Origin of the sequence: Candidatus Phycorickettsia trachydisci, from assembly GCF_003015145.1 — a bacterium.
Classification (GTDB): Bacteria; Pseudomonadota; Alphaproteobacteria; order Rickettsiales; family Rickettsiaceae; genus Phycorickettsia; species Phycorickettsia trachydisci.
In genome coordinates this window covers 1,367,844-1,425,514 of the sequence record NZ_CP027845.1, presented here as the reverse complement: position 1 = coordinate 1,425,514, position 57,671 = coordinate 1,367,844, and the positions used below count along the sequence as shown (strand labels likewise).

Annotated in this window: 51 protein-coding genes, 1 tRNA gene and 1 other RNA gene (2 of these 53 cut by a window edge); 23 read left to right on the top strand and 30 right to left on the bottom strand. The window is 33.6% G+C overall.

All coding sequences use genetic code 11. The features are described 5' to 3' along the window. Nucleotides 1-2,223: the 3' portion of a hypothetical protein gene (locus phytr_RS06190; RefSeq protein WP_106874992.1), read on the top strand. The gene continues 510 nt to the left of window position 1, outside the view; 2,223 of the gene's 2,733 nt are visible here — the last part of the coding sequence; the start codon falls outside the window, past its left edge; its stop codon occupies nt 2,221-2,223. A 78-nt stretch (nt 2,224-2,301) separates the two neighbouring features. Here the strand turns inward: phytr_RS06190 and phytr_RS06185 are convergent, their stop codons facing one another. Together phytr_RS06185 and phytr_RS06180 are read right to left on the bottom strand one after the other, a co-directional pair. Next, the gene (locus phytr_RS06185; protein WP_234352492.1) at nt 2,302-2,709 is read right to left on the bottom strand and encodes a type II toxin-antitoxin system VapC family toxin; all 408 of its coding nucleotides are present in this window, start codon (nt 2,707-2,709) and stop codon (nt 2,302-2,304) included. A 62-nt stretch (nt 2,710-2,771) separates the two neighbouring features. Continuing rightward, nucleotides 2,772-2,957 carry a type II toxin-antitoxin system Phd/YefM family antitoxin gene (locus phytr_RS06180; RefSeq protein WP_234352491.1) on the bottom strand — a complete coding sequence of 62 codons (186 nt, stop codon included), beginning with the start codon at nt 2,955-2,957 and terminating at the stop codon, nt 2,772-2,774. A gap of 581 nt (nt 2,958-3,538) precedes the next feature. On the opposite strand from phytr_RS06180, the gene rnpB reads away from it, so the two are divergent. The 5 genes from rnpB (at nt 3,539) to phytr_RS06150 (ending at nt 8,211) form a co-directional block, all read left to right on the top strand. Next, an RNA gene (gene rnpB / locus phytr_RS06170) (RNase P RNA component class A) lies at nt 3,539-4,066 on the top strand. A gap of 10 nt (nt 4,067-4,076) precedes the next feature. Beyond that, on the top strand, nt 4,077-5,714 hold the full coding sequence (locus tag phytr_RS06165; protein WP_106874990.1) for an aminopeptidase family protein P: 1,638 nt from the start codon (nt 4,077-4,079) through the stop codon (nt 5,712-5,714). After that, nucleotides 5,711-6,427 carry a uracil-DNA glycosylase gene (locus tag phytr_RS06160; protein ID WP_106874989.1) on the top strand — a complete coding sequence of 239 codons (717 nt, stop codon included), beginning with the start codon at nt 5,711-5,713 and terminating at the stop codon, nt 6,425-6,427. Before phytr_RS06165 ends, phytr_RS06160 begins: the two co-directional genes overlap by 4 nt. 53 nt (nt 6,428-6,480) lie before the next feature. Further along, on the top strand, nt 6,481-7,767 hold the full coding sequence (locus phytr_RS06155; protein WP_106874988.1) for a citrate synthase: 1,287 nt from the start codon (nt 6,481-6,483) through the stop codon (nt 7,765-7,767). A 6-nt stretch (nt 7,768-7,773) separates the two neighbouring features. Beyond that, nucleotides 7,774-8,211 (top strand): OsmC family protein, encoded by a 438-nt coding sequence (locus tag phytr_RS06150; RefSeq protein WP_106874987.1) that lies wholly within the window; start codon nt 7,774-7,776, stop codon nt 8,209-8,211. A gap of 3 nt (nt 8,212-8,214) precedes the next feature. On the opposite strand, the gene phytr_RS06145 is transcribed toward phytr_RS06150, so the two are convergent. The 4 genes from phytr_RS06145 to xseB all read right to left on the bottom strand — a co-directional run bounded on the left by phytr_RS06145 (nt 8,215) and on the right by xseB (nt 12,399). Then, the gene (locus phytr_RS06145; RefSeq protein ID WP_106874986.1) at nt 8,215-9,534 is read right to left on the bottom strand and encodes an ankyrin repeat domain-containing protein; all 1,320 of its coding nucleotides are present in this window, start codon (nt 9,532-9,534) and stop codon (nt 8,215-8,217) included. 242 nt (nt 9,535-9,776) lie between these two features. Next, nucleotides 9,777-10,139, bottom strand: a complete 363-nt coding sequence (locus phytr_RS06140; protein WP_106874985.1) for a hypothetical protein — start codon at nt 10,137-10,139, stop codon at nt 9,777-9,779. Between the two features lie 80 nt (nt 10,140-10,219). Then, complete coding sequence (locus tag phytr_RS06135) at nt 10,220-12,016, bottom strand: ankyrin repeat domain-containing protein (RefSeq protein ID WP_106874984.1); 1,797 nt, start codon at nt 12,014-12,016, stop codon at nt 10,220-10,222. A gap of 119 nt (nt 12,017-12,135) precedes the next feature. Then, a complete protein-coding gene (gene xseB / locus phytr_RS06130; RefSeq protein ID WP_106874983.1) occupies nt 12,136-12,399 on the bottom strand; it encodes an exodeoxyribonuclease VII small subunit in 264 nt (87 codons plus the stop codon). A 44-nt stretch (nt 12,400-12,443) separates the two neighbouring features. On the opposite strand from xseB, the gene phytr_RS06125 reads away from it, so the two are divergent. Continuing rightward, nucleotides 12,444-12,731, top strand: a complete 288-nt coding sequence (locus phytr_RS06125; protein ID WP_106874982.1) for an NADH dehydrogenase ubiquinone Fe-S protein 4 — start codon at nt 12,444-12,446, stop codon at nt 12,729-12,731. A 54-nt stretch (nt 12,732-12,785) separates the two neighbouring features. Here phytr_RS06125 and phytr_RS06120 read toward each other — a convergent pair whose 3' ends face one another. After that, nucleotides 12,786-16,046 (bottom strand): MFS transporter, encoded by a 3,261-nt coding sequence (locus phytr_RS06120; RefSeq protein WP_106874981.1) that lies wholly within the window; start codon nt 16,044-16,046, stop codon nt 12,786-12,788. Nucleotides 16,047-16,232: 186 nt separating this feature from the next. On the opposite strand from phytr_RS06120, the gene phytr_RS06115 reads away from it, so the two are divergent. The 8 genes from phytr_RS06115 to rplL all read left to right on the top strand — a co-directional run bounded on the left by phytr_RS06115 (nt 16,233) and on the right by rplL (nt 19,575). Next, on the top strand, nt 16,233-16,583 hold the full coding sequence (locus tag phytr_RS06115; RefSeq protein WP_106874980.1) for a dihydroneopterin aldolase: 351 nt from the start codon (nt 16,233-16,235) through the stop codon (nt 16,581-16,583). Nucleotides 16,584-16,596: 13 nt separating this feature from the next. Further along, a tRNA-Trp gene (locus phytr_RS06110) sits at nt 16,597-16,672 on the top strand. 17 nt (nt 16,673-16,689) lie between these two features. After that, nucleotides 16,690-16,884 carry a preprotein translocase subunit SecE gene (secE, locus tag phytr_RS06105; RefSeq protein WP_106874979.1) on the top strand — a complete coding sequence of 65 codons (195 nt, stop codon included), beginning with the start codon at nt 16,690-16,692 and terminating at the stop codon, nt 16,882-16,884. Nucleotide 16,885: 1 nt separating this feature from the next. Further along, entirely contained in the window at nt 16,886-17,434 is a 549-nt protein-coding gene (gene nusG, locus phytr_RS06100; RefSeq protein WP_106874978.1) for a transcription termination/antitermination protein NusG, read from the top strand. A gap of 48 nt (nt 17,435-17,482) precedes the next feature. After that, nucleotides 17,483-17,929 carry a 50S ribosomal protein L11 gene (gene rplK / locus phytr_RS06095; protein ID WP_106874977.1) on the top strand — a complete coding sequence of 149 codons (447 nt, stop codon included), beginning with the start codon at nt 17,483-17,485 and terminating at the stop codon, nt 17,927-17,929. A gap of 5 nt (nt 17,930-17,934) precedes the next feature. Then, nucleotides 17,935-18,639: a 50S ribosomal protein L1 gene (gene rplA / locus phytr_RS06090; RefSeq protein ID WP_106874976.1), complete on the top strand. Its 705-nt coding sequence runs from the start codon at nt 17,935-17,937 to the stop codon at nt 18,637-18,639. 10 nt (nt 18,640-18,649) lie between these two features. After that, complete coding sequence (gene rplJ, locus phytr_RS06085; protein ID WP_158706904.1) at nt 18,650-19,159, top strand: 50S ribosomal protein L10; 510 nt, start codon at nt 18,650-18,652, stop codon at nt 19,157-19,159. Nucleotides 19,160-19,200: 41 nt separating this feature from the next. Beyond that, nucleotides 19,201-19,575, top strand: coding sequence for a 50S ribosomal protein L7/L12 (gene rplL, locus phytr_RS06080; RefSeq protein WP_106874974.1), 375 nt, complete (start codon nt 19,201-19,203; stop codon nt 19,573-19,575). Nucleotides 19,576-19,863: 288 nt separating this feature from the next. Here rplL and phytr_RS06075 read toward each other — a convergent pair whose 3' ends face one another. The 11 genes from phytr_RS06075 to phytr_RS06025 all read right to left on the bottom strand — a co-directional run bounded on the left by phytr_RS06075 (nt 19,864) and on the right by phytr_RS06025 (nt 32,506). After that, entirely contained in the window at nt 19,864-22,536 is a 2,673-nt protein-coding gene (locus phytr_RS06075) for an ankyrin repeat domain-containing protein (protein ID WP_106874973.1), read from the bottom strand. A gap of 129 nt (nt 22,537-22,665) precedes the next feature. Next, nucleotides 22,666-25,416, bottom strand: a complete 2,751-nt coding sequence (locus phytr_RS06070) for a sodium:solute symporter family transporter (RefSeq protein WP_158706903.1) — start codon at nt 25,414-25,416, stop codon at nt 22,666-22,668. 184 nt (nt 25,417-25,600) lie between these two features. Next, nucleotides 25,601-26,452: a GTPase Era gene (era, locus tag phytr_RS06065; RefSeq protein ID WP_234352490.1), complete on the bottom strand. Its 852-nt coding sequence runs from the start codon at nt 26,450-26,452 to the stop codon at nt 25,601-25,603. Nucleotides 26,453-26,511: 59 nt separating this feature from the next. Continuing rightward, complete coding sequence (locus phytr_RS06060; RefSeq protein ID WP_106874970.1) at nt 26,512-27,273, bottom strand: ABC transporter permease; 762 nt, start codon at nt 27,271-27,273, stop codon at nt 26,512-26,514. 3 nt (nt 27,274-27,276) lie between these two features. After that, nucleotides 27,277-27,993, bottom strand: a complete 717-nt coding sequence (lptB, locus tag phytr_RS06055) for an LPS export ABC transporter ATP-binding protein (RefSeq protein ID WP_106874969.1) — start codon at nt 27,991-27,993, stop codon at nt 27,277-27,279. Then, nucleotides 27,980-28,639: an epoxyqueuosine reductase QueH gene (locus phytr_RS06050; protein WP_106874968.1), complete on the bottom strand. Its 660-nt coding sequence runs from the start codon at nt 28,637-28,639 to the stop codon at nt 27,980-27,982. Before phytr_RS06050 ends, lptB begins: the two co-directional genes overlap by 14 nt. A 4-nt stretch (nt 28,640-28,643) precedes the next feature. Continuing rightward, on the bottom strand, nt 28,644-29,669 hold the full coding sequence (locus phytr_RS06045; RefSeq protein ID WP_106874967.1) for a glycoside hydrolase family 3 N-terminal domain-containing protein: 1,026 nt from the start codon (nt 29,667-29,669) through the stop codon (nt 28,644-28,646). Nucleotides 29,670-29,674: 5 nt separating this feature from the next. Beyond that, complete coding sequence (locus phytr_RS06040; protein ID WP_158706902.1) at nt 29,675-30,229, bottom strand: GNAT family N-acetyltransferase; 555 nt, start codon at nt 30,227-30,229, stop codon at nt 29,675-29,677. A 1-nt stretch (nt 30,230) separates the two neighbouring features. Beyond that, nucleotides 30,231-30,797 carry an MlaC/ttg2D family ABC transporter substrate-binding protein gene (locus phytr_RS06035; protein ID WP_106874965.1) on the bottom strand — a complete coding sequence of 189 codons (567 nt, stop codon included), beginning with the start codon at nt 30,795-30,797 and terminating at the stop codon, nt 30,231-30,233. 16 nt (nt 30,798-30,813) lie between these two features. Next, nucleotides 30,814-31,545: an MlaA family lipoprotein gene (locus phytr_RS06030; protein WP_106874964.1), complete on the bottom strand. Its 732-nt coding sequence runs from the start codon at nt 31,543-31,545 to the stop codon at nt 30,814-30,816. Then, nucleotides 31,508-32,506: a class I SAM-dependent methyltransferase gene (locus phytr_RS06025; RefSeq protein WP_106874963.1), complete on the bottom strand. Its 999-nt coding sequence runs from the start codon at nt 32,504-32,506 to the stop codon at nt 31,508-31,510. The genes phytr_RS06030 and phytr_RS06025 overlap by 38 nt, the downstream gene beginning before the upstream one ends. A gap of 94 nt (nt 32,507-32,600) precedes the next feature. Here phytr_RS06025 and phytr_RS06020 point away from each other — a divergent pair, with 94 nt between their 5' ends. Next, nucleotides 32,601-33,797, top strand: a complete 1,197-nt coding sequence (locus tag phytr_RS06020) for a pyridoxal phosphate-dependent aminotransferase (protein WP_106874962.1) — start codon at nt 32,601-32,603, stop codon at nt 33,795-33,797. Between the two features lie 5 nt (nt 33,798-33,802). Next, nucleotides 33,803-34,222 carry a tRNA (adenosine(37)-N6)-threonylcarbamoyltransferase complex ATPase subunit type 1 TsaE gene (gene tsaE, locus phytr_RS06015; protein ID WP_106874961.1) on the top strand — a complete coding sequence of 140 codons (420 nt, stop codon included), beginning with the start codon at nt 33,803-33,805 and terminating at the stop codon, nt 34,220-34,222. Here tsaE and phytr_RS06010 read toward each other — a convergent pair. Beyond that, complete coding sequence (locus phytr_RS06010; protein WP_106874960.1) at nt 34,215-35,810, bottom strand: CTP synthase; 1,596 nt, start codon at nt 35,808-35,810, stop codon at nt 34,215-34,217. The genes tsaE and phytr_RS06010 overlap by 8 nt on opposite strands. A gap of 184 nt (nt 35,811-35,994) precedes the next feature. Here phytr_RS06010 and phytr_RS06005 point away from each other — a divergent pair, with 184 nt between their 5' ends. Continuing rightward, complete coding sequence (locus tag phytr_RS06005) at nt 35,995-36,618, top strand: hypothetical protein (protein ID WP_106874959.1); 624 nt, start codon at nt 35,995-35,997, stop codon at nt 36,616-36,618. A gap of 126 nt (nt 36,619-36,744) precedes the next feature. Here the strand turns inward: phytr_RS06005 and phytr_RS06000 are convergent, their stop codons facing one another. Then, complete coding sequence (locus tag phytr_RS06000; protein WP_158706901.1) at nt 36,745-37,161, bottom strand: rhodanese-like domain-containing protein; 417 nt, start codon at nt 37,159-37,161, stop codon at nt 36,745-36,747. Between the two features lie 152 nt (nt 37,162-37,313). On the opposite strand from phytr_RS06000, the gene phytr_RS05995 reads away from it, so the two are divergent. Both phytr_RS05995 and cydB read left to right on the top strand, forming a co-directional pair. Then, a complete protein-coding gene (locus phytr_RS05995; RefSeq protein WP_199843764.1) occupies nt 37,314-38,696 on the top strand; it encodes a cytochrome ubiquinol oxidase subunit I in 1,383 nt (460 codons plus the stop codon). A gap of 9 nt (nt 38,697-38,705) precedes the next feature. Continuing rightward, entirely contained in the window at nt 38,706-39,728 is a 1,023-nt protein-coding gene (cydB, locus tag phytr_RS05990; protein ID WP_106874956.1) for a cytochrome d ubiquinol oxidase subunit II, read from the top strand. Between the two features lie 298 nt (nt 39,729-40,026). On the opposite strand, the gene phytr_RS05985 is transcribed toward cydB, so the two are convergent. Continuing rightward, a complete protein-coding gene (locus phytr_RS05985) occupies nt 40,027-40,992 on the bottom strand; it encodes a hypothetical protein (protein ID WP_158706900.1) in 966 nt (321 codons plus the stop codon). 126 nt (nt 40,993-41,118) lie between these two features. Between phytr_RS05985 and phytr_RS05980 the strand changes: the two genes are divergently transcribed. Next, nucleotides 41,119-42,210: a phage minor head protein gene (locus phytr_RS05980; RefSeq protein WP_106874954.1), complete on the top strand. Its 1,092-nt coding sequence runs from the start codon at nt 41,119-41,121 to the stop codon at nt 42,208-42,210. Nucleotides 42,211-42,215: 5 nt separating this feature from the next. Here phytr_RS05980 and phytr_RS05975 read toward each other — a convergent pair whose 3' ends face one another. The 9 genes from phytr_RS05975 to phytr_RS05935 form a co-directional block, all read right to left on the bottom strand. Then, on the bottom strand, nt 42,216-43,148 hold the full coding sequence (locus tag phytr_RS05975) for a hypothetical protein (RefSeq protein ID WP_106874953.1): 933 nt from the start codon (nt 43,146-43,148) through the stop codon (nt 42,216-42,218). Nucleotides 43,149-43,638: 490 nt separating this feature from the next. Next, nucleotides 43,639-46,428 carry a sodium:solute symporter family transporter gene (locus phytr_RS05970; RefSeq protein ID WP_106874952.1) on the bottom strand — a complete coding sequence of 930 codons (2,790 nt, stop codon included), beginning with the start codon at nt 46,426-46,428 and terminating at the stop codon, nt 43,639-43,641. A 10-nt stretch (nt 46,429-46,438) separates the two neighbouring features. Further along, nucleotides 46,439-46,879 carry a GNAT family N-acetyltransferase gene (locus tag phytr_RS05965; RefSeq protein WP_106874951.1) on the bottom strand — a complete coding sequence of 147 codons (441 nt, stop codon included), beginning with the start codon at nt 46,877-46,879 and terminating at the stop codon, nt 46,439-46,441. Nucleotides 46,880-47,056: 177 nt separating this feature from the next. Then, complete coding sequence (locus phytr_RS05960; protein ID WP_106874950.1) at nt 47,057-48,022, bottom strand: ankyrin repeat domain-containing protein; 966 nt, start codon at nt 48,020-48,022, stop codon at nt 47,057-47,059. A gap of 238 nt (nt 48,023-48,260) precedes the next feature. Continuing rightward, nucleotides 48,261-48,569 (bottom strand): DUF2672 domain-containing protein, encoded by a 309-nt coding sequence (locus tag phytr_RS05955; protein WP_106874949.1) that lies wholly within the window; start codon nt 48,567-48,569, stop codon nt 48,261-48,263. Next, entirely contained in the window at nt 48,548-49,105 is a 558-nt protein-coding gene (locus tag phytr_RS05950) for an SDR family NAD(P)-dependent oxidoreductase (protein WP_158706899.1), read from the bottom strand. The genes phytr_RS05955 and phytr_RS05950 overlap by 22 nt, the downstream gene beginning before the upstream one ends. After that, nucleotides 49,105-49,722: a phosphatidate cytidylyltransferase gene (locus tag phytr_RS05945; RefSeq protein WP_106874947.1), complete on the bottom strand. Its 618-nt coding sequence runs from the start codon at nt 49,720-49,722 to the stop codon at nt 49,105-49,107. Before phytr_RS05945 ends, phytr_RS05950 begins: the two co-directional genes overlap by 1 nt. A 46-nt stretch (nt 49,723-49,768) precedes the next feature. Further along, entirely contained in the window at nt 49,769-51,031 is a 1,263-nt protein-coding gene (locus phytr_RS05940; RefSeq protein WP_106874946.1) for a UDP-glucose dehydrogenase family protein, read from the bottom strand. A 52-nt stretch (nt 51,032-51,083) separates the two neighbouring features. After that, nucleotides 51,084-53,696: an ankyrin repeat domain-containing protein gene (locus phytr_RS05935; protein ID WP_106874945.1), complete on the bottom strand. Its 2,613-nt coding sequence runs from the start codon at nt 53,694-53,696 to the stop codon at nt 51,084-51,086. Nucleotides 53,697-53,973: 277 nt separating this feature from the next. On the opposite strand from phytr_RS05935, the gene phytr_RS05930 reads away from it, so the two are divergent. Both phytr_RS05930 and phytr_RS05925 read left to right on the top strand, forming a co-directional pair. Next, nucleotides 53,974-55,665 (top strand): hypothetical protein, encoded by a 1,692-nt coding sequence (locus phytr_RS05930; protein ID WP_106874944.1) that lies wholly within the window; start codon nt 53,974-53,976, stop codon nt 55,663-55,665. 989 nt (nt 55,666-56,654) lie between these two features. Continuing rightward, on the top strand, nt 56,655-57,671 hold the 5' portion of the coding sequence (locus phytr_RS05925; RefSeq protein ID WP_106874943.1) for a PAS domain-containing sensor histidine kinase. Its footprint extends 81 nt past the window's final position; 1,017 of the gene's 1,098 nt are visible here — the first part of the coding sequence; it begins with the start codon at nt 56,655-56,657; the stop codon falls past the right edge of the window.

The following is a 57,671-nucleotide window of genomic DNA, read 5'->3' as shown; positions in this document are numbered from 1 at the left end:
CTCTCTTATTCCCTCCCCATTACTCAAATCATGGATAAAATTTTAAGAGGTGAGGTAGTTGAATACAAAGGTCAGGGCAATGATCTTTCCAGCCTTTTGAACGAAATAGAACGTTTACCTGAGCAACTAATAATTAGCACTAAAAAAGTTGCCTTAAATTCCTTAGCTATGTTTTATACTAGTGTAGCTAACCAAGATGATTTCCTGAAGCTGCAGGATGTTCTGAAAGATAGAGATATTGATCTTACTACAGACCTTGAAATGAATGTCAGGATTCTTGCAATTCTACGCGACCAAAATAAATTTGGAGAATGCCGGAATCTTGCAGATCACATGAAAGCCCAAATAGACAAAATTAAATCTAAAAAAAATGAAGATGGTACAGAAAGTGTAGATAATACAGATCGTGAAGTTATAACTCACGCTTTAAATGGAATTGGATATTATTATATTACAACGGTACAATTCCAAGAAGCCCTTGAAAGCATGTTAGAAGCTAGCCTCACGAACCCTAAAGATACATTTAGATGCTGCGATACCATAGTGGGTATTATTGATTATCTTCCATTTGAACACAAAGAAGTGTGGCTAGAAAAATTTGTAACCAACTGGCCTCTAGGAACTCTAGGTCATAGTTTACTTAAATGGTTTAAACAAGGTTATGAATTAAGAAAATCTCATAGTGATGTATTAACAAAATATATTTCTAACACAAACGCTCTGTTACAAAAACCCTTGATAAAAAAAGAAAAACAGTTACTCAAGGCAATGAATACTTTGTTTAAAATAAACAAAATTTACTTCCATGCCAATAATCACAATGAAGTTGAAACGTTTGAGTTGCTAAGGGATTTAGAAAGTGATCCACATATCTTGCACTCTTTTAAAATGTTAGCGAGATTAAATTCTTTAAATCTTTTACCTATAAGCGACTTAGTAATCCAAGAGATAAATAAATTAGAAGTAGATTATGGGCGCCTAGATCAATGTATGCATATGGTACAAATTGGCCTTAATGCTTCTTGTAGCCCACAAGATAAACAGTATAAATGCTTTGAAAAGGCTATTAGATATTTAAGAGTGTTAAATAAAACTTTTATTGAAAATGTCGAGTTGCCAAAGGATTACTATAGCAATTTAATTAGCATTAACCAAGCTACTGCTATAAGAGCAGCTTTTTTAGGCTATCCATCTGAAGAATATTTAGAGATTTTACAAGACAAAAGGTTTGCCTTAAATAGTTATTTTATTGCAAGCTTAAGCGATATAGTCTCCTACATTAGATCAACCACAAAAACTTTAAAGCAAAATGATATAGACCAATTTACAGATAGCGCAGCACAAACATCTTCTCAAAAGCTTGAAACAAAAGATGCCTCTAAGGTTAGCCAGCTTAAACCCATAACTTCTAACCTCAAAACTATATCCCTTCTAGACGAGTCAACTAGAGAGCAAAAAGAAATCTCTCAAAATATTGAGCCAATCACAAAGTTAACTCCTGATGCCCAAACAAAAACCACAGAAAAGCCTCCAATAATAGATGATACAGAAACTTCTCTACCTAGCATAAGTAAGACTCTAAGCCATGAAGACTATGAGATGCTCGCTTTAATAGAACATAACTACCATCAAAGCCTCAAAGAATCTAAAAACAAACAAATCCTTGGAACAGAGGTACCTTCTTGGCATTATAAAGATGATCGTAATGAATTTAAAATACAAGCTACAGATCCAGATGTAGCAAACCTAAAACCTAATATCTTTATAAAAATTGATCAAGACACTTTAAATTTTTTAAAGAAAAGAGCAAAAGTTAAAGCGGAGAAATTTATCTGTGAATTTAACAAAAATAGAATTGGTAGACCCCAAGATCAAAGTAGTTTTCTTCCAATAAAACATGATACATGGAGTTTAAAACCTATGGGTTATAAGGATAGACTAGCATCGACCAAGAAATTCTTTAATTCCACAGGTGACCTATATATTTTGGATCTATTTTTATCTCATCAAGAATCAGAAACAGCTAAACGGGAAGGAGTAAGTGTTAAAAAAATACCCTGCCCCACGTTATTACTGACAAATACTTCCCATTCAACTCCTAGTTTTTTAGAGCTATTAGATCATTACAATTTGATCCCCCAGGATGATACTGACAATGCTGATTCTCCACCTAAATTCGACACAGTACAAGAATATATTAGTGGAGAAATATTAGAAGTATAAGAGAAACTTGTTATAGGCTCTCTATGTGTACAAGGCAGCTCGTCCCATGTTCCATAACACCACACATTATATTATCAATTAACCCTTCAAAAATCTGATATCCCCCTGTTCTGCCCAGGACAAAATTTTCTGATCACGCGTAATCAAGGTAGCCCCATAAACTTTTGTTGTTGCTATTATAATTCTATCTGCAGGATCTCCATAAAATTCATTTGTTAACAAAACACTTTCAGCTTCTATCTCTGACGATATATCTTTAACAACCAAACCGGGTACACTGGTTATAGCAGCCAAAAAGTCCTTCACAGGCTGATAAATATTTATACGTTTCTTAAATTTAAGCATTGCTATCTCCCATAGAGAAATAGAGCAAACAATTAACTTACCTTCTTTCTGCACAGAAGAAATCACCCCCCTCATCTCCTCCGACAATTCTTCAGGAGAGAGAAGTGCCCAAAGTAAAACATGCGTATCTAAAACTATCATATTATTACTCATTTTCAGCTGACCACTCTTCATCTATCGCTTTTATTAAATCAGATTTAATTTCAGCTTTGGTCTTTTAATGTACCAAATAAAGAATTGGTACCTTCTTCTAATGTTTTTAATGATATTACTTTGGCCACAGGTTTGTCTCTTTTAGTAATAATAATTTCCTTGTTATCCTTCTGTAATTGGTCAATTATTTCTAAACAATGTGCTTTAAAATGACTTATACCTATTGTAGTAGTCATATATACTATAAGTTAAATTATAATAATAGTACAACTTAACTATTTATATCAGTCCAATACTTAATGCATAGTAATTTATCTTTTTATCCGGTCATCACCATCAAAATTATTAGTCTCAAAAAACGTTAGTATTTTAAGGATCAAGAATTTTCTTTTAGGAGCAGCAAAGCAATAATTTGTGTTTTCAATGATAAGCTGTCTCTTGCTTCCCTCCTTAAACCAATGTACCCTAATATATACGATGAATATCGAGTTCTATGAGATATTAGACTCATGCAGTAAGTGCAGTTAATTTAACTATAAAATTGTATAAAATGCCTTTATTAAAGATCTTTATTTTTTGCTTTTGTCTTTGCGGATGCACATCAGAACCGGTTAATTTAAAAGATTATCGCCCCGAAAACTCTCAAAATAATGGAGTTACAGGTCCAACATTAACAGATAATGTTACAGGTTCAGTAAGGTTTGAAAAGGGAAAATATATTAGAAAAGGTCCAGCTCCCTATTATTTACAAAAAAGACAGCAACCTTACTAAATCTCTATCCTTGATTTAATTGTATTATACATCTATTATAATAAATAGGGTGAATGTGCAGTTGCAAGGCGCAATCGCGTTTTGAGGAAAGTCCGGACACCAAGGAAAAATAGTGCTGGTTAACGGCCAGCCAGGGCTTTAGCTCTGAGGGAAAGTGCAACAGAAAGTATACCGCCATAAAGTTTTTTTATTTTTTGGTAAGGGTGAAAAGGTGCGGTAAGAGCGCACCGGGAATCTGGCGACAGATTTTGCATTGCAAACCCCACTAGGTGCAAGACCAAATAGGCGCAGCTATTATAGTAATTTTCCTACTAATTACCTCTTGAAGACGTAAGGGCCGCGCGGGTAGGTCGCTTGAGATGAGTAGTGATACTTGTCCTAGATGAATAACTGCACCTATGCTGCTCACAAAAGGTTCTTTTTAATCTTTTTGTTGTTGCAGTCGTGCTCAAATCCTCAAATACTATTAAAGTATTCTTCGGTTTTCTGCGCGCCTGCGCCTAAAAAATTTCTAAAAATAACCATTTGTGAGTAGCATAGTTACAGAATCCGGCTTACGGTTCACCCTTGATAAATATTTTTTATGATCGACAGTTTTAGAAAATTTTGCCGTACTGGGAGCATTCAGGGTTATATACTTCATACTACCGACGGTTTTCAAAATTACAACTCTACCATTCAAAAGCTTACAAATTTTTCAGGTTCTAATGCCATTATTGTTCTATTAATGGATAAAGCATTATTTTTTACTGATGGTAGGTATTTGGAGCAAGCGGGAAAACAGCTAGATAAAAATCTTTTTACTATCTTTCCAATTTCAAGCTTAAAAGATTTTAATTGGAGTGACTTTGTAAAACCAGAAGATACACTGGGATATCATCCAATGCTTTTTACTAAAAAACAGCTGACAAATTTTGAAAAGCTAAATCTTTTAGCTGTTAAATATGACGCTCTCATTGAAATAAAAACTTCAGATGATAAAGAGGTGTTTGTTTATCCTGATAAATATGCTGGCAGTAGAGCAATTGATAAGTTAAAGAGACTAAAGAACAAAAATTACCTTATTACGGATACATCTAGCGTTTGCTACTTATTAAACTTGCGCAGTAAAGCCGATGATCAAAGAGGTATGTTTAATGCTTATCTGCTTTCATTAAAAAAGCAGCTGATACTTTTTACTGACGCTAACCTCTCATCTGATGTCTTAAAGTATTTGAATAGCTTAAAAGTTAAACACTTACCTGTGACGAAACTTTCGTCTTATTTAAATAAGCGCGAGAACATAGCTCTTGATCTAGATACTATTCCTCTTGAATTTCTAAACAGCTGCAAAGATTATGAACACGATATCTTTTACAAGTTAGATCAAGCTTGTAAAACCCAAGAAGAAATAGAAAATGCAAAAGACGTGCATATTAAAGATGCGGTTGCGATTTGTGAAGTTTTGGCCTGGATTAAAGCTGGTATAAGTGAGTATGACATATCATGCAAATTAATTGAGGAGCGTAAGAAGCAAGATGGCTACATAAAAGAAAGTTTTCACGCCATTTGTGGATTTAAAGAAAATAGATCAATCATCCATTATCGCCCTTTAGAAGATGAGTCTAAGAAAATTGAAAAACAAGGGATATTGCTTATAGATACAGGGGGGCATTATTATGGTGGCACGACTGATGTGACCAGAGTGATATACTTAGGAGAGCCAACTGCAAAAGAGAAGCTATACTACACGCTTGTGCTTAAAGGTCATATTAATCTTGCTAAAACCAAGTTCAAAAAAGGAGTAACTGGTGCAAACCTAGATTCCTTAGCACGCATTTATCTTTGGGAGCACTTTGCAGATTATCCTCACTCAACGGGGCATGGAGTTGGCAATTTTTTAAGCGTGCATGAAGGTCCTTGTGGTATTAGCGCCGTTAACAATGTGGTGTTAAAAGAAGGCATGATACTTTCAAATGAGCCTGGATTTTATAAAGAAGGTGAGTTTGGGATTAGGATAGAAAATTTGTTATATGTAAAACAATCTTCTAATCCAGATTTTTTAGAATTCGAGGATTTAACTATGCTGCCATTTTGTAGTAAGTTAATAGATAAAAGTATACTGACTAAAGAAGAGGTTAGTTGGATTAAGACTTATTACAATAAAATAGATAAGCGCATTAAGCCTCATCTGTCAATCAAGGCTCGTGAATTTTTACAAAAAGAGTTAGAATCGGTATGAACCAAGAAAATTTACTTAAATGGTACAATTTAATGGAAATAGATTTTTTAATTCCTGCTCAGGAAAAAGCTTCGAATAAGATAGAGTCCTTAACTGATAAAGTAGATTATGCAAGAAGTATTGCTGATACGGCTTCTAGCCTCATAGAGCTTAAGAATGCATTAGAAAATTTTGAGTTGTGTGAATTAAAATTTGGCGCAAAAAACTTAGTATTTGCTGACGGTCAGGCGAACGCAAGAATTATGCTAATCGGAGAGGCACCAGGTGCAACTGAGGATGAGCAGGGAATACCTTTTTGCGGTATGAGCGGAAAGTTACTAGATACCGCGCTAAGTAGCATAGGGCTATCTCGAAGCAAGAATTTTTATATTACAAACACTGTGTTCTGGCGGCCACCAAATAACCGTCAGCCTTTAGCAGAAGAGGTAGAAATCTGCAGACCATTTCTTGAAAAGCATATTGCGCTAATCAATCCTCAGATTATTGTTATGGTTGGAGGAGTTGCGCTAACTACTTTATTTGGTAAAAACGCTCAAACATCCAGCTTTAGGCGCAAGCTTCATATGTACTCAAATTCTTACATTCAAAACGTTCCAACAACCGCAATTTTTCACCCTGCATATCTCTTGCGTCAGCCTTTTAAAAAGAAGGACACGTGGTTTGATTTGCTACATCTTCAAAATATTTTACGCACAAAAAGCATTTTGAATTAAGTATTACAAAGCTTGCTGCTAAGATCATAAAAGCAACTTAAATTTATGCTTTTATGTCAAATCAGGAAAATGAATTCGCTGAATTAAAGATTGGTGATAAAACTTATCAATTACCCGTAAAAACGGCAACTATCGGTCACAAAGTAGTAGATGTTTCTAAACTTTATGCACTATCAGGTTATTGTACCTTTGATCCTGGCTTTATGTCGACTGCATCATGTACCTCTAAAATCAGCTATATTGACGGTGATAATGGAATTTTGCGTTATCGAGGATACGATATTAAAGATTTGGCTGAAAATATTGATTTTCTTGAGTGCAGCTACCTTTTACTTAATTCGGAGCTTCCTAACAAAGCACAGTATGAAGAATTTGCAAAAAAGATTGCTAGACATTCAATGGTGAATGAGCAATTAAGGCATATCTTTGGAGCATTCCGTCATTCTGGTCATCCAATGGCTATCTTAATTGGAGCAATAGGCTGCTTAGCCGCATTTTATCATGACGGATTAAATATCCGTGACAAAGATCAAAGGGAAATTGCTGCTATCAATATTATAGCAAAAATTCCAACAATTGCGGCTATGGCTTATAAATACTCAATTGGAGAACCATTTGTTTATCCTAAGACTAATTTAAGTTTTACGGCAAATTTCTTGAATATGATGTTTTCAGTGCCAAGTGAAGAGTACGTTCCAGATCCTGTTGTGGTCGATGCACTTGATAAAATCTTTATCTTGCATGCTGATCATGAACAAAACGTTTCAACTTCCACGGTGCGTATCGTAGGCTCAAGCGGCGCAGACCCATTTGCATGTATCAGTGCTGGTATAGCTTCTTTATGGGGCCCTTCTCATGGAGGTGCTAATGAGGCTGTAATTAACATGTTGCGCGAAATAAAATCTCCTGAGAATATACCGCACTACATCAATAGAGCAAAGGATAAAAATGATACTTTCAGGTTAATGGGTTTTGGTCATAGGGTTTATAAGAACTACGATCCACGTGCTGCTGTGTTGAAGGTAACATGTAAAAATGTTTTAGAAAGACTTAATCAGAAAGATAATCCATTATTGCTAATTGCAACTGAGTTAGAACGCATAGCTTTGCAGGATGAGTATTTCATTACAAGAAAGCTTTATCCAAACGTAGATTTTTACTCAGGTATCATATATCAGGCTATAGGAATTCCAAGCCAAATGTTTACTGTACTATTTGCTATGGCAAGGGCTGTAGGATGGATTTCTCAATGGAAAGAAATGCTTGAAGATGAGGAGCAAAAACTATATCGACCAAGGCAGTTATACAAAGGCTATGCAATGCGTCCTTTTAAGAGGTAGAAGTTGATGATACAGCAGTCTGATTTAAAAAAGAAAGAGATCCTTATCACTTCGGTTAACGACGTAGGGCCCTTTGCATTTTCTGTAAAAACTGCTAATCATTCCATTATGGCTGATGAACCTAAAGATATTGGTGGTAGTGATAGTGGTATGAATCCCTTTGATTTACTTGCTGCTAGTTTGGGGACATGTACGGCGATGACATTGCAATTTTATGCAAAGCGTAAAAATTTGGAACTTGGGCAATTTCAAGTCAAAATATCTATTATTCATACACCTATACAAGGAACCAATGAAAATAGCCATATATTTACATGCGATATTATTTTTGAGGAAGCCAAAACACCTGAGTTAATTCAAAAATTTAAGGAAATAGCTGAAAAATGCCCTGTTCATAAAGCAATCTCTCATAACAAAATTAGTATCTTAACGAATGTAATCTAAATTCTACGATATTGTACACATTTCCGCAAATTCTGCACTCAGGCCAGTTATCTTTTGCTTTGGAATTTCTAACTCTTTTGGTGGAAGCCAAGGATCTTCTAAACCTTTTTTAGAGAGCATAATTGCGTCCCATTGTTCTTCGAGTGGCAAAAATGATATTATATTTGCTTTTAAGTCCCCTTTTATATTTGGCTCTAGTGAGTCTGTTTTATCATCTTTGTTTAAAAATGGTAGATAATCTATTACATACGTCCATATCTTTTCTAGTAATCCAAGAACCTTATTTGGAAAGCTTTGAGTATATTTTTCGCTGTATATTCTAATTATTGAAGCTAAAGTATCATGATTATTCTGAAAAATTTCTTTTGGCAGGGCATCTAAATTATTTGGATAATACTTTTTTATCATATCCAAGGGCTTGTCAAACTTATAAGGTATCTTTATATAATTTTTGAAAATTTTTTGTCCTATATCTTCAATTTTATAAATTTCTTCACGAAATTTACCAACATGTTCTTGAGTTTTTTGTTTCAAATCATCGATCCACCAATCATCTCTTTGATATTGTTGAGTTAGGGTCTTGTTAATTTCATTTTCGGATACTGATAGATAGAGAGTTAAGATTATAATGTTATGTAAAGATGTTAGTGAATTTTTCTTAGACCATATAGAATACATAGCATCAATTAATTCGGGTTTTTTACTCATTAAAGCTAAATGAAATGTGTTATCAAACATATCAAACGGAACATCTGGTATGAAACGTGCGCGAATACCTGGGTCAGCTCCTGCTTCAAGTAGTCTATAAACTACTGGTATGAATTTTTCTTGTACTCGAGGGTTGATGTCTTGTGCTGCGAGTTTCATAGCATTGTATAAGGGTGTATGATGGGCAAATGCAAGAAGAGATCCATCGTTAGAATTAAACCTATACTCCTTCCATTCTAAATTGACATCAACTCCAGCCTCAATTAAAGCAAATACAGCATAATTATTTTGGTTACGAAGCGCCATATTGATTATAGCTTGGCTTAATGGAGGAGTGTTTGTAGAAATTTTTTGTTCTAAATGAGGTAATTCACTTGTCTCGGTAATACTTATATCGGGCTTGGCATGATAAAAGAGGAGAGTTTTTAAAATTTCTATTTGAGATAAGGCTTCATGTATTAAGGTAGATGGCCTTTGAGTAGTAACATCAACTATCACATCATTAATTATGCATTCACCTTCTAATGGTTTAGTATTGTGGAGTAATTCTCTAACAGTTTCTAAGTTGCCTGCCCTTATAGCTTCTAATAAAGCTTTTTGTTCTTCTCTTGTCATAAAATGCCATATTTAATTACCTTAATTTAAATTATATCTAAAATTATAAGAATAACAATAATAAGATATAAATATAAATTATTTAAATATGTAACATTAGTTCATATTTATGTCTTACACTACTCCCATATAATCCAATTGTTATCTGAGATGCTTAGTATCTCTTGATTGCACTCTGAATCAACATTCTTCTCTAGAGTCCAAGGAGCTTCTAAACCTTCTATGCAAAGCATGCCTGCGTCCTATTGTTCGTTGAATAGCAAAAATGATATTATACTTGCTTTTATTTCTCCTTTTATACTTGGTTCAGGTTGATCAGTTTTAACACTCTTATCTGAAAAACCTTCAGTATATTTTTTACTATATATTCTTATTATTGAAGACAAAGCGTTATGCAAAAGCTCTTGTGGTAAAAAATTTGATATCTCTGGAAATTGCTCTTTTATAAAATTTAAAGACTTGCTTAGCTTATAAGGTATACTTATAAAATTTTTAAAAATTTCTTGTTTCTTGCCTTCAACTTTATGTATTTCTTGTTTGAATCTTATCTGACTATCTTTGCAGTAGTGCCCAAAATATATACTATAAACATTTAAGGTATACAAAACTTTATTTACCTTGTGTCAAAAGCCAATAACTAGATTATTCCATTGGAATCAATTAGTTTATCGAAGTTGCTTTCTGCTTAGAACCCCAATAGCTGAGTTTCGGGTTGATTAAGGTAGTCTAGTAAATCAGTTATATCTTTAAATAGCTGTTTTTGATCATGATCATCTTTTAAAAACGTCTTATAATTCCGAGGCAAATCTGAATATTTAACAAGACCAACACATGGAACATTCTCAAAACATATACCATCATCATGATCTTGGGCCAATAGTTCCTTACACACTTCCACTAAATAAGGCAAAATCTTCGAATACTTTGCAAGATCTATAATAATAGAGCTTTTACTTGCAAAATCTTTGTGTATATTACTCAAAAATTCAGTAATTGTTTTATGTAGCTCTACTAATAGAAATTTAATTGCAGAAGACGCATTAGTAAATGATAGTTGCTTTTCTAAATCATTCAAAAGAGGAATACCTCCAATGATTTTATATATATCGGAAGAAGAGTTATAAATATACTGAATGTCATTTACTAAAACAGATATATTTTGATAAACTCCGCCCGCTAAATCCAACTTCAAACCCAAACTGTAAAATAGTAAGATTGTGCCGTAAGATTTATTTTCAAAAGCAAGACCTAAATAATCTTGCTTTTTAAGATCTAGGTCATAATTCAAGAATAACTCTAATATTTCTAAGCGACTATTTATTATAGATAATTCTAGAGCTGTATAACCATCATCACAAGTAAGTGCGATATTAATACAGGGATGTTTTAAGAATAATTCTACTATTTCAAGATACCCATTGACTACACTAAGATGCAAGGCCGTATCTCCACCTATAGTTTGTTTATTAATATCAATCTCTTTATCCTCAAGGATTTTTTTCACTTCATCAATTTGACCCCAAAAAGCTGCGATATGTAGGGGCGTTATTTCTAATAGATTCTGCTCTTCTAATGATTCTTGGATTCTGAAAATATTTACGTTTTCAAATACCAACACCTCTTCATCTAGATTGATTTCATCGATATCCAAAAATTTATATAATTCCTTATCAGATTTTTGGATAACTTTTTCTCTGTCAATTGACATAATTTCTGCTATTTTGATCTCTTGGTCAATGGAAAAAGCTTTTATAACTCCTGTATAACACTCCAGAAAAAATTTTCGATCCACATAATCCGGACTGCAGATGGTACTAGCTAACGCTATCCAACACAAACCCGTAGTTGGAACCTTATTGATTATCTCAAGACCTCGGCAACATACGATATTAGCCTTGTAGTTTGAATCATTCGTAATTTGGTAAACAGCTATATACTTTTGAATAGCTATATCAAACCTTCCGCCTGCAATTGCAAGTCGTCCTAAACTCTCAAAAAAATCTATTATTCCAAACCTTTCGTCACCATTAAATTTTAATTTTACAGATGCACCAATTGAAATCGCAGCCCGTTCAAAATCATTTTGTTTTGCAAATTCTATGCCTTGAATTCGCAAAGACTTGCTGAGTTCATATCGTATCTTATCCTTAAAAAATTCATCTTTAACTAATTTAAGAGCAACAAAGTTTTTAGCAATAGACTCATCAGACTTTCCACCTTCTTGCAAAATCATTGCATGAGTATGCAAAAACAAAGCTTTATAATGGTCATCTTGAGTAGTTAGGTATATTTTTTTAAATTCTTTGCTAGCTTCTTTATATTTTTTCTGCTTGCACAGATCTATTGCCGCCTTCTGGCAAATATAAGGCAAATTTTTTATTAACTTTTCTTCTCCAGATATTATTTCTTGAGCAAAGTTTTGGGGACTTATACCTTTATTATCACCATCATTTGTTGGATTAAGCAATAATTCTGGAAACATATTGTAAGGTAATTATTGATAGAAAACATTTTGCTTCAAAAAATCCTTCTTCTCATTAACGTTATAGTTGAGATTATATATTTTTGTATGCATTATTTTGAGCTATCAATATTCTCTATCTATAAGTTCGTCACTTCCTGAGTGGAAGTATTTCCCTCATAGTCCTGCACCATTTTTCTGATATCAAGCTTTGCACTGTTTAGCTTTGTTTGACAATGTTTAGCCAAAGCAAAGGCTCTTTCTAAAGATTTTACTACCGAATCCAAGTTTTGACTTCCCGAATTGATGTTTTTAACAATATTTTCTAATTCAATAAATGCTGCTTCATAAGTCATACTTTCGATTTCTTTCACTAAATCTGTCTCTTTTTGTTTAGGAGTCATATTATTCTGCTATAATTTAATTAATCTTTATTCCAGATTTTATTATGAAAGCTGTCATTTTACAACCTTCTAAATGTGTCACTCAGTCAGGTAGAGCATTTAAGAAATATCTACTAGTTGCAGTAGAGTCAAAAGAACAAAGATATCAGGAAATTCATCATCAATGGACAGGATGCAGCGACCCGGTTGCTCAAATTAAAATGCAATTTGATACATTAGATGATGCAATCAATTTTGCAAAACAAAATAATATAGAATACGAGTATATTAAGGCCACTCTACCTAAACCTCGTAAAAAAAGCTATGCGAGTAACTTCATAGTTAGCACCTAGTACTTTATTAAGAATCTCAAATTTAAATAAGCTAACCAATAGACTGTGTTTATCTTAAATTTTATCCTTAATAATTGATTTTAATGCATCGTAATCGACCCTATGGTTTGCAAGTAGCGGCAATTTATCAATTGTATGAATCTCAGCAGGAGCATTTAAGGATGATATGCTATCTTTTTTGAAAATCTTCTCGATACTCTTTTTATCTACTTTACTACTAGTACTAAACAAAGCTATTTGATCTTTGCCCATTTTAATTGCAGCATGCTGCTCTGAAGGATCAATTTTGAGAGCCACATCCTCAAGTAGAGGTAATGAGATCAGAGTGTTATCTTTTTGCCAAAATTGATCTGCTCTTCCTAATACCGTTACGTATTTTTCTTCGTCAACTTTAACTATATCTCCTGTGTCAATCCACTGATCATGACTGATATTTTTGCCTCGTATGAATAGCTTACCACCATCTTCAATGCACTTAAATTTTTGTAGCTTGTACTCTATTCCCGGCAACAATTTACCAACACTACCCGCTTTATATTCCATTTTAGTACTTAAAGCTAATACACTAGAAGCCTTTTCTAAAGCATATAACGGTAAGATTCTAATACCAAAATTTTGCTGCCAAAAGTCTGACGTGGCACTATTAAGACGCTCGCCATAAACAAAAACGTACCTCACAGAACTAAAATCATAGCTGTGCGCAATTTGTCCGTAATAGCTTAAAAGCTGATCTGTACCAAATATAATTGTCACATCAGAGCCGTATATAGCCTCTGTAATTGTCCTTGAATCCAAATCGGAAGGATAGATAAACAATTTAACCCCAGATGTAATAGAAGTCAATGCTATCTGGAATCCCAGAGTATCAAATAAAGGAAGAGGACAAAAAACTTTATCGTTAACATTTAAGTCAAGCTTATTTGCCGCTTGATTGATATTGTAAGTGAGATTTTCACAAGACAAACGCAAATTATCAGAGAAAATTATAGCATTGTTCCCATCTGCCTTTTTGATTAAACTATCTAAATTTCGGCTTTTAAGAAAATATTTAATACGTTTTAAAAGAGGAGTTTTTGTTAAAATATCTTCAATAATATGAACTACGCATGGGGCATCAGCTGGTAATCCACCAGAAGCATAAATCTCTTCAATATTATATTTTTCACAAGCAGAATTAATATCCAGCCTATTTAATATAACAGCTTGTGCTCCTGCTATCTGAGAACCTAATAATACAGGTATTGAGTTAGAAGTATTATCAAGTAACAACCCAACGCATTTTCTTTTTTTGATCAAATCAGCAAATTGTAAGGCTTTAGCTATAACCCAACCATATGATCTCTTAGCCCAACTTGCATCTTCTAAAATTTGGTAATTCAAACCGTAAGTTTTAGCCGCCAAAGCAACCTCAGCAAATAAAGGCTTTTTATGTTCCGAAGCTTCTAAGGAACTTTTTAGCATTAAATCATATAGCCAAGATGCAGCATATTTTGTCTTGTTCACTGCTGAATCAAAAACGCCATCCAAGCTCACGGGAGGCATTATATGCATTTTAACTTTATAAAATAAACGCCTTATAGGCATTGATCTAGCTGTTGCAAAGATCGTGTGCTCTGGACCACTAATTACTACTGGCAAAATTTTTGCTTTACTTTTTTGAGCAATTATTGCTGGTCCTGCATAAGTTTTCATTAATTTTCCCGTAGTACTGAGCCTTCCTTCAGGGAAAATAGCAACTTTTTTCTTATTTTGTACTTCACGTATTAAATTTTTTATAGCAAGTGGATTATCATTATCCACAGGGTGGGCTTTGATTAATTTTAAGAAAATTTTTATCCACCATTTTTGAGCCACCATTCTATTGATAGCAAACACGGGTCTTTCTGGCATATAGACAGATAATAGTGTTGCGTCAAGATATGAAACATGGTTTGAAATGATCACAACTCTATCTCCAGCTTTATGATAATTTTCTAACCCAGTTACTTCGACTTTATAAAAAATATTCATGAAGACTCTGATAAGTCCAGCGACAACTCTTATATGCAAAGGCTCTTGTGCGGGAAGAAAGGCATAGATATATCCTGCAACCATGAGATTTAAGAGGCTTAATATTAATATTACAAAAGAGATGCTACAACCAATATAAAGCAAAGCTCCAATAAGTATTGCTGAGCCCATTATAAAAATAGCGTTCATCAGGTTGTTAGCCGCTATCATTCTTGCTCTCTCATCAGATAAGCTAAGAGATTGAACAATTGTATAAAGAGGTACAACATAAATTCCCCCTAAAGTTGAAAATAGCATCAAGTTGAGCATAATATGCCAGCTCTCTAATTTCGCTAAAAATGTTGTTATGTTCATCAGCTCAGCGACCTCAGAGCTTGCGGTACGAGTTAAGAAGTATAAATCTACGCCTAATATGCTCATACCTATGGCTGAAGCAACTATATATTTGGTAGAGAGGTTGTTTTTCAAGATCTTGCTACATAAGAGTGACCCCAAACCTGTTCCTATAGAAAAAACACCTAAAAAAAGATTTGCAACTGACTCATCGCATCCGAAAACAGTTTTAGTAATTACGGGTATCTGAGATAAAATGCTTGCTCCCATGAACCAAAACCACGAGATAGCTAAGATAGATAAAAATATTTTAGGTCTCATGTAACATTCCTTGAGAATATTAGTAGCACCCTTCCAAAGATTTGGATTAATAACCACTTTAGAATCATAATTAGGAGACTTAATTATAAATAAGCTTGATATAAATCCGCCACAAGCAACTATCAACATTAAGACCATCACGAATTGCTGATGCCAAGTGTATAGCCCTCCCAAAAAAGTCCCAGCTAATACTCCAATAAAGGTCCCCATCTCAATATAACCATTTGCGAGCATAAAATCTTTTTGCTCTAATTGATCTGGTATTATGCTCAATTTTAGCGTTCCAAAAAATGCCGAATGGATTCCCATAAGCGTAATACTTAGTATTAAAGTAGCAAGGTGGGAATAATAAAAACCTATTAATCCTAGCAGGATAATAAAAATTTCTGAGAATTTGATAATTCGAATTAAGAGAGCTTTCTCGTATTTATCAGATATTTGCCCCGCAACTCCCGCGAAAATTATAAAAGGCAAAATAAACATGCTGTTTATGAGAAGTACTAGTAAATCAGCTTCAGAAGAAGCGATTTTATATATGATTAAGATAATCAGTGCATTTTTTAATATGCAATCGTTTAAACATCCACAGAACATTGTGACCATTAAGGGCCAAAATCTTCGATCTCCGAATAAACCTAAGTTTTTTTGCATAGATCTTGATATTTAGTTTCAAGCCTTTAAGACTATACTACTGCCTAATATTACGATAAGCAATAGACTTGCTAATATATACAAAATTTTTATTAAAAAATCAAGTCTTAAGCATTTTTTGCATTGATCTTTGACTTGTGATGTAATATCGCATATAATCATCAAACATATGTTTTTATTATTTAAGTGACAAAAGCGACAATTTGTATAGATAGTCTTGAGACTGATGTCTATATAGGTGCTACGGAAGAAGAGAGAAGTCGCAAGCAGAAAATTAGATGGTTTATATCCATTAGTTTTTTTGATAGACCAAAAGCTTGCAAGAGCGATCTTCTGGAAGATACGTTATGTTATGACCATATTGTAAATATGATTGTTGAGACCTCTAACGCGAAAAAATATAATCTTTTGGAACATTTGGTTGAAACTGCATACAAAAAGATAAAAAGCAAGGAGGTAAGATTGTTGGTAAGAGCTAGTAAAGTGATTGAAGGCTTAACGTCCTATTGTCCATCTTTTGAACTTAAAAGCGATTAAATACATATTTTTTAGGAGCGTAGCTCAATTGGTAGAGCGTCGGTCTCCAAAACCGAAGGTCGCGGGTTCGATCCCTGTCGCTCCTGCCATTTTTATTTAAAATGATATGATAAAAAGTATTTATAAGTTTTACAGCGAAGTCAAACAAGAAGCCCGCAGGATAATTTGGCCTTCTAGAAAAGATTTAATATCTACTACTATAGTTGTGCTTGTTGTAATCTTTTTGCTTAGTTTGTGCGGGCTATTTTTAGATTTTATTATACATAAAGTGATAACTTTTTTATTGAATTTAGGAAAATAAGATGTCAGAAGAGCAGTTTAAATGGTATGCAATTAATATAGCTTCTGGATCAGAAAAAAGGGTCAAACAGTTGCTTTTAGAAAATGCTGCAAAGCACAACCTAATCCAAATGTTTGCTGACATTATCATACCTTCAGTAGAAGTTGATGCTTTAAAAAGAGGTAAGGAAGTTAAAGTTAGTAAAAAAATTATGCCAGGGTATATTTTTATCAAGATGATAATGAATGAAGCATCGTGGCAATTAGTAAAATCTATCCCACAAGTCTCTAAATTCCTGGGATCAAGCTCTAAAGCTTCAGAAATTTCAGAAGAAGAAATTGATAAGGTACTAGAGCAAATTAATTTCTGGAAGGAAGATCAAAGCACAAAAGGCCACGGGGTAGGAGATGTAGTTGAAATTATAGACGGTCCGTTTGAATCTTTAAGCGGCACCATCACTTCTGTTAACGTTGAACAATCTAAACTTGAGGTATCTGTTTATATACTAGGAAGATCAGCACCTGTATCTGTCAGTTTTTCTCAAGTGAAGAAAAAAAATAGTGGATTATAAAACAATTATCTGTTATAGTCATTATTCGAGAATAATATTAAGTAATTTATGAGTAAGAATCTAGCTCGCAATTTTACCAAAGTAAAGCTCTTTGTTGAGCCAGGTAAGGCAAACCCTGCGCCTCCTATTGGAACCACACTTGGTCCTAGAGGGATTAATATAATGAATTTTTGTAAGCAGTTTAATGAGGAAAGCAAGAAGCTGCCTTTCCCAGAAGGTTTAAAAGTAGCCGTTTCTATCAGAATTTTTGATGATAAAAGTTTTGATTTTACAATAGGAACTCCTCCTGCAAGCGATTTAATTAAGAAACATTGCAATATATCTAAGGGATCTTCTGCAACTAAAAAAGATGCTCACATAGGAGAAATTAGCGTTGATACTTGCAAAGAGATTGCAAAGATTAAGCTTGCTGATTTAAATACTGATGATATTGACCAAGCAACCAAAACAATCATGGGTTCTGCTGAATCTATGGGCTTAAGAATTGTGAAGTAAATTTTATGCATAAACTATCTGGAGGAAAAAAAATAAGAAACTTGCGCGAGAAATTAGAGTTGCAAGAAACTTATGAGCTAGACAAAGCTATAGATATTTTGAGAAGTTCTTCTTTTGTCAAATTTGATCCAACTTTAGAAGTCGTTTTAAAGCTTGGGATTGACGTAAAAAGATCTGATCAAGTAGTGCGTGGCATGATTAATATGCCAAGTGGTACCGGTAAAACTTTGCGAGTTGCCGTTATTTGCAAAGATGAAAGATTTGATGAAGCTAAAGCTGCAAAAGCTGATTTAGTTGGCGGCGCGGATATCATAGATGACATCAAGAAAGGTATTATCAATTTTGATGTATGTATCACTACCCCTGATATGATGGGTATGATTGGTCAAGTTGCAAGAGTTTTAGGACCTAAAGGTTTAATGCCAAATCCAAAACTTGGAACAGTTACGACTGATATAGCGGGAGCTGTCCAAGCTGCGAAAGCTGGTCAAGTAGAATTTAAAGCTGATAAGGGGGGTATTGTCCACGCTGGTGTTGGCAAATTATCTTTTGATAACAATGCATTAACAGAAAATATCAATGCGTTTTTTGCAGCAGTACTTAAAGCAAAACCAGCCGCAAGTAAAGGAGAGTACGTCAGAAAAGCTTTCATTAGCTCTACAATGATGCCGGCTTTAAAATTAGACTTTCGTCCATTTTTAGTAAAATAGGTAAATAAAAGTGTTGTTACGTTCGAAGAAATCAGAAATAGTAAGTCACCTAGAGAAAATTTGCGCTGAGCACTCAGGCATTTTTATTACTCATTATCAAGGAATGACGGTTTCTGATATTAATACTCTGAAGAAAGCTTTAAAGCCTTCTGAAGTAAAATTTCAGGTCGTAAAAAATAGCTTACTTAAAATCGCTGCGGCAAATGCGGGTAAGAAATTAATTTCTTCTATTGCTTCCGGTCCGGTTGCAATAGCATACTCAAGTGATGCTGTGACAGCTGCTAAGTTGCTAGATAAATTTGCCTCTAATAATCCAAACTTTAAGATTGTTGGAGGAATGATGGATAGCGACTTGCTATCTCAAAAAGAAGTCGCAGAAATTGCTAAACTGCCTTCATTGAATGAAATTAGATCAATGTTAGTAGCTGCAATTAATGCACCAGCAGGTAAATTAGTTCGCTTATTGTCTTTACCAGCACAAAATGTTATAAATGTTTTGGATGCCCAGAGTAAAGGTTAATAGGGTCAAATAGTTAAAAATCAAATAATATTTAAAGTTTTATGGCAGATTTAGAAAAAATTGTTGACACTTTGTCAGGTTTAAAAATTACAGAAGCAGCAGAGTTGGTTAAATTACTAGAAGAAAAATGGGGAGTATCAGCTGCAGCTCCAGTTGCTATCGCAGCAGCACCAGCAGCAGGCGGAGCACCAGCAGCAGAAGCTAAAACAAGCTTTGATGTTGTATTAGATTCTTTTGGTGAGAAAAAATTAGACGTCATTAAGAAAGTAAAAGAACTAACAGGCCTTCCATTAGGCGAAGCAAAAGCTTTAGTTGAAGCAGCTCCAAAACCTTTAAAACAAGGTGTAAAAAAGGATGAAGCTGAAAAAATTAAAGCAGACTTAGAAGCAGTAGGCGCAAAAATTACTTTAGCTTAAAGATTTTAGGGAAGCAAGCAAGCTTCCCTATTCCATTGAGCAAGTCTCAGGAATTTTGTTTTCTCTATATCCAGCATTATGGCCCAGCACCTAGAAAGAACGATGGGTTTATCCAAAATCTTATATCACTTTTTAGTTCATATCTAACCAACATAGGCTGATTTTTTCTTATACATTCTCGACTATTACCCCTCGTACCCAGTGGTTTGAAATAAAGTTTTGATAACCTATTTTGATAATCTCCCTCTACACCTTGGCTAGGGTATACACATTGACCAAGATAGCAGCTTAACTATTCCCCTTACTTTCTTCAACACCACCAGAGTAAGTACCTCCCATTATTTCTGCTCCATTATCCTCTTCTCCAAAATCATAACCATGCTCGTTTTCATTAGTATGTGATAATTTTGGACACTTAGCAGTTGGTTCATCATTGTTTGGCTCACTACAGTTTTGCTCTACAGCTTGTAATAGATCTTTTTCTCCAGGGTATCTAGTGAAAAATAAATTCAATACACTTTCAGGATCGAGAAAAGAAATTAGAACTTTAGTGGCAGCACTGCCATTAGATATTTTACCCAAAGAATCTGTTGGCGCAATTGTCATATTTACTAAACCCACTATGCAATTCTCTGTTTTACTGAGCCATTCATCTATCTTTTTATCATTTTGTTCAAAAATTTTACGAAAAGCAGCCGCATACTCGTTCTGGTCTTCAGTGATAATTTGATCTTTAGAATCAAATAGTTTTTTAAAATTTTTGAGCTCTGATTTAACCTTTAAAGGTTTTGTAATAATTTTTTTAGACGAATCAAATGCTATTTTGGGAATAAAACTACTCTTCACTGCTTCTTCTATCATTGCAAGGAAGGAATTACAGAATGCATGATCATTATGATTCCTAAAAGCTTCGAGTATATTATACAAGCCTTGCAGGTTATTATTAGGTTTATTTAGCTCATATATAATAATTTTATCAATGTTTCCAACTAAATACCCATGTATAATTGATCTATTTAAATTCAATTGCTCTTTATAATGAGATAAAAACGAGACAACTGGCGTTAGGGGCCCATCTTGATCATAATGACGCCCATGTATTAGCTTTTCCATAACTTGGGAGTCTTCGTGAAAAATATTAGGATTATCAACAATACCAATCAGATACTCTAGAACCTTAATATGTGATCTGTAAGTCGCTGCATACAGAGCGTTTTCACCCATATGGTTAACAGCTTCAACGTTAACACCTTTTTTAATCAGCAGCTTTACGATATCCACATGACCTCTTTTAATAGCTATATGTAGAACTCGCTCTTTATCCTCATCTTCAATGTCAAAATCCCTGTCAAGCACCAGCTCTACTATATCCTGATGATCATGTCTCCCAGCCATGTACAGGGCTGTGCTTGCATACTCACCTTTAGCCTCAATATTAGCTACTTTGTCTAGCAGTAGTTCTACTACACCCTTATGACCATTTTTCGCAGCGATGAGTACGGCATTATCCCCATCCTCATTAGCAGCATCAATGTCAGCACCTTTGTTAAGCAGCAACTCTACTGCATCTTTACAATCATATTCCGCAGCCATGTACAGAGCCGTTTCTTCCTCTACATTTCTAGCCTCAATGTTAGCTCCCTTGTTAAGCAAGAGCTCTACTACATCCTTTTGATCACATAACGCAGCTATATGTAGGGCAGTTTTACCAAACTCATCAGTACTGTCAATGCTAACACCTTCGTTAAGCAGCAGCTCTACTATCTCCTTCCAACCATACTCCACAGCTATATGTAAGACAGTTACTTTATATTCATTGGTAGCGTTAACATTAAGAGATCTGTCAAATAGTAACTTTGCCACTTCCTGTTCATCTTTATCCAACGCTACGGACAGTGCAACTTTCCCCTCATCATTACAAGCCTCAATGTCAGCACCTCCGTCAAGCAGCAGCTCTACTAAATCCTTTCGACCATATTCTGCAGCAGTAAGCAGGGCTGTTCTTGAATACTCATCATAAGCCTTAACATCAGCGCCTTTGTCTAGCAGCAGCTCTACCATATTCTTATAACCCTTTTCTGCAGCTATGTGCAGAAGAGTTTCTCTTTTGTCATTAGCAGCATTAATATCAGCTCCTAAAAACAATAGCAGAAATATCAACTCCTCAGAATTATTGCGAGTAACTATGTGCAGAGCAGTTTCTTCGTCCATATTCCTAGCATCAATGTCAGCACCGTTGTGTAGCAGTATTTCTACTATATTCTTATAACCCCTTTCTGCAGCTATATGCAGAGCAGTTTCTTTTTTCTCATTAGCAGCCTTAATATCAGCTCCCAAAGACAAGAGCAGCAATACCAACTCCTCAGAATTATTGCGAGTAACTATGTGCAAAGCAGTTTCTTCGTCCATGTTCTTAGCCTCAATGTCAGCACCTCTATCTAACAATAGAATTATTAAACCCTTATAACCATTATAAGCAGCTAGATGAAGCGCGGTCCATCCAAGTTTATTATCAGCCTTAATGTCAGCACCTCTGTCAAGTAGCAGCTCTACTAAATCCTCCCAATTTTTCCCCGCAGCTATATGTAAGGCAGTATTCCCATATTCATTAACAGCCTCTACGTTAGCACCCCTTGCGATCAGGAGCTCTACTATATCCTTATGACCATTTTGAGCAGCGATGGGTAGGGCGGTTCTTGCATATTCATCTTCAGCCTCAATATCAGCACCTTTGTCTATCAGCAATTCTACTAGATCTTTACAACCACCTCGTGCAGCTATATGCAGGGCAGTATTTCCCGCTTCATCTTTAGCGTTAATGTCAAAAGGTATCTGAATACGCTCTAAAGCTTTACGTTGCAAAGTTATTAAGTCATCAATATCACGTTCTCCCAAACTATTCAAAAAGCTTATTAAAGCCTTTTTATAAGCTTGAGCTATAGCTCTTAATATCTTATCCATTTTATACAATTTATTATTAGGCTATATTTATATTATGTTTTGGTTCGATAGGATAAACAACCGCAAATAAATTGCAATTATTATGGATAGAAGGTTAAAAAAGAGTTAAAACTCTTTGATAAGATTAGATTAAGTCAAAGAACTGTTGAGAGGTATAACAAAAGATATTGTAGCACCTTTTTTGTCATTGTTTTTGGCATGTATTCGACCACTATGCAGCTTAATAATATGCTCACATATTGCAAGGCCAAGACCTTTACCGCCTGACATATTCTTAGTACGTGAGCTTTGAATAAATGGTCCAAAAATTTCTAGCAGTTCTTGTTCTGGGATTCCCACACCTTCATCTATAATAGAACATTCTATGCCTTTTAACTGCTTACGATTAATTGATATACTTTTATTAGCTAATACGACCTCTATTGTGCCTTTAGGAGTGAATTCTGCTGCATTTTTAAGAAGGTTGATCAATACTTGAGTGATTTTATCTTTGTCGCAATTTACTACCATATCTTTTGCCTTACATTCAAAATGAAATTGTAGGTCCTTATCTTGTAAATAAAGACTTGTAAACTGATCTAAAGCTTCCGACACTAATTTTTGTAGATTAACTTTTGCATATTTAAGTTCCACGTTGTTATTGCTTAAATTAGAGAGGTCAAGAATATCATCCATATAACTTCTAATTCTCTGATAACCTTTATTCAAACCTTCAATAGATTCTCTTTTTTCTTGATTACTTGAAGTATCCCAATTCTCATTAAGATCTGCTAAATATGCTCCAACATGGTGAATTGGGGTTCTAATCTCGTGATTAACGTTATTGATAAATTCTTGTCTTATAATCATATGATTTAGAAGTTGTTGCGACATATTACGCATTTCTTTTGCTTGAGCTGAAAGTAATAAAGTGTTTCTATCATGTCTTTCTTGTGTAGGGCGTAAAAATGCTATTAGAATACTGCTAAGTAATAGTAAACAGAAAACTAGATAGAATTTCATGTTAGTAAGATGTGGGTAATCCACGTGGATAAAACTTGTCATAAACCAAATACTAGCTCCAAAACCTACCAAAAACATGATCAATGCTACTCTCCACCTAAACACTAATAAAATAGCAGTAATATTGAGGAAGAAGATTGCTGTTTGAATTTGAGAACCATCACCCAGAACTAAAAAAATATTACTAACAAAAATATAAATATATAAGCTACTGAATATCCAAAATATAGATACAAAAGTAGGATTTTTGAATGTATTAGGCCAAAGAGGATACGTCAGTAGATAGCAAGCTAAAGTCAGTACGGTCATATAACCAATCGAAAGAATATCATTATAGACAAGTGCACTGGAAGGCATTGAAATCATAGAGACAATTGTCGAAACAATAGCAACCATACCAAAGAAAAAATATGTCTCTATTTTTTGTGGCATATTGCTTTTGCAGAACCTTATAAAATTAAAGCTTACTATCCCCTGCCAGACTCTATCCCAAAATCTTCTTCTTGTACTTGTCACAGCTCTGAAAGTCTTATTATCTTTAATACCTACCCATCCCCCATCTTGGGTTATAAGGTAATGCATGCCAAACAGCACTGTTACACTTGTTATAATACCAATTATCAGCCTTGGAATAGATGATATTGATAAGAAGAGTTTGCATGACAGTAAAACAAATATTGTGCTACACATTGCTGCAAAAACAGATTTGCCTGAGCTACGAAAACCAAAAACAGCAAGAATAAAAGGAATACTAACTACGGGTAAATATAGTCCCGCAAATGAAAGCATTAAATCAAAGATGCTACCTACTTTCAGTGCAACTAGCATTGCTCCAAGGCCTGATACTAATGATGCTACTCTGGCAACTATTAATTCATTATTAGCCCAAGAAAGTCCCAAAGGCTTACAGAAATCATGTGCAAAGATTATTGATATGGAATTAATAGCAGAATCAGCGCTGGACATGATCATTGCCATAATTCCTACGGCAACCATACCTTTAAAACCAGGATAAGTGTAATGGCTAATTATATAGCTAACTAAACTATCTGGATCTAAATTTGGATTATCACTTAATATAAATATTCCAAGTATAGCTACAACTACCTGGAACAAAAGGCATAATATACCAGCAATTTTAAACGACCTCATTACTTGATTTACACTCCTAGCCATTGATACTCTTTGAAAACTTTCAGGTTCTAGTGTAGGAATTAAAAATACCAAGCATACACCTAACATTTCATAGAACTTAGGATTGCTTAAATCAAATGCTTTTTTATAGTCAAAAATAGGGTTGGTTGTTAAAGTATTCCATACTTTAATACTGTTGCTTTCTCCCAAAGCTTGCCATGCAATAATAGCTATAGCGGGCATCAAACAACCGAATGTAAAAAACTGTATCACATCGGTAAAGGTAACAGCCTTGATTCCTCCTAATGTTGAATATGCAATTACTATTAATCCGCTTAATAAGGTAGCATATTCCCCCGATGTACCAAAAACTGATTCTAAAATAGTGGAAGATACCTGAAAATTTATGCCTAAAAAACAAACAGTGCGTAGTAGGCTGAATATTACTGTTATGATTCTAACTTTCGAGCCAAACATCTCACCCATACTTTCAGCGATTGAAAGTTTGCCTAAAAATTCTCCCATACGAGGGGCAAAAACATAACCAATCAAAACTAGCACCAAAGAATCCATTGATAGTGGTACCAAGAAGTATATTCCTTGTCTATAAGTTTCAATTAATGTATAGGAAAATAAGCCTGCACCAATCCAAGTAGCTATTATAGTTGCTACTAATGTTGATGTTGGAAAATCTCTGTTGCCAAGGGCATACTCCGAGATATTTGTAACTTTTGTACTGCTCATAAAGCCTAGTACAAGACTTAAAGCTAAGAAAGCAGAAAAAATAAGTAGGTCAAGATCCATTAATGATATTAGTTTAATTTATCTAAATTGATTTTACTTGAATTTGAAAGAATATCAAAAAGTTTGTATTTTTGATTTAACTGAATCTCTTATAAAACACTTTCACAAACTTTTTTACATATCTCTAGACGAACATATGAGCCGCACTGAGCCAGTTCTTAACGCTTACAAAAAGAAAAAGGTGGACCTTAATTCCTAAATATTCTTCCATACAGCTCCTTGCCTTCTGGTTTATAACTTTGATTTTATCCCCCCCCTTACCTATTATGATTTTCTTATGGCTTTCTTTACTTACAACGATAGTTTGCTTAATAACATACTCATTATTATCTTTTTTTGTCATCTCTTCGGTTAAAACCGTAAGATTATACGGAAGCTCTTGACCTAAATTTAAGAAAAGCTGCTCTCTGGTTATTTCGCTTGTTAAAAATTTTAATGGCAAGTTTGTAACCAAATCCTCATCATAAATCCAAGGACTTTGCACCGCAAATTTTTCAACGTAGTTTAATAAATCATTAATACCATCTCTTTTTAATGCAGAAATTTGCATAATATGAGCATTTGGAGCAATCTCTTTTAGCTGATTGGATAAATTTGATTTGGACGCAATATCCTTTTTGTTAATAGCAATGATAAGTTGATATGATTTGTGCAACCTGGTACACAACTGGCTTGTTTCATCGTCTAATTCCCTAGTGCCATCAATCATCAGCACAACAGCATCAACTCCCTTCAAACTATCCCAAGCATATTTAACAATGAGCTTCTCTAAGTTATTTTTAGGCTTAAAAATCCCTGGGGTGTCAAAAAAGATAAATTGCGTTTCATCTTTTGTAAGAATACCTCTGATAATGTTACGAGTAGTTTGTACCTTAGGGGTTACTATGGATAGTCTGTAATCAATTATGCTGTTCATTAGGGTAGACTTTCCAGCATTAGGTTTGCCTACTATTGCAACAAGAACTGATTTTGTCATACGTATTTATGAGAATTTTTTTATAATTTTATAGTAATGAGACTATTTGAGCAATAAAGTTAATTTTTTAGTTTCCATCCTATATCTATCAAGTGCTTAAGAACCAAGAATAAAATAGTATTAAACGAGATTAAGATTGCAACACCAATGTGAATATTACTATCATGTACTCCAGTCAAAGAGTATCTAAATCCATCAATCATATAGAAAAATGGATTAAAGTGATTAAAAATTTGGAAAAAATGAGGAAGCTTTTCTATAGAGTAGAATGTTCCAGATAAAAAGGAGAGGGGACCTATAACATAGTTAGTCATTGCGGTATTTTGATCAAATGTTTCTGAAATCAGTCCGGTTAAAATTCCAACTAATCCCATCAACATACTCGCAGCAAAACTAAAAAATAATAAGTAACCTAAACTATGTACCTGGAATTTAATCAAAGGATAAAGACACATTGCGACCATACATCCCACTAAAATCCCTCGAGTAATTGCCCCTAAAGTGTATGCTGTGACGATCTCAAAGCCTTGAAATGGAGGAATGAGTAGATCTGTTATGTAGCCTATCACTTTTGCCATGATTAAAGATGATGAAGAGTTAGCAAACGAATTTTGCAAAATACTCATAATAATCAATCCACAGCCTATAAAATATTCAAAATCTATACCTTTGACTTTTGCATTAGTATGACTTGTAGCAAGCACAAGTACAGCCAGAAGTAATAAAGATGAAACTGCAGGAGTAATGATGGTTTGATTATAAACTTTTAGAAACCTTTTAGTTTCCTTGAGATATAAAACGTATAGGCCGTATAGATTCATAATTTACCAAACAAAATTCTCACCAAAATATAATGCTTTAACTTTAGGATTTGCAAGAACATTTTCCTTAGTATCGCCAATTAATATACTTCCTTCATAGATTATGTAACACTTATCAATAATTTGTAGAGCAGTATAAACGCTGTGATCGGTAATTAAGATACTGATTCCTTGATTTTTAAGTTTTATTAATAGCTCCTTAATCTCATTAACAGAAATTGGGTCAATTCCAACAAATGGCTCATCTAGGATAATTAATTTTGGATTTGTAATTAGAGTACGAGCTATTTCTAATCTTCTACGCTGCCCCCCCGAAAGTCTTGATGCCTTTGTGCCTTTCATATTATCAAGTCTAAAATCCTTCAAGATACTCTCCATTTTTTCATACATTTCAGAGCGTGAAATATTTTGTAGCTCCAAAGCACCTAAAATATTATCTTGGACTGATAATCCTTGAAATACAGCAGGGTCTTGAGGCAGATAGGTAATACCTAGCTTTGCTCTTTTATATAGTGGAAGGTTTGAGATATCTTGAGCATCAAATGAAATCTTGCCTTCATAGTCAGAAATTATGCCAACGATAATATTAAAACATGTCGTCTTGCCTGAGCCATTAGGTCCTAGTAGCCCTACTATTTCCCCTTCACCTACTTCAAGAGATACATCTTGTAAGACTTGTTTGCCGTTGTGATTTTTATTTAAGTGTTCAATCTTCAGCATCGTATGAATAAAAATCTTGTCCTATTTCTATAGTAGGCCTGTTGTTAGCTTTATGCCAATTATTTGTATCACGTAGAGAATATATACATCCACAATATCTTTGTTTATAGAAATTTTCTTCCTTAGCTATTTCATACATTCTTTGTGCACCATTATTTTTGCGCCAGTTATATGTCCAATAAGTTATTCCTGGAACAAGGCTTGCTGCCTTAACGCCACTTGAATTAATCTGATCCATATTTTTCCATCGAGAGATTCCTAAAGAGCTTGTAAATACTTCAAACCCATTTTCAGCTCCCCAAAAAGCAGTTTTCACAAACCGCATGTCAAAACACATAGTGCACCTTATACCCCTCTCTGGCTCATATTCCATACCTTTAGCTTGTGCAAACCAGTTTTGAACATCATAATCACTGTCTACAAAAGGAATTTGGAGCTTGTCTGCATACCTTTTATTTTCATTTTTTCTTATCTCATACTCTTGTTTAGGATGAATATTAGGATTATAGAAAAAAATCATTAACTGGATGCCAGAAGCTTTCATTTTTTCCATTAGAGGACCTGAACAAGGTGCGCAACATGAATGCAGCAGAACCTTGCTTTTGCCTCCTGGAACTGTAAGGTCTAGGTTTTCTAGAAGTTTCATATTTTTAAGCTACTATATCATCTCCTTCATTTGGTGATTCTGCAGCAAGCTTTATTTCTTCACAGCTTGCATTGATTGCATATAAAAGTTCTGATTCAGCATGACTACACAATAGTAAATTGCATCCAGACTCAAAAGCTTTTATAGCTCCTGCGGCAGTATCAGCTATTGCCCCCATGTGCAAGCAGTCGGAAATGATTTGTATTAGTCCATCTTGGATAATATTATCCTTGATGTATTTCAAAGCTTTGGCAGATGTTGTAACGGGATTTCCCGGGTCAAGTGCTGTGTATACAACATGTGCGGTCATAGCAAGAGCTGGTATATTTTGTTCTTTTAAGTATTTGATAACCTCTTTAAAAATCTTAAAATCATTTGCTTCAAGAGTATTAAGATCTATATCCACTTTTGGCAAATCTTTATGACTATCAGCTGTAGCAGGTCCATGACCAGGCATATGTTTTAAGCAACCAAGCATTCCACTTTCATTTAATCCTTCAAAAGCAGCAATACAAAACTTTACTACAGTATCTACTTCAGATCCAAAACATCTGCTTTTGAGAAATGGGTGAGTGTCAGGATGGCTTAAATCTGCTACAGGAGCAAGAGTATGAGTAAAACCTAGACTTTTTAGTAAAGCGCCCATGTTTTTATAGTTCTCTCTTACCAGATTTAACGCAGCTTCTAATCCTTGTGTTTGATATATTTCATCATAAGAACTTGCATCGGGAAAGAAATTTGGTTCAACCAAACCGGCTCTAATTAAACGCGATACGCCTTTACCTGAACCATTAGACCCCTCTTCATCTATGCAAATAATGATATCCGGATCTGGGTCGGTTGCATCATCTTTGTATAAATTTTTTATTTCATCTGTAAGAGATCTAATTTGATCTTTTGATTCAATATTTCTGCCAAAAAATATAAATCCTTTTGGTTTTTTTTCACTGATAAATTTTTTTTCTTCACCGGTTAATTCTTTACCTTTCAAACCAATAACTAATGATGAAGTAGGCGAATAAGTAGTCATAATAATTATTTAATTAATGCATATAAAACAAAATCCGTATGCACTCCATTAAGCAGTTCAAATTTACTCATAATTCCTTCCTCTTTGAAGCCAGTTTTAATAAGCAATTTTTGAGATTTTCGGTTATCTTTAGCAGCGGATGCTTGAATACGCACTAAACGTAACTCATCAAAACCAAAAGTAACTACTTTACTAAGAGCTTTGGTCATTATGCCTTTGTTTTGGTGGAAATAACTTAAATCATAACTTATCTCTGCCTTTAGGTGCATAAAAGATATGTTATTAAAACCTATTGTACCAGATATTTGGCCCGTTTGGCAATAGCGTATAGCCCAATAAAAGCTCTTGCGTTGTAAAAACAAGTTGCGCCAATACTTAAGCTCTGTTTCTGCTTGTTGTGGAGAAAGCGGCAAGTTATTGAGGGGAATAAATACGCTAACATCTGGATGACTCATGTATGTAAAGTAGTCTTTTGCATCATGAACTGGATCAATGTAGCTTAAAATGTAGCCATTTTCTAGATCAAAGATTGGAAAAGGTTTATCAAAGGGATTTGACACCTTAATCAATTCTTGCTCCAAGCTCTTTTAATAAACCATCAAAACCCTTATTTGCAAGGATTGATTTAAACTCACTCTTATGTGTACTGACTAAGCTAACACCTTCCGTGATTATGTCTATAACCTTATAATTGCCACTCTCATCTTTAACTAAGCAATCGACATTAAAAGGATCACCTTCGCCTTGAGTAATAACTTGAGTCCGCACTAAATAAGTTTTTGGATCAAGGTTTTGTATAGCCTTAATTTTTACGGTTTGACCGTTATATCCAGCTAAAGCATTACCATAAGTAGTAAGTACATATTGACTATAAACAGGCGCAAACCTTTTTTTAGATGCATCATCAACCCCGCTTCTACTTAGAACATTTGCTGCCATGATATCCAGATTCATATTGGCTCTTAATATCTCTTGAATTTGTGCTTTTTTTGTATCATGCGCTTCACTACCTTTTAAAATAGTAAACGCACGATCTAGCAATTCTTGTACATAAGATCTGACTTTTGAGTCATCACAATAAGCGCTACTAAAAATAAGACTTAAAAAAAAGCAAAATATTTTCTTCATAAAATTTACCTAAAAATTACTCATCGATTCTAACGCATTTTCTTCTCAATGGATAGTCTAATTGATTTTCACGTTTTTGATGATACATACTTCTTACTGATACATACAAATCAGAAGAAGTCATTTCCACGTAATTTGAGGTAGAAAGTAAGCTTGCTCTGATTGGAATAAATGAAAAGGCATACATAGGATAGTAAACCTTATCTTTCATATTGTAAGTAATAGGGTTTAAAAACCTATCTAAAATTATAACATCAAACATATCGCGCATATTTGTAGGTCCGAGCAAGGGAAGCATGACATATGCGCCAGGACGAACTCCATAATAGGCTAACGTATTACCAAAGGTTTGTTTTTGGGTAGTAATATCCAAATTAGTTGCCACATCATGCAATCCTCCTAATCCAATAGTAGAGTTTAAGGCAAATCTCCAAAAAGTTTTCGTAGCTTCAACTACCTTAAGCTGTAATAAATAATTAATAAAGGTTACTGGGGAATAAAGATTGGCAAAAAAATTGCGAATCCTCTTTTTAGCTCCCTTAGGAACAGCCTTATCATAACCCTTAGCTACAGGCTTCAATATTTTTTTATCTAACCCATAATTAAAACGAAAAACTTTGCGGTTAACTTTTTCAAATGGATCATATAGATCATCGCAATCTCTATTATAATAGTCATCAGCGTAACAATTGGCGCTTATAAGCACTAAACTAACCAGCAGTGCACGAAATAAGGAAATAAGTTTCATCAGCTTTCAAACTTTTCAATTTAGTTTCTTTTATTTTTAACTTAGCCTTAAGCATAACTTCTTCAAGATCTTTTTGTAAGTATACAAAGTTTATTCTACTTACATCTAGTTTTGTTTCATCGCCTATCTTAAAAACTAGGATACAAGCACCTCTATTCTCTAACGCATTATGTATTTTCTTTAGATACCAATACAGATCTTGTGTAAAAGATAAAGAACCTAGAGCTATTATTCCATGATATTTAGATTTATTACTGCATAAAAAATTCTCTATTGATTTATGCACTATGCTATTGTAACACCTTGTATGGTTTATCGCATAGCACATATTGGTTGCATTCTCTACGGCGGTTAAATCGTAATCTTTATGCGGCAAAACAAGTCTTAACGCCTCTCCGTTCATCCCAACTCCGGCTCCTAGATCCAGAAGCTCAGCATTAGCAGGCAATTCTCTTAGGCTGGATAAGAGCATTTCTGCTGCAATTATATGCAAGCTTGTTTGCGAGTTTTCGAATTTATCTTGATAAATAGCCGGACTTAAATGCTTATAATGACCTATGATATCCTCTGGTATACTTTGAGGATTAGGCTCTAAAAGGTAAGATGCTAGGTCATATTCATCAAGATCGCTAGAAATACGCAAATATGATAGGCTTTTTTCGATGTTACCCTTTAAGAAATAGCACCAGGCAAGGTAATAATTTGCTTGCATGCTTTTTTGGGGCGCAATCAACTTTTTAATAATGTTTAACCTTAATATAGCATCATTGATATTACCTTTGCGTAAGTGCTCTTCTGCATTTTCGAAATTAGTGCTTTCAAGGTTTAAGAATCTGGTTTTAAGGTTTTTAAATTCTGTGAACGTTTCAGGAACTAAGTCTACTAAGCGATTAAGTCCCTTATTAATCCCTTGAAAAATACTTAAAACAAAATTTTTGATATTAACTAATAAATCAAGCATAATAAAAAAATATATAAGTTTGATCTTTAGTTTGCATAAAAAAATTTGCAGTAGCCAAAGTATTTGTATTATTTACAGAATTTTATTTTATTACATGTCAATATTGTCAACAAAATTATCACGATTGAAACCATCAGTTACTCTTTTACTCAACCAAAAAGCCAAATCCTTAATTAAAGAAGGTATAGATATCATACCCTTTGGTGTAGGTGAGCCAGACTTTGACACACCAGATAATGTGAAAATCGCTGGCATTGGAGCTATTGTTGATGGACAAACCAAATATACAAATGCTGATGGCTCAATCGAGATGAAAAAAGCCATACAGCTAAAATTTAAGAGAGAAAATAATTTGGATTATAATTTAAATGAAATTATTGTTTCTACAGGTGCAAAGCAAGTCATTTATAATCTTTTTGTTGCCACTTTAGATGCAGGAGATGAAGTAATTGTACCGGCACCTTACTGGGTATCTTATCCTGATATGGTACTTCTAGGTGGAGGAGAGCCTGTATTTGTAAATTGCGATAAAAATCTAAAACTTACACCACAGCTTTTAGAGGACAAAATCACCTCAAAAACAAAGTGGGTAATTCTTAATTCACCAGGCAATCCTTCTGGTGTGTGCTACAGTGACCAAGAACTGCGAGCTTTAGCGGATGTTGTAGCTAAATATCCTCACATACATGTCATGTCTGATGAGATCTATGAACATATAGTCTTTGATGGTTTAAAAGTTAAATCTATAGCTCAAGTTGCTCCCGAATTAAAACAAAGGATTTTCATTGTAAATGGTGTATCTAAAAGCTATGCTATGACTGGATGGCGTATAGGATACGGCGCAGGAGACGAAAAGATAATAAAAGCGATGGTAATGATTCAATCTCAAAGCACTTCCAGTCCCTGCTCTATATCTCAAGCAGCATCTATTGAAGCCCTGGAAGGACCTCAAGATGTATTAAAGAAGAATGCCGCAGTTTTTCAAGCAAGAAGAGATGAGGCAATGAGGTTACTGAACGCATCACCCTTATTAGAAGTTACAAAAGCTCAAGGCAGCTTTTATTTATTCGTAGATATGCAAAAAGCTATTGGTAAAAAAACTCCATCAGGAAAAGAAATTAAGAATTCTGATGATTTTAGCTTATTTCTTATTGAGGAGGCTAATGTCGCAGTAGTTCCAGGCTCTGCTTTCGGATATGAAGGATTTTTTAGATTATCATTTGCAACCTCTATGGAAGAGTTACGCGAAGGTTGTAATCGAATCGTTACATCGTGTAATAAATTATCTTAAGTATCATGGAATATTTATCGACATCTCTACAAGAAACAAAAAAGATTGCCAAACATATATTTGAAGAGTTGTTGATAAAAAGGAGAGTAGCTTTTTATGGAGATTTAGGTAGCGGTAAAACAACACTTTGTCGCTACATAATCCAAGCTGCTTGCAACGATCCTGAGATGATAGTCGCAAGTCCTACATTTAGTTTTGTCAACAGTTATCCGACTCCTTTTGGTCATATACATCATTATGATTTATATCGAGCAAAAAGCCCAATTGAATTCTATGAAATAGGTCTATTAGATGCTCTTAATCGCAATCAGCTTTGTTTAATAGAATGGCCAGGATTACTTGAAATATACTTTCAAACCTGCAACGTCACTCGAGTAACAGTTAGTTACAAAGATAAAAATACCAGACTCATTTCGATTAGTTAATACTCAAAGCATTTCTTACAAAATCTATAAACAGTGGGTGAGCTTTAAAAGGGCTAGATTTAAATTCTGGATGAAACTGCACACCTATAAACCAAGGGTGACTTTCATGCTCAATTGCATCAACAAAACCCTCATTATTAGCACTACCTATAAATCTTAATCCTGATTTTTTATTAAGGTACGCCTTATTTATTGTATATCTATAACGATACCTTTCAGAAATCATAATCGAATTGTATACCTTTGATAATTTTGAATTTTCTTCCAAAATGCAATCGTACTCTCCTGAACGCATCACTCCTGCAGTGCCTATTTGCGATACATTATGTTTTGGATTTTGTAATTCATCAATCACACAAATCACTGGATCAGAAGTTTGCGGATCGATCTCTGCTGAATTTGCTGACTTAAGGCCTAAAACATTTTTGAAAGCTTCTACTACAGCAAGTTGCATACCGAAACATATACCTAAGAAAGGCACTAAATTTTCACGGGCATATTTAATAGCTTTTAACTTACCATCTACCCCTCGTACACCAAAACCTCCCGGAACTATTATACCTTGAACCTCTTCTAACTGATTATTTATATCCTTTGCTTCAGAATCGATCCATTTTATATTTATGTGCGTTTTATTTTCAAGACCAGCGTGTACCAAAGCTTCTATCAATGATTTATATGCATCGCTCAAATTCACATATTTACCCACAATACCGATTGTTAAGGATTTGTCGAGATTTTGCATACTCTCGTTAATTTTCTTCCATGGATCTAATTCAGGTTCAGGAGCATTAAGGCCAAAATATTTGCACACTTCCTCATCAAGACCATTGTTATGATAAACTAAAGGAGCTTGATATATAGATGCAAGATCAGGCGCTTCTATGACTCTATCTGGCATCACATTACAAAACATCGAGATTTTATTACGTATTTCTTTACTTACTGGCATGCTAGAGCGGCACAAGATGATATCAGGCTGTATACCTATTCTCAGTAATTCTTTAACAGAGTGCTGAGTAGGCTTTGTTTTAAGCTCTTTAGCAGCAGCTATAAAAGGTAAGAGAGTAACATGTACATATAGTACGTTCCTTTTTTCTACCTTAGTGCTTATCTGCCTTATCGCCTCTAAAAAGGGCAAACCTTCTATATCTCCAACGGTACCACCAATTTCACAAATCACAAAATCTACGCTTCCGCTATCCTTGGTAATAAAGTTTTTAATCTCATCAGTAATATGAGGTATAACCTGTACAGTTTCACCTAAATAGGCCCCTTCACGCTCATTTTTCAGAACAGAAGAATAAATCTGCCCCGCTGAGATACTATCTGATTTATCTGTTTGGATGCCAGTAAAACGCTCATAATGTCCAAGGTCCAAATCAGCCTCAGTGCCATCATGAGTTACAAACACCTCTCCATGCTCATAAGGACTCATAGAACCAGGATTGATATTTAAGTAAGGATCAATTTTTTTTAGTTTCACTTTGAAGCCTCTTGCTTGCAAGCATGCAGCTAAGGATGAGGCTGCTATGCCTTTACCTAATGAAGAAACTACTCCACCTGTAAAAAAAATAAATTTAGTCATATCATAAGAATTATTTGTCCCTAATATTATATTATTTTTTGCAAAATTTTGATACTACTTTATCAAATTATTCATGAGTTGATCTTTTATTTCATAACTTAAATTTAAGGAGCTAAAGTAGTGCCTATAATAATAAAATTTTGTATAATGTTTGCATCTTAAATAATTTAATAAAAGACATTTTATGAAATATGCAGATTTAAAGGATTTTTCTCTAATCCTCAACGAAGAAGTTCTTGATAAACACTTACAAGAAAGATCTAAAGCCGAAGTTGAAGTAATGTATAAACGATACTTAGATAGTATCAAATTTTTCATGATAAAGCATAATCTTATAGTTTCAGGTAAACTAAATCCAAAATCATCAATGATTCCTGATGACATAAATATGCTAGAATCTTGGATCAAAAATGGTGTTATTAAGATAATATATAATTCTAATTTGCATGATGCATGTAATCCGAAATGTGAAGATTTGAAAAAAATTCGCCTCAATTTTTCAGAAACTGATTTAAAACAATATGTAGAACATAGCATACACACGGAAGGCAAAAAGTATAAGAATCTCATAAAATTCATTGTGAAAAAGCATAATGATATGGTTAAATCATCAATTTCTAGATCTGAACTTCAAGATAAGGAGATATTAGAATTTTTGATCAAGAAGGGATGCGTTGAGCTGGATACTAAGCAAGTTAACTCAGATGATTTTATTGAGATTAACTCCAATACGTATATGTATCCAATTACATCAACTAAAGAATTAGGAGAGGCATCTAGTGATTCAAAAATTTTTGACGATATATAATTTAGGCTTTTAAAGTTTATTTATAGAAATTTGAAAAAATTGAGTAAGCATAGGTATGGTTAATATATGACTACCGGTACCATCAGTCGTAATGTCAAATTAATATATTATCTACAAGTCCTATTACTAACCTTTAAATATACTATATAACAAGTAAGATACGAGACTAACACCTACTACCAACAATAAGGTGCTTATCAATAAGTAGCTTTGAGATTCTGTGGATGGTTTATCTAAAGTGACCGTAGGTAACTCTTCAGTTCTCCAGCCAATAATACCTCCCATTAAAGAAAAAACTTCTAAGTTTGGATCTTGTGCTAACAATTTTTCTCCTGCAGCCATACTACGTTTGCCCGATCTACAGTATAACACTATCGCCTTAGATTTATTTGATAATTTATCTACGGATATTTCGCCCAAAGGTATCAGAGTTGATCCTGCTATATGCTCAGCTTCATACTCCTCAGCTTTTCGTACGTCAATCAGTAAAGCTTCTCCCTTTTCTAATAAATTTTTAAGCTCAGTTGCTATAATTGTTTGCATATTGTATCTATCTTTTGCTAGTTTCTCCCAATTATAAGAAATAAAATACAAATTTTCTAACTTTTTACTCTAAACTATTTCAAAATATTGACAACTGTTTTATTCATGCTTTATTATTTACAAAATAGTTAAGATATTAATCAAGATAAAAAATAATGTTTGATCCTATTTTTTTAGCTAGAGTGCAGTTTGCGTTTACTATTAGCTTTCATATCATATTTCCTGCTTTCACTATAGGACTTGGAAGTTTCTTGGCTGTGCTAGAGACTTTATGGGTCATAACCAAAAATGTTCATTATCGTGATCTGTATAAATTTTGGATCAAGATTTTTGCCGTAGCCTTTGGAATGGGCGTTGTATCTGGAGTTGTTATGTCGTATCAGTTTGGAACTAATTGGTCAGTATTTTCTGACCGTGTAGCTAACGTTCTAGGACCTTTGCTTGGCTTTGAAGTAATGACGGCATTCTTTTTAGAAGCATCTTTCCTTGGCATAATGTTATTTGGTTGGGGAAGAGTAAGTCAAACAATGCATCTTGTATCTACTTGGATTGTTGCAATCGGAACTTTGGTTTCAGCATTTTGGATTCTATCCGCTAACAGCTGGATGCAAACCCCACAAGGTTTTACTGTAGGTGAAGATGGACGTCTAATGCCTACAGACTGGCTGGAAATTATATTTAATCCATCCTTTCCGCCTCGTTACTTGCATATGATTGCGGCAGCGTATCTTACAACTTCTTTCGTTGTGGGCGGAGTGGGTGCTTTTTATTTGCTTAAGAAAAAATATTTGCCTCATGCGCGTATTATGTTAGGTATGGCAACAATTATGGCAACGCTTGTTGGACCATTGCAATCTGCCATTGGTGACTGGCATGGGGGTAATACATTAGAACACCAGCCAGCAAAAATCGCAGCAATAGAAGGTATTTGGGAAACAACTAAAGGAGCACCAATGTTGCTTTTTGCTTGGCCTGATCAAAAAGAACGCAAGAATTATTTTGAAATTGGTATTCCCGGTGGTGCAAGCTATATTTTAAAAGACGATCCAAATGCTGAGCTAAAAGGTTTAAACGACTTCCCGGATCACAACCCACCGGTTGCAGTTGTATTCTTTTCTTTTAGAGTAATGGTAGGGCTAGGCGTATTAATGATATTAATAGGAATTATTAGTACAATTTATTATTTTAGAGGCAAGTTATTCGAATCTTCCTGGTTACATAAAGCTTGGATAGCAATGAGCCCTTCAGGATTTATTGCATTACTTGCTGGTTGGTTTGTAACTGAAGTTGGAAGGCAACCTTGGAGTGCATATGGCGTCGTAAGAACAGCCGAAGCTGTTTCGCCGGCGATATTAGGTCCACAGGTTGCATGGTCATTAGCTGCATTTGTTATAATGTACACTTTTGTTTTTGGTGCAGGAATTCACTACATATTTAAGTTAATTAGGAAGGGCATGGTTGTTGCAGAAGAAAAAGATCAGTACTTAGATCATAGTATGGAGGCATCAGTTGTCGAAGCAATTTCTCAAAAGTAAGAATGATATATGTTTGATTTATCTAATTTTGTTGATTTACCTGTAGTTTGGGGCTTATTAATTGCAACCGCGATTTTACTTTACGTGATTTTAGATGGTTTTGATCTAGGAGTAGGAATATTGTTTCCTTTTGCCCCTACTGAAAAGTGTCGTGACCGCATGATGAATTCTATTGCGCCATTTTGGGATAGTAACGAAACTTGGCTAGTACTAGGAGGTGGTGGTTTATTTGTAGCATTTCCTCTTGCCTATTCTATCTTATTACCCGCATTTTATATGCCTATTATCATGATGTTATTGGGCCTTATTATGAGAGGAGTCGCTTTCGAATTTAGATTCAAATCCGACCTAAGCTATCGTAGATTTTGGGATTATGTTTTTCATTTTGGATCTCTTGGAGCTGCATTCTGTCAAGGAATAGTTTTGGGATCTTTTGTACAAGGCATCAAGGTTACGGGCAGAAGCTTTGCTGGAGGAGCACTTGACTGGGCTACTGGATTTTCGATGCTTGCTGGAATGGGGGTTGTATTCGGATACGCACTGCTTGGAGCCACTTGGCTAGTTATGAAAACAACAGATATAACCCAAGACTGGGCTCGCAGCGTTGGATCTTATGTATTAGGTTTTGTTGCTATTTTTATGGCTCTTGTAGCTATATGTTTTCCCCTACTTAATGATTTTATAGATAGATTTTGGTTTGATCATTCAAATGTTTTTATACTACTGTTCATACCTTTTACGCTTTCTAACCTTTTTATAAAATTATGGTTTGATTTGCATGATGCAAAACGAGAATGTCGTCCTTTTTTCATATCTTTAGGCATTTTTGCATGCGGATATATAAGTTTAATCTTAAGTATATTTCCTTGGATTGTTCCTTTTCATTACACAATTTGGGATGCTGCAGCATCTAAACCAGGTTTATCGCTAGTACTAGTTGGAGTAGCTATAACATTGCCTTTAGTTCTAGTGTATATAGGCTACTGTTATTATGTATTTAAAGGTAAAGCTTCTCATGATCGCACATATTAAAAAGTTCTTTTTGTCTTGTTCATTAAAAACAAGACAATGGATGTGGTTTATTACGCTATGGTTTGGAGGGTTGTTTACGGTTATGATATTGACATATCCAATTAAACTTTTAATTAAGTTAGCAAAATAAGATCCAACATCTTAAAGCGATCAACTATGCCTGGAGTAAAAATTTAAGTAATTTTCAAACCTTTTTTCTTAATTCCTGATTTCGTGGATATTGATATATCAAAAAAATGATCAGAAAGCATATAACCAACTTATTTGAATTACCTAATTTTTGTATAAAATAAGGGTATCAATCTTCAATATCTTTTAAATAGTGGACTTTATCACAAACGTAGTGAGAAAGGATATCTCTTACTTGGGGCGCATATTGTCCCAAGTTATAATTATTTTTATAGTAATCTTCGATGGCGTTAGAAGCTTTATCGAAAGAAAGTAAAATTTTATTATACATGATCACATTTTTTTCATTTCTATGAGCCCATTTTGCAAAAACTGAAAATCTCTCCTGGATAGACTGATTTGCACAAGGGCCATCAAATAAATCCATTTTAATATATATATCAGGATTAAAGCTTATAACGTCAATAAATTCTTTAGTCATTATATATGAATCGAAAGTTAGTGGGCCAAGCTGAGGGGAAGAAACGCCGCAATGTACTTTCCCAATTAAAGAAAAAAACTTGTTAAATTCATCAAGATGTCTTACGGATTTTTTAGCATTGACAATCAATTTACCAGGTCCATTATTAATTCGTAAATTATCTGGGTATTTGAGAACTAGCCATAGAGGTATTTTAAAATACTTATATTGATAATTCTCATCTTTATATGGGTGATGGACATCCCAAATTATTTTCTCTTCTGGAAGTACGCCCAGCATATCATCTGCCATACCAATACTTGATAATAAATCAAAAAATCTATATATTATGTTTTCTTCATCTAGCTCATTGTTTTTCCAGAATTGGTTCCAACGCCATTTAGGATCTTTTGATAAAATCCTCAATGCTGCCTTTGCCTTTAATAGGTCAGCCTTGGTCTTTTTGCTTTTATCAAATTCAATAAAAGCTTTATAGGTCCTAAACAATCTGTAATTATACCTATTCAGTATCTTCTTTAGCTTAGGATCGTCATAATCAATTGTAGGCTCACCTGAAAGCAGATACTGCACATCTGCTATCAGTTGCGACTTATACGAGCCAAAAGCACTACTACTAAAAAACAAAAACGCCATAACAGCTAAACGTATAATCATATGCATTTTTAAAGATATAAAGACATTGTACCATGATAAAATATAAAAGTAATATTTTTCCTCCTCTTAGCGCACGAGAAATAAAGTTTATAATCCTAAAAGTTAATTAAACTTTATTGGTAGCATATGTTTTATATAAATCTTTCAATGGAAGAGGCAGATATGCTTGTTCATAAAGGAAAAGGACCAATGGATCTGTGGAAGGAGAAGTGGGTAGAAGACGCTCGTGATAGAGTGCATAATTTAGACTTAGACATTCCAGAGCATGAAGAAGTTTATAATCAGCACGTAAAAACCTTCATAATGTTTAATGAAGTCAATTGGGAACCCGATGAAAAAGGATTTCCGAAAAAACCTATAATAAAACTTGAAGTCTATGATGATACAGCAACACCACCTAATAAAACCATAGGTTTTGGGTTTAATATGGATGCTCCTGGGGCAGAGCAAGAATGGAAAAAAGTTTTTGGAGATAAAGTATCATTTGAGAAAGTCCTTAATGGAAAAGAAATAACGAATGAACAAGCAAAACAACTACTTGATTATCAAATTATCAAACGCAGAGGCGAATTACAAAAATTTTTTGGAAAATATTGGGACCGTTTCAAGCCAAATGAAAAAATGACCACAGAGTCACTTTACTTTAATAACCCATCTTTGGTGAGGCGTTATAACCCAAAATCTGGCCGTAGCGAAGATACTAATTTCTCAAAAAATATGAAAAAGTACGTTGATACTAATGATCCTAAATATTTAAAAGAGGCTTATAAAGAAGTAAAATATAAATCAAATAAAACCAAAAACCCAGGTATTCAGAATAGGAGGAATAGAGAAGCTAACGCACTTGATTCAGATCAATGTCCTATGCGTTCTAAACCAAATGATGATCCGATTCCCCAAGGTACATCAATGAAAGCAGAAGTTAGCAAAACAGTTGTTCCTCGAGGCTTACCAAATACAATTTGCAAACCAAATGATAAATATTACATTTGGCGGTGTCAGCATGATGATAAAGTAAGACTTAAACATCAATTTCATGATGGCAAAATATTTGATATAGATAATCCACCTGATATAGGACATCCAGGAGATGATTACAATTGCCGCTGCATTCAAGATTTTAACATTCCTGATTTTGTGGATATTGATACATCAAAAAAGATGATCAGAAAGCATATAACCAATTTATTCGAATTACCTAATTTTTGTATAAAATAATGGTATCAATCTTCAATATCTTTTAAATAATGGACTTTATCGCAAACGTAGTGAGAAAGGATATCTCTTGCTTGGGGCGCATATTGTCCCAAGTTATAATTATTTTTATAATAATCTGCAATAGCATCAGAAGCTTTATCAAAGTAAAGTAGAATTTTATTATACATGATCACATTTTTTTCATTTTTATGAGCCCATTTTACAAAAACTGAAAATCTCTCCTCAATTGATTGATTGAGACAAGGATCTTCTGATGATTTATATTTAAAATATATACCAGGATTAAAGCTTATAATATCAATAAAATGTTTAGTCATTTGATAGGAATCAAAACGTTGTTCACCAAACTCGTTGGTCCAAAATCCACAATGCACATCCCCAACCATAGAGAAAAATTCATTAAACTCTTCTATATGTCTTACTGATTTTTTAGCATTAACAATCAATTTACCAGGGCCATTAGCAATTCGTAAATTATCTGGGTATTTGAGAGCAAGCCACAAGGGTATTTTAAAGTACTTATATTGATAATTCTCATCCCATCCCTTCTTTTCTTCAGGAAGTACGCTTAGCATATCATTTGCTATATAAAAACTTGAAAGTAAGTCAAAAAATCTCAAAACTATATTTGTTTCGTTTATACTAGTTTGCCAGTAACTATTTTTAGGACGATACGATAATATTCCCAAAGCTTTTTTTGCTTTTAAAAGATCAGCCTTAGTCTTGTTGCTCTTATCAAATTCAATAAAAGCTTTATAAGTCCTAAACAGCCTATAATTATATTTACTCAGGATTTTTTTTAGCTTTGGATCCTCATAATCAATCGTAGTCTCAGCTGAAAGCAAGTATTGAATATCTGCTATCAACTGTGCCTTATTTACTGCCAAAGCATTACTCTCAAAAAACAAAAGCAATATTAGAACTACGCGTATCATCATATATATTTGTAAAGATATAAGGAAATTGTATCATAGTGTATTCAAGATTTTAACATTCCTGATTTTGTGGATATTGATATATCAAGAAAGATGGTCAGAAAGCATATAACCAATTTGTTCGAATTGCCTAATTTTTGTATTAGATAAGCACTAATCAAGCTTTGAATTTTACTCCAGTAAGGCAGAAACATGCTCACAAATGTAGTGAGAAAGAATGTTTTTGGTGTAAGGGGCCTATTGCCACACGCTTCGAGAAACTTGATAATTCTTTCCTTTCTTTTATAGATTTAGCTTCTATGAAAGATTATCAACCACCTTCTTAACAGAGCCTTAGTGACAACACTGTTAACAAACTGGCTTTAGGCTTTTTGCAAATAAGACACCCAGAAGACTAAATAACATAATATATTGAGTATGTTATCGAGCAACTACAGTCCCTCTAGACCATATTTTATCTTCATAGTGACGAAAATGTAAAATTAAGTAACTTTTATCTCAACGGCAAAGTAACAGTAAATAACGTCCAGCTTTCTCCGTCACTCTCAGCTAAAATACTTCCCTGGTGAGCTGCGACAACTTTTTTACATAAAGCAAGTCCCATGCCCCTTCCGCCTGATGGAGTTCTGGTTTTAGAGCTAACCATAAACTCTCCAAATACTTCCAATAACTCAGATGGGGGTATACCTATACCACTATCTCTGACATAAAAACGTAAAAACCTAGGACCTAGCTTTTCTAATGTGATTTCAATTAAACCATGTTCACAGTAAGTAATTGCATTAATGATAAGGTTATCTAGCATTTGTTGTAAATAATATTTATCACCTTGAATTATTACTTCTTCAGATGGTAAATTAAGAATAAATTCTCGTTGTGATTCCGATTCTTCATAAAGTTTACGACAAATTTTAACTCTGTCCTGTAAAAGATGAGAAAATTCTACATTTTCAGTTTTTAGTTCAAAATTTGCATTAGTTAATTTTGCCAAACTTGCAAGGTTAGAATCAAAACTCTCTAAACGTACGAAGCTTTTATAAATAACCTCTGCAGCTTCTTTCTTATCCTTATCACTTAGATTATCAAAAGAATCATGAAGCATCTGTGACATAGCCATAATACCGGTCATGGGGGTATGATACTCATGCTGCATATTACGGATAAATTCAGATTTTAAGGACAAGGCATTTAAGACCTCTTTTTCTTGGGCTAGCAGTCTAGAGCTAAGGTGTAGTACTTTCTCTTCGATCAATGATTGACGTTCTTGTTTCGGTCTGATGAATACCATAAGCAAGCTACCTATAACCAATAAAGTATACATAAGTTTCAATTTAAGAGACATAATCCCTAAATTTAACGCTCCTGGTAAGTAATTATTGACAAAAGTAATAGCCACGATTGTTCCAGAGAAAAACATCACAAGAGCCCATTGCCATCTGACCAATATTCCTATCATTATTAGGTTAATTATTAGCATCATTACTTGAAATGTCGCAAAATTACTAATGATCGGGAATAAAACGCCTATAAAAATTAATCCATATAAGGCCACAGCATTCCATATTAAATGAGCTACTATTTCTTTCTTTTTCCAAGATTCAAGCCAAAGTGGATAACTGAGCAATGCAGTTGCCGAAAACAATACTGAAGGAGTAATAAACTGAAATAATTCTGGGAATAATAGCCGTGTAGTTTTAGGTATGGTTGACATATTGGAATACAAAGATAAGAAGCAGAATAGCCCTGTATAAATGTACATTAATTCATCATTGGGACTATTCTTTGCTATAAATTTTGAAAAGTTGAAGTTTTTAATTGATTCAATAAATTGTTTAAACTTCATACTCCTCTCGCGTTTTATAGCAATTAGGGGCGCTGGATCTTTGATGCCAATCCAACCACCTTTTTGCCTTAAGATATAATGGCTAGCAAACAGGAAGATAAGATTTGCTCCCATACCTGGTACTAAGCCTGGAATATGTTTTAAATTTAAAAATTTTTCCCAAATTATTACCGTAATAGCTCCTGCGGCCATACCAATAAGCACAGACTTACTTGTGCTACGAAAGCCAAACACAGCTAAGATAAATGGTACCGTTACTATTGGCATATAAAACATATTGGCAAAAAGTACTAGTCCTCTTAAACTATCATATATTACTAATGCTATGAATATTGAAATCATTCCTAAGAAAAATGAAGCAATGCGAGTAACGAATAATTCATTTGTAATTCTTATTCCTATCGGCTTACAAAAGTCATGCACAAATAATACTGAACTAGAATTGACATATGAATCAGCGGTAGACATAACCATTGCAGTAATACCGGCTAATATACAACCTATTAGTCCAGGGTAGGAATACTTAAATAAAGTGTGATGAATAATTTCGTCGTAAGTTAAATTGGAATTGGTAGAAAAAATTAGTACCCCGAGGAAGCATATTATTAAACCAATTAAATAACATGTCACTGCAGCTATACAAAAAGATTTTTGTACTTGGTTAATATTTTTTGCCATGCTAATTCTCTGAAAAGTAGCTGGTCCAAATCCTGGTATTGCTAAAAATAGAAAGAAGAAAAGAAAATAAAGGGATCTAGATCGTGTAAAATCAAATACCTGTTTATAGTCAAATAATTCGTGAGTAGTGACTGTTTTTAAGAATACATCTGGATCTTCTATCGTAGATAATATAAAAAAAGTCAAAGTTGGAATCATAATAGTGAAAGTTGCAAACTGAATTACGTCAGTGAAAGTTACAGATTTGATTCCTCCGAGACTTGAATAAATGGTAATAATTATACCTGAAATTAAAATGCCATACATTTCTGGCCAATTAAAGCAGTATCTGAGTAAACTACCAGAAACCTTAAGCTGCATAGCTATCATGCCGGCAGATGCGATAAATCCTGCTATTGCTGTAATTATCCTAACTCTCTTGCCATATATATCTCCCATAGCTTCTGCTATGGATAAGTTGTTCATAAACTCTCCCATACGAGGGGCAAAAACTAATCCTGTAAGAAGTAAACTGACAGCGTACCCTAATTCTGTCCAGATTTTATATAAACCATCCTTATAACTTTCGGAAAGTATAGCAAAAAAAGCTTGTCCACTAGCCCAGGTGGCCACAAGAGTAGCGGCAATAGCTGCTGTTGAGAACTTTTTATCCCCTATGGCATATTCTTTAATATTCGTAATTCCATAACTTGATGATAATCCAAATATTATGGTAACTACGAGAAAACCTATAAAAATCGCTATATCTATGTTTGAGATCATATTTTGTTTATTAATTATGAAGGAGTTTGGACATTTTAATGAACGGCAATTGTTCCAGATAAACAATACCGTCTTCTTTAAAACCTAATTTCATGTAAAAACTTACTAAATTTGGTTCAAGAGCCAACAAGCTAACGGTTTGAGTTTTATGTGTTTCTTGTATCATGCTGATTAGCTGACGCATTAACAATTTACCGTATCCTTGGTTTCTATATTTTTTTATTACAGCTATCCTACCTATCTGAGCTACGTTTGCTTGATATATCACCCTAGCAGTACCTATAACATGACCCTGGTGCAAAAGTACATAATGAGAGCTTGTGAAGTCTTGTAGATCAAATTCTGTAAACAAGAGTCTGCCATCTTCGCGAACAAAAACTTTATACCTAGCCAATAAGTAAGGTATAAAAAGCCAAAAGTTATAAAGATTCAGTTTGCAGACTAAAGCCATTTAAAACACAAAGATATTAATATTATACATTGTTGTATATCATATTATATAATATACATAAATTTTTGAATAATAAACCTCACTTTTAATTCTGTATCAGATTGAAATAGTAATCAAATAATTTAGTTGCTAATTTTTATTCTGGGTTAATAGATAAATTGCTTAATTTAACTTTCTTTACAACTCTTCTTGTAAATCATGACCAGATAAAATACTGCTATAGTAAATTCCACTATCTTCAACGTAACCTTCGGAGTTTAACTCAAAATTACTATTGTCAAAATCCACATGGTTATCTTTTGCCCATTCTAAAAGTTCACTAAAACTCCCCAAATCTAAAGATTCAGAACTAATAATTTTTACATTACCATCATCAGACAGAACAAATGCTACAGGTATTGTTTTATCCATGCTTTTTATCTCCACATCCTTAATTTTTATATTTTTCACAGAAGATTTTGAATTAAAAGGATTGTTATAATATTGTAACAAGCATTTAATTGATTCTGTTTGGCGATTTTGTATTCCAAATTGCAAAGGCGTTTGGCTGTCTTTATTTTTTACGTAAAGGTCAGCTCCATTTTCTACAAGGGAATCTATTAATTCACATCTACCAAACTTACTAGCAATATGTAGCATAGTTAAACCATAAGCTGCCTTTACTCCTGCAGTATTAATCCCTTCTTTACTTGACTCTATATACTGTTTTAAGTAGTAAATTGTATCTTCTTCGCAAGCTTTGAAATTGATTCTATTGAGTCTACCAAAACAATGATTCATCCATGCTTCTTCATATCCATCACTATATCCTAAATCATATTGAACAGAACTAGTTTCCTTATATTTATAAATCCCCGACATACTTTTCATATCTTCTTCATCTGCTTTACATTGAAGACTCATAATTCCATTTTCCTTAGGGCAATGCTTGAGCCAAGCAGTATAGTATGCATCCCAAAATCCATCCTCATAAGGATCAGTTTTTTCTACTGAGTTCGTATCATTTAGCTTAAGATCTATTGCTTTTGCATCTGCAAACATAATCTTAGAGTTAGTGATTTGTTGACCCAGGAAGTTTTGCATAAGGCTGTTATATAAGACATAAAGTAGTTTGGCTAGAAAAGCTAGATTATTTGTTTTCATAGAACTTATCTTATTAATTGGTTAAAAATATAAATCTTAACTAATTCATTAATGATCCTTAATTAAAGCATAGCTTATATAATAGTTTTTTGAAATAAATATTTGCATTCTATAGCAAATATCCAGAAATACTAAAATAATTAAAACGTTCTAGCGATTATTAGCAAAGCAGACAAGAACTCCTACTAAAGATAAATGTACAGGGAATATTAAAGCTTTATAATTGCTTTAAAGAAGCCTAAGATTTAAGAGAATTTTTTAAAATATCATAATAATGCTGTTTTATTTTTTCTAATGAATAATCACCTTCGTATTTCTGGTTTAAATTAGCAATTTTCTCTAAATAGAAGTTGATTTCATCACTGTCTTCGAGCATTTTTTCTTCTAAATCCTCAAGCTCTTCTTGTAGAGGTATAAAAATTTGATTCCCTAAGTCAGTTAAATATCTTTTTAGTTGATAAAAATTTCTAATCAAAGATTTTAAGTCTTCTGGTTTTAAGACTAAAACTCCAATAATAAAAGCTACTATAACTTCACTAAATGACATAAGATTTGGTTTAAACGATCTATCTTCATTTTAGTTGTCATTTTGGGTAAATACAAATTTTTAATTTTGACATTTTTGAAAGATCTTTTTATCAAGATACTAGCTGCTTCTAATGTTTTTTTACTCAGATAATAGGTAAAATGAGCTGTGGTGCCTCTTAGTAGCATTGCATCCAAGATGTTGACCACCCTTAGATTTTCTTTTTGATTGGATGCAATAAATCTTGTAAGTTTGATTGGAGCTAAAGCGTTGATTTTGACATGCTCAAAAAAATTTTCATCAGAAAAGTCACCTATAGCATCTGCCTTAAAGATCGCGGCATTATTGATTAAAATATCTATGGGTAAGTATCTTTCTATTTTGTGTAATAGCTCTTCAAACGATTGCTGTGATGTAAAATCTGCACAAAATGCATCCTTGAGAACACTGGGCTTATTGTTATTGTAATGACCTATAACTTCAATACCCCGAGCTTCAAAAGCTTCTACTATATGCGCGCCTAACTTACTAGTACAACCCGTAATAAAAGCTTTCATTATTTTAGCATCCAAAGTAAAAGCGGAGCAGAAAAAATTATACTATCAAACCTATCCAAAAAACCTCCATGTCCAGGTATTAAGTTTCCAGAATCCTTAATATCGCTTTTTCTCTTAAAGTAAGAAATGAAAATATCGCTAGCCTGAGCTACAAGACCGTTAATAAATCCATAAAACAGAGGATTTACAGATAAACTTCTCAATTCAAAAAAGTAATAACCCATATCCCAGATCATAGCAGATGCTATACAACCACATAAAAGACCACTCCAGGTCTTCAGAGGGCTAATCTTACGTACTAATTTGGGACCCCCAAATGTTTTTCCTCCTAACATAGCAAATGTGTCGGTAGCCCAGATACCGTAGAAATACAGCAAAGCAAAATGATAATTATAGAAAAACCTTAGATAAAGCAAACATAATATGGGCATTATTAAAATCAAACCATATTTGGCATAGCTGGTTTTATACGTCATTCTCCTCCACTCTATGCCCATAAATAGTCCTACAAGACCAATTAACACAACATATCCTTTTCTACTAAGTACAGTGACAAAGGTGAAGATAATAAATATAACTACAGAAGATAGAATTCGCAAATGTAGGTGACTATACATGTAAAAATTTTATAATTTTATAACAATAGGATTCAACTTACAAGAATTATAATGCAAAGTAACTAAACCCTATTTTTCGTAACTTGTGTTTATCTACAAGATTTCTTAAATCTATTATAACAGGCTTTGCCATTTTAGAGAAAATCAAGTTATAGTCTATATCTTTAAAATCTTCCCATTCGGTTAAAATTAATAGACAATCGGCACTTTCTGCTACTTCGCAAAGTGTTGTTGCGTAACGAATATCAGGTAAAACTCTTTTTGCATTATCCATCGCAGCTGGGTCAAAGGCAGTTATAATAGCATCTTTTAATAAACTGACAATTTTAATAGCGGGACTAAATCTAATGTCATCAGTATTTGCTTTAAAGCTTAAGCCTAATACCCCAATCTTCTTACCTTTAACATTGCCTACTATTTTTTTTATCTTTTCTACCATCAATCTTGGACGCTGACTATTTGCCTGGTGTACGGCTTTAAGAATATGATTGCCAGTGTTTTTAGATACATGTATTAAAGCACTTACATCTTTAGGAAAGCATGATCCCCCGTATCCAGGTCCCGCTTTTAATGCCCCCTTCCCGATCCTTTTATCAAGACCCAAAGCATAAGATAGCATATTAATATCTCCATCAAAATGGTGGCATAAATCAGCCATTTCATTGATGAAGGCAACCTTGGTGGCTAAGAATGAGTTTGCAGCATATTTAATCATCTCCGCAGTAGTAGTATCAGTTATGACCTTTGGTATATCTTTCCAATTTTCATATACCTTCAACATTTTGTCTTTGGCGTCAAGGCTACTGCAACCTATCACGATCCTGTCAGGATTTAAAAAGTCGTTTACCGCACTTCCTTGTCTTAAAAATTCTGGATTCATAACAACTTCATTTGCAAGAGCTAATTTTTCCAAATATTTTTTTATATCTTTGCATGTATTTGGAGGTACCGTTGATTTAATGACTAAAATGGCATCTTTTTTGATTAATTTAGAAACTTGATCAATTGCGCCATAAAGATATGATAAGTTGGCACTTCCATTTGGTAAATCAGGAGTACCGACAGCCAAAAATATTGCCTCTGAATCAGCTATAGAATTGTATTTAGTAGAAAATGTTAAGGTATTCTTTCTAATACCAGATGATATTTGTTCTTCAAGAAGGGGTTCATAGATAGGCGATTTGCCTGTGGATAAAAGTTTAATTTTTTCTGCATCTATGTCAATGCAGCAAGTATTAAGTCCATTATTGCTAAATACAGCTCCAGCAACAAGACCTACGTAACCTGTACCAATTATGCTAATTTTCATGTTTTAATTTAGAATTTTAGCAGACAAAAATTTAGATGACAACTTTGATTTGTTAGGTTGTAACTTCACTCTCATTGTCAATAGATGTCCCAGCTTGTTGTACTTCAGGAGCATCGTCTGAATCTTGAATAGTCTGAGTTTGCCCTGTCAGACCCTCTATAGCAATACCAGATTTGGAAACTTCAAGAAGCTTATGACCTTCATATTTTAAATATCCAATAATATGTTTTATTACGTTAGCATCAGAGTTATCAAGACCAGATTTTGATAATAGATACTTAAAATGATCCTCAGATAAAGCTGAATACTCATCCTCTACGTAAGACAATAAATTTTCGCATGATTTCATCAATGCTTTTTTCGTATCAAGAAAATCAAAATAGTTTGGATCGTTTAAAATGTTTTTTAATGATTTAATGATATCACGTAAATCTTCTAGTTTAGAATATTCCTTTTTTTCTTTTTTAAACTGATCAACTTGCTCAGATACTTTTTTGAAAGCTTCTTGATAAACTCTATGATCCTTTACTACTACCCAAGTTTTAGGATCAAGCAATTTAACCATTATGCGCATAAATACTATCTGATCAGTTTTATTAATTATCGTTATAAGATTCTCAAACTGCTTAAAATCTATAGGAACAAAATCTAACAGTTTGGAGATTACTTTGAAATTCCTCTTTTCTATCGCATAATCTAAAGGAACTTTTCCCTTGTTCATCGTAATAGGTAATGAGCTTTCATCTTTGTCGATTAAGGCCAGTGCTATAGGTGTTTGGTTATGCTCTATTGCCATACTTAGAGAGTTAAGTCCTTTATTATTTTCTTGAAGAATATCAAAATCATTTTTTATTAGGTAAAGAGCTGTAAGAGTCGCCCCACAGCCGATGGCACAGTGTAGTAGATTTCGTGGACGATGCGTAAATTCTTCTTTCATTTGAAAAGTTGCGCCTTTATCTAATAACTCTTCTAATCCATCGATCATAGAACCTATTGCTGCTTTATCTGCAGGAGTTTCTCCATATTTATCAGGGGTATCAATCTTACTTCCATATTTAATCAATAACTTCACCATATCTTTAACTCCGTAATGTATGTAATGTAAAGGAATGCGCCCTTGGTTATCACAAATGTTTACTGAATCAGGAAATTTTTCTAAAAACACGGAGCATCTCTCAAGACCTCCTGTTTTAACGGCTAGGTGTAAAGGGAGGCGCCCTTCTTTATCTGCGCAAGAGAAAGCGTCAGGGTATTTTTGTAAAATATTTTCAAAAGTTTCTACGTTCACATTTCGATGCTTTGCTGCTATATGAAGGAGATTTTGCCCTAAATGGTTAGGATTATTCACTTCTGCTTTATTTAGTATATGCTGAAGCAAGTCTGGAGACCATCTGCTATAAGGCGGGGCATCAAATATAATTGTATCAAAGGTATTTTCATTATTATCAGATATATTGACATCTGCTCCATTTGCTAGTAGCCTGTCCAAAACGTCCATATCTTTGTCATGTCGAAAACGCTCCTCTGCATTTAAATATACATCTAGTGCTTTTCTGAAAGCCGTTTGACCATAACAATCTCTATCATTAATATCAATACCTTTTGCTAAGAGTCTATTTATGATATTAACTTTTACTTCTGGTGACATGTAATATATCTCCATAGCTTTATGTAAAGGGTTTTTACCTTGTTTATCGGTGACCTTTACCTTAGCATCATGCGCAAAAAGTAAATCAATCAGCAGAATTTTATCTGCGGGTTCTAATTCTGCATGCATAACTTTATGCAATGGATACCTACCATTATTATCTGATAAATTAACATCGCACCCTAGCTTAATTAAAGCCTCAGCAGTATCTTTTTGGCTATATTCTAGAGCTAAGTGTAAAGCACTCTTACCCTGTTCATCTTGGGCGTTAATATCAAAACCTAGTCTTGTTAAAATATCTAGCATATCGCAATCTGCTCTTAATGCTGGATAATTAGAGTTCACTGGCAAATTTTCAGCTAACTCTAAACAGGCAATATCAGCACCTTTGTCAATTAATTTTTTAAATAAATCTTTATGACCATTTCTGAATGCATAATATAAGGGAGGTTTTTTATAACAAACGCCTGTAGCGTGTATATTGATTTCGATCTCACGATCTATTAAATCAGAGATGCTAGGAGATCCTGCTTTAATTAAATGGATAATCAGATCTTGATCTGAAAGTAAGGTATCAAAATCTTCTGCTTGTAGAAGATCTTTGCATTTAACATCAAGGATTTTCTCCAATGTATCATTTGGATATTTCAAATTAGAACATTTTTCTTTTGCATATTCCAATGGACTTTTGCCTTGATCATCTTTTAAATCATATCCCACTTGTTTCGTATCTAACAGCTCGCTTAGTATACTTTCCTTCTGAAAAAAACCTCCTTCTAAAACTACTTTATGCAAAGCATTTTGATTGTTATGATCTTTGGCTTTTAGGTCACATCCAGCTTCTATTAAAACTCGCACAGCTGATAAATAACCTTTTTTAGAGAGTATAAGCAGAGGAGTTTGACCTTGGGCATCCTTTATTTCTATGTTTGCTCCCCGAGATATAAGATCCCTGATCGATAATATATCGCCCCTATTTACTGCATCTAAAAAGTCATTATTTAATGATTCATTCATTCTGATACCCTTAAAATCAAGTTTATATTTATATAATATACCAAAGTTTTCTCAAAAGTTCTAAGAAAATATTAAATATAAATAAAAAATTAAGATTAATATTAGGACTTGTGTGGAATTCTAAGTTAAAAAACTTTCAACAAGATTCGTGGGTTGTTAAAAAATAAGCATTTGAGATTTTTAAACAAATAAAAAATTAAATAATAATTTTTACAGTGTTTTTATTATTATAAATGCTTCTGCTGGTTTATGGTGGGGAATAATAAGTTGTTTTTTTATGACCCTCTATTCTTACTTACAAGAAACATATAAACAATATGATTTAGACCACAAGGGGCGCTTTTTGGCAAATGCTATTAAGAAAGCAAACAAGGATAAAGTCCTTTTGTTAAATAAAAACTATTGGATTAATGTCGCTTCTGAGCTTTTAAATGATCCAACTGTGCCTACTTATTATGTACCTATTAGGGAAGTAATTAAATGTTTAGAAAAAGGTAATTTAACTTTAGCTATAAAATTGTATCTTCATGCCGAAAATAATGAGGTGCATAATAGAGCTGGGGAGTTGCTAAATGAATTGACCGATACGGCGCAAGGTAATTATCAGGCATTAGAGCAAATAGAAGAAATAAAACGTTCCCTTGGTATTATAACTTTCATCAAGAATATACAGGATCTAAGAAAGCATGGATGCTCATCAAAAGATATCAAAGACTTTACTTTTTATCATTGGTTAGAGAAATCTAATTTGGATGACATAGACAATATTGTTTCAATATGGCAAACTTTAGATTTTATTTTGGAACAAGAGTTAAATACGAAAGAAAATATACTTGAGTCTTTGCCGCATTTTAGAAAAATCATATCCAATCATCATTCAAACTTACTGCATGAAGTAGTAGAAAATGAAAAACTAGAAGAAGAAATTTTATGCGCTCGTTTCCCATATGACATTATTAAGAGCAAGGATGGAGGGATTAATATTGCGCTAACCCTTGGTTTGGCAGAGGATTCATTTGCCGAATTAGAGGAGCAAAATATCGATCTAGCTCCAGATGACTACGATAAAGATTCAAGGGTACCACCCATGATAAACAAAAAAGTATACATGTATGATAGTGCCAAGAATATCCACAAAACTAATGATGCACCTCCGAAACTAGATGAAAAATCTCCAAGTATGAAAGGATCATTTTTCGGTCGTAGTTTAAAAAACTTTTTTTTTGGTTCAGTGAAAAATTTTGTAGAATCACCAGATGTAAATATTCCAAATCTTCATTCTGCTAATAGTTATAAAATATCAAAGTTAGATCTAATGGAAATGGACGAATCTAATAGGGATGATAATTTGAGTAAATTACATACCAAATTTGCTGAAGGCTCAACCAATTCATCAGGTCTATATGATACTGTAGATATTGGTGCTTATGACGCTTCAAGAGTAAATAAATTAAACAAAACGCTTGTTTTTAAAAATGATGAGCATGATACTCACGAATCTTCTGGACATGACCATATGAAGCATCTTGAGGCCCCTAAAAAGCCAGGGCTGATGCAAAAGTTTTTTAGTCGTAGCTTTAAGGTTGCTGCTAATGATGATGTTACGCAGCAAAAATCAAAGGAAAACAACCCAGGTTCTTTTTATAGAAGGGGCGGCATAAGTATGAAAAAAATGCATGATATAGAAGAGGGGGATGAAAATGATTTAAGTATAGTAGACTTATACGAAACATATCGTCAATCACAAACTTTAGCCCAACTAACTGATTGTGATGAAGAGAAAAAAGATAAAAAGGGAGTGACTAATCAAGCCAAACATGTAAATTTTCCAAGTAAACATTTAGATGATGCTTGTGCTTTTACTAAAGATTTAGATAATGTCTCTGATGTTGATGACAATAGACATATCGCAAAAGATTTTCTAAGTTACGATGCAATGGTTAGACTTTCTGGTGATATAGAGGATTAGAATATGTTCTTAAAGTACTAATAATTAAAAAATTTTTATACAAATCTCTCTCTCAAGTTAATGCTAATATTTTTGCAAGTTATCAAGATAATAAAAAACGATTTTGCTTATACTAGGCACTGTTAACAAACTAGTTATTTTTGAGGATTTTTTAGGAGCAAGCGCGCAGAGAACTGGATAATACTAAACGTATTTGAGTAGGATATCGCACGACTGTGACGTTAAAAATACCAAAAAGAACCGGTTTGTTAGCAGTGCCTACTTAGCTCAAAGAGGGGAAGTTTTTGTGGGGCTCATTTAGTCTACAATAGCGTTCTAATTATTGTAGATTAAATAGCTATGGTTCTTTGGTTGATGAATAATAGATACATTTAAAGTATTTTTTATATCAAAACATGATTTTTACTATAGAAAATTTAGATTTAGGATTATAGAATGTACACGGTTGGATAAAATATCTTAGGTTGTTATATATTATTTTGTTTTGCTTTAGATTTCTTTGATTTTTTACTTGATTCAGATCGAAAGCTTTGTTAAGTAATATTTAAAACCTTTGCAAATATCATTGAGATTTAATTGATTTACATCAAAGTCTGATCTTGTGTTAATTGCGAAAGTTTTTGTCAACAAAATCGTTGATAGTTTGAGTGTTTGTGTGGTATTTTACACATTCAAAAATATTCTACTTTTCATTCAATTAAATCTAAAAAGTATTGAGAAATAAACAAAGTTTTAGTTTTATAGATAATAGTGCCTTAGAAAGCATCTATACCTAGGTGTTAATGCTGAGTTATAACAAATATTATAATTTAATATTACAAAAATTAAAACTTTAAACGTAGTTTAGTCATCTTATATAAATTTCTAATATGAAAATGTTTCATATTTGATAAATATATTATATAATGAACTAATATGTTGTATTTACTTTCGCCCGTTCTAAAGTAATTAGGGTGCTGCAAATTATTAATTTAAGTCATGAATAGTAGATGAGATTAGATATCAATATCGTAGATTCCTTACCTGTAGCTATATTTTGGAAAGATTTGTTAGGTAGATACCTAGAATGCAATATGAATATGGCTCAATTGTTAGGTTATGGATCTCCCAAAGATATTATTGGTAAAAAAGATCAAGATTTAATTTGGTCGCAATATTCCCACCAGCTCGAATTGGGCGATAACTATGTTATTGCCAATAAAAAAACTCATACGACTCAAGAGCAAGTCGTAGTCAAAGATAATAAAATGACTTTATTACTCACTACTAAAGCTCCCTTAGAAGATTCGGAGGGCAAATTAATTGGAGTAATAGGAACTATGTTGGATTTAGAAAACAATAATTTTACAAATTTCAACATGACTCTAATAAATCAAATGGTGCAAAATAGTAGATCTCTAGCCTTGCAACAAATTAAACATGATATCAAATCTCCTTTGACGGGAATAATCGCTTTAGGTGAATTTATTACTTTGGGTAATCTTAAAGATGAAGAGGGATTAAAAGATCTGATAGGTCATTTGGGGGAAGCTAGTAGTTCTTTAAGTAAATTTTTAGATTCTCTATCTTCTGTTTGTGAAAGGAGTTTTTTTGATCCTGAAAGTCACGCTTTAGTTGACTTAAATGCTTTAATTTTAAATGCTATAAATCTTGGAAGACCTGCTGCAATTTTGAAAAGCCTAACAATCCAAACTGATTTAGAAGATGGAATATTAGTGTTTTCTAATGAACATAAGTTATTTAGGTTGGTTATGGAACTAATTTCAAATGCAATTAAATATACAGAATCTGGGGGCATAAAGATTATTGCAAAAAGGATCATGAATAATACACATGATCATGGAGTAGAGATAAAGTTTATCGACACAGGATGTGGGATGTCTCAAGAGAATTTAGACATACTTAATCAACAAAACGGTTTAACAAGTATTAAATACGAAGAGCTTGAAAAAGGTAAGGGGTTTGGTTTGGGCATGGTTAAATCTACAGCCAAAACTTTAAGTATA

What these genes read in the sequence shown, in the direction of transcription:
- phytr_RS06185 (WP_234352492.1), bottom strand. Translation starts at nt 2,709, where the DNA reads ATGATAGTTTTAGATACGCATGTTTTACTTTGGGCACTTCTCTCTCCT.
- phytr_RS06180 (WP_234352491.1), bottom strand. Translation starts at nt 2,957, where the DNA reads ATGACTACTACAATAGGTATAAGTCATTTTAAAGCACATTGTTTAGAA.
- phytr_RS06165 (WP_106874990.1), top strand. Translation starts at nt 4,077, where the DNA reads ATGATCGACAGTTTTAGAAAATTTTGCCGTACTGGGAGCATTCAGGGT.
- phytr_RS06160 (WP_106874989.1), top strand. Translation starts at nt 5,711, where the DNA reads ATGAACCAAGAAAATTTACTTAAATGGTACAATTTAATGGAAATAGAT.
- phytr_RS06155 (WP_106874988.1), top strand. Translation starts at nt 6,481, where the DNA reads ATGTCAAATCAGGAAAATGAATTCGCTGAATTAAAGATTGGTGATAAA.
- phytr_RS06150 (WP_106874987.1), top strand. Translation starts at nt 7,774, where the DNA reads ATGATACAGCAGTCTGATTTAAAAAAGAAAGAGATCCTTATCACTTCG.
- phytr_RS06145 (WP_106874986.1), bottom strand. Translation starts at nt 9,534, where the DNA reads ATGACAAGAGAAGAACAAAAAGCTTTATTAGAAGCTATAAGGGCAGGC.
- phytr_RS06135 (WP_106874984.1), bottom strand. Translation starts at nt 12,016, where the DNA reads ATGTTTCCAGAATTATTGCTTAATCCAACAAATGATGGTGATAATAAA.
- xseB (WP_106874983.1), bottom strand. Translation starts at nt 12,399, where the DNA reads ATGACTCCTAAACAAAAAGAGACAGATTTAGTGAAAGAAATCGAAAGT.
- phytr_RS06125 (WP_106874982.1), top strand. Translation starts at nt 12,444, where the DNA reads ATGAAAGCTGTCATTTTACAACCTTCTAAATGTGTCACTCAGTCAGGT.
- phytr_RS06120 (WP_106874981.1), bottom strand. Translation starts at nt 16,046, where the DNA reads ATGCAAAAAAACTTAGGTTTATTCGGAGATCGAAGATTTTGGCCCTTA.
- secE (WP_106874979.1), top strand. Translation starts at nt 16,690, where the DNA reads ATGATAAAAAGTATTTATAAGTTTTACAGCGAAGTCAAACAAGAAGCC.
- nusG (WP_106874978.1), top strand. Translation starts at nt 16,886, where the DNA reads ATGTCAGAAGAGCAGTTTAAATGGTATGCAATTAATATAGCTTCTGGA.
- rplK (WP_106874977.1), top strand. Translation starts at nt 17,483, where the DNA reads ATGAGTAAGAATCTAGCTCGCAATTTTACCAAAGTAAAGCTCTTTGTT.
- rplA (WP_106874976.1), top strand. Translation starts at nt 17,935, where the DNA reads ATGCATAAACTATCTGGAGGAAAAAAAATAAGAAACTTGCGCGAGAAA.
- rplL (WP_106874974.1), top strand. Translation starts at nt 19,201, where the DNA reads ATGGCAGATTTAGAAAAAATTGTTGACACTTTGTCAGGTTTAAAAATT.
- phytr_RS06075 (WP_106874973.1), bottom strand. Translation starts at nt 22,536, where the DNA reads ATGGATAAGATATTAAGAGCTATAGCTCAAGCTTATAAAAAGGCTTTA.
- phytr_RS06070 (WP_158706903.1), bottom strand. Translation starts at nt 25,416, where the DNA reads ATGAGCAGTACAAAAGTTACAAATATCTCGGAGTATGCCCTTGGCAAC.
- era (WP_234352490.1), bottom strand. Translation starts at nt 26,452, where the DNA reads ATGACAAAATCAGTTCTTGTTGCAATAGTAGGCAAACCTAATGCTGGA.
- phytr_RS06060 (WP_106874970.1), bottom strand. Translation starts at nt 27,273, where the DNA reads ATGAATCTATACGGCCTATACGTTTTATATCTCAAGGAAACTAAAAGG.
- lptB (WP_106874969.1), bottom strand. Translation starts at nt 27,993, where the DNA reads ATGCTGAAGATTGAACACTTAAATAAAAATCACAACGGCAAACAAGTC.
- phytr_RS06050 (WP_106874968.1), bottom strand. Translation starts at nt 28,639, where the DNA reads ATGAAACTTCTAGAAAACCTAGACCTTACAGTTCCAGGAGGCAAAAGC.
- phytr_RS06045 (WP_106874967.1), bottom strand. Translation starts at nt 29,669, where the DNA reads ATGACTACTTATTCGCCTACTTCATCATTAGTTATTGGTTTGAAAGGT.
- phytr_RS06035 (WP_106874965.1), bottom strand. Translation starts at nt 30,797, where the DNA reads ATGAAGAAAATATTTTGCTTTTTTTTAAGTCTTATTTTTAGTAGCGCT.
- phytr_RS06030 (WP_106874964.1), bottom strand. Translation starts at nt 31,545, where the DNA reads ATGAAACTTATTTCCTTATTTCGTGCACTGCTGGTTAGTTTAGTGCTT.
- phytr_RS06025 (WP_106874963.1), bottom strand. Translation starts at nt 32,506, where the DNA reads ATGCTTGATTTATTAGTTAATATCAAAAATTTTGTTTTAAGTATTTTT.
- phytr_RS06020 (WP_106874962.1), top strand. Translation starts at nt 32,601, where the DNA reads ATGTCAATATTGTCAACAAAATTATCACGATTGAAACCATCAGTTACT.
- tsaE (WP_106874961.1), top strand. Translation starts at nt 33,803, where the DNA reads ATGGAATATTTATCGACATCTCTACAAGAAACAAAAAAGATTGCCAAA.
- phytr_RS06010 (WP_106874960.1), bottom strand. Translation starts at nt 35,810, where the DNA reads ATGACTAAATTTATTTTTTTTACAGGTGGAGTAGTTTCTTCATTAGGT.
- phytr_RS06005 (WP_106874959.1), top strand. Translation starts at nt 35,995, where the DNA reads ATGAAATATGCAGATTTAAAGGATTTTTCTCTAATCCTCAACGAAGAA.
- phytr_RS06000 (WP_158706901.1), bottom strand. Translation starts at nt 37,161, where the DNA reads ATGCAAACAATTATAGCAACTGAGCTTAAAAATTTATTAGAAAAGGGA.
- cydB (WP_106874956.1), top strand. Translation starts at nt 38,706, where the DNA reads ATGTTTGATTTATCTAATTTTGTTGATTTACCTGTAGTTTGGGGCTTA.
- phytr_RS05985 (WP_158706900.1), bottom strand. Translation starts at nt 40,992, where the DNA reads ATGATTATACGTTTAGCTGTTATGGCGTTTTTGTTTTTTAGTAGTAGT.
- phytr_RS05980 (WP_106874954.1), top strand. Translation starts at nt 41,119, where the DNA reads ATGTTTTATATAAATCTTTCAATGGAAGAGGCAGATATGCTTGTTCAT.
- phytr_RS05975 (WP_106874953.1), bottom strand. Translation starts at nt 43,148, where the DNA reads ATGATGATACGCGTAGTTCTAATATTGCTTTTGTTTTTTGAGAGTAAT.
- phytr_RS05970 (WP_106874952.1), bottom strand. Translation starts at nt 46,428, where the DNA reads ATGATCTCAAACATAGATATAGCGATTTTTATAGGTTTTCTCGTAGTT.
- phytr_RS05965 (WP_106874951.1), bottom strand. Translation starts at nt 46,879, where the DNA reads ATGGCTTTAGTCTGCAAACTGAATCTTTATAACTTTTGGCTTTTTATA.
- phytr_RS05960 (WP_106874950.1), bottom strand. Translation starts at nt 48,022, where the DNA reads ATGAAAACAAATAATCTAGCTTTTCTAGCCAAACTACTTTATGTCTTA.
- phytr_RS05955 (WP_106874949.1), bottom strand. Translation starts at nt 48,569, where the DNA reads ATGTCATTTAGTGAAGTTATAGTAGCTTTTATTATTGGAGTTTTAGTC.
- phytr_RS05950 (WP_158706899.1), bottom strand. Translation starts at nt 49,105, where the DNA reads ATGAAAGCTTTTATTACGGGTTGTACTAGTAAGTTAGGCGCGCATATA.
- phytr_RS05945 (WP_106874947.1), bottom strand. Translation starts at nt 49,722, where the DNA reads ATGTATAGTCACCTACATTTGCGAATTCTATCTTCTGTAGTTATATTT.
- phytr_RS05940 (WP_106874946.1), bottom strand. Translation starts at nt 51,031, where the DNA reads ATGAAAATTAGCATAATTGGTACAGGTTACGTAGGTCTTGTTGCTGGA.
- phytr_RS05935 (WP_106874945.1), bottom strand. Translation starts at nt 53,696, where the DNA reads ATGAATGAATCATTAAATAATGACTTTTTAGATGCAGTAAATAGGGGC.
- phytr_RS05930 (WP_106874944.1), top strand. Translation starts at nt 53,974, where the DNA reads ATGACCCTCTATTCTTACTTACAAGAAACATATAAACAATATGATTTA.